The following is a 57,671-nucleotide window of genomic DNA, read 5'->3' on the forward strand; positions in this document are numbered from 1 at the left end:
ATTCAGCATGCAAAAGCAGCGGATGTTCCTATAGTGGTTGCCATCAACAAAATTGACAAAGAATCGGCTGATCCGGATCGGGTGACCAATGAATTGTCGCAACACGATGTCATCCCAGAGTCTTGGGGTGGCGATACCCAGTTTATACAAGTGTCCGCCCATACTGGTCAGGGCATTGAAGAGTTGCTGGAAGCTGTTTCTTTGCAGGCAGAACTGCTGGAACTAACTGCGCATCACTCGGGTCCGGGTAAGGGTGTGGTTATTGAGTCCAGTCTGGATAAAGGTCGTGGGGCTGTTGCTACCGTGCTGGTTCAATCCGGTATGTTGAAACGCGGCGATATCGTTCTGGCGGGTTCATTCTACGGTCGTGTCCGTGCGTTGCTGGATGAAGCAGGCAAACCGATTGAAGAGGCTGGTCCGTCTATTCCAGTTGAGATATTGGGTTTGAATGGAACGCCAGCGGCAGGGGACGAATTCGTCGTTGCAGAAAGCGAACGTGCAGCACGTGATGTTGCAGATCTTCGTTTCTCACGTAGTAAAGACGCCATTCAGGCACAGCAGCAGGCCGCCAAGTTGGATGCACTGTTCTCAAATATGGGCGATTCTGAGAAGAAGGTACTTAACGTCGTACTGAAAACTGACGTCCGCGGTTCTCTGGAAGCTATTACCGGTGCCTTGCTGAAACTGGGTAACGAGGAAGTGAAAGTTAACATCGTGACAGGCGGTGTGGGCGCAATCTCTGAGTCTGATGCAAACCTGGCGATTACCGCTGGCGCCGTTGTGTTCGGATTCAATGTCCGTGCAACGGGTCAAGCGCGCGAAACGATCGAACGAGGTGGTCTGGACCTGCGTTACTATAACGTCATTTATGATTTGATCGACGATGTGAAAGCCGCACTAAGTGGTATGTTGTCGCCTGATTTACGTGAAGAAATTGTCGGTCTGGCGGATGTCCGTGACGTCTTTAATTCACCTAAGTTTGGGCAGATTGCCGGTTGTATGGTGGTAGAAGGTACGGTTTATCGTAATAAGAAGATCCGCGTTCTGCGTGACTCGGTCGTTATTTACGAAGGTGAGCTGGAATCTTTGCGTCGTTTTAAAGATGACGTTCAGGAAGTTCGTCAAAATATGGAATGTGGTATTGGTGTGAAGAATTACACTGACGTTAAAGTCGGCGACAAGATCGAAGTCTTTGATGTAAAAGAAGTTGCCCGTACCATTGACGATTAATCGATAAGCATTTGAAAGCCGGCCATACTTTAGCGCGTGAGCGAGCTGAGGATAGCCGGTTTTTTTTTGTCTGAATGGCGGTGACAATTCAGCCCGCTATTTTTTCTCTTTTGGAGGCTATTATGGCCAGTAATTCAAGTCGGATTCGAAAAATTGGTGATCAGATACAACGCGATTTGTCGATGATAATCCAACAGGAAGTCAAAGACCCACGCGTCGGAATGGTGACTATAAACGATGTCAAAGTGTCTACAGACTTATCGTACGCTGATGTCTATTTTACCTGTATGGCCTTTGGACCGCAGGAAGCGGAACAGGAACAAAAAAAGATCCATCATGAACAGGAAGTTCTGCTTAACAAGGCCGCAGGGTTCATGCGCAGCCGTTTAGCCCAAGGACTGAATCTGAGAGTGATGCCGCTATTGCGTTTTCATTACGATGAGATTATTGAAACCGGATCCAAAGTATCAGCGCTGATTGAAAAGGCCGTTAACGAAGACGCTAAACGTTCTTCTGATGCGGATCTGGATAGCGACTGATGGCAAGACGACGCAAAGGTCGCGCCATAGATGGAGTTTTGCTTGTAGATAAACCGGCAGGGTACTCATCCAATGGGTTGTTGCAGAAAGTACGCTGGCTGTATCAGGCGCAAAAAGCCGGCCATACCGGGGCTTTAGATCCTGCTGCAACGGGATTGCTGCCTGTTTGCTTGGGTGAAGCGACTAAATTCACCCAGTTTCTGTTGGACGCTAACAAGCGTTACCTGACCACCGGGGTTTTAGGTATTGAGACGGATACGCTGGATGCCGAAGGGGTCGTCGTTTCGACTGCGACTGTTCCAGATATTCAATTCAGCGAAATTGATACCTTGGTGCAAGAGCGGTTTACCGGCGATATTGAGCAAGTTCCGCCAATGTATTCAGCCCTGAAGCGAGATGGTAAGAAGCTATATGAGCTTGCCCGGGAAGGAAAACATATTGAACTGGATTCTAGACCAGTCACCATTTTCCAGAATGTATTACAGTCATTTGAAACACCACAATTCACGTTGGATGTCTCCTGCTCTAAGGGAACCTATATTCGAACGCTGGTTGCCGATATAGGAACAGCCCTTGGATGTGGTGCGCACGTGCAATCGCTACGCCGAACAGAACATGGCAAATTTAACATTGCAGATGCCGTTACGTTAGACTTTCTGATAGCTGTGCAGGAATCGGGAGATCTGACACAGTTAGATGAGTTATTGATAAGCATTGACGAGTTGTTGTCAGAGTTGACACCGGTGTCTCTGAATGATCATCAAGCCCGCTTTTTCAGTCATGGCAATGACGTCGCCTTTGAAGGTGTACCTGGTAAGGCGCGAGTTTACGGTGGTCGTGGCGAATTTTTGGGTGTTGGGCGTCTCAACGCGCAAGGACGCTTATTCCCAGAGCGGTTGATATCCAGACAGGAGCCATAATTCGCTTGGTTCGATGATCTCCCTTGTGTATAATCCGCGCGATTCCAGCCTTGTCGGGCTGAAATCGGAATGCTGCTGTTAATGTGCACGGCAGGCACTCTACTTTGAATAGCACATTATTGGAGAAAGATACGATGGCATTAAGCGTCGAAAAGAAAGCGGAAATCATTAAAGAGTTCGGTCAGAGTGAAACAGATTCAGGTTCTCCTGAAGTACAAGTCGCTCTGCTGACTGCAAACATTGAAACGTTGCAGTCTCACTTTAAAGATCATGCGAAAGATCACCACTCTCGTCGTGGTTTGATTCGTATGGTTAACCAGCGTCGTAAGTTGCTGGATTACCTGAAGCGTAAAGATGTTGCTCGTTATGCAACATTGATTAAGCGACTCGGTCTACGTCGTTAAGATCACGGTTTCCCAAAAGGGCTCCCATGCACGGAGCCCTTTGTCATTTCTGACGGTAGATTCATTCTGCTGCTATGGTTCCAACTCCCGAACTTTTACATTAATCAGTCGGTTCGCAACGATAATTTCCCGCTTATGGTTGGGGCTTCTATTCATGAGCTTAATTTTTGAGTTCATGCATAGAAGCATCGTTGCTCCGCAAAAATGAGGAATATTGAGTGTTAGACTTAACTCCAAAAACGATCAGTTTTGAATTCGGTGGACAGACCGTTACTTTAGAAACGGGGCGTGTTGCTCGTCAGGCGACCGGGGCTGTTGTCTGTACGATGGGTGATATCGTCGTCTTAGCCACAGTCGTAGGTAAAGACAGTGTGTCACCAGGGCAGGACTTCTTCCCGTTGTCTGTACATTACCAAGAAAAGTTCTATGCCGTTGGTCGTATACCTGGCGGTTACTTAAAGCGTGAAGGCCGGCCTTCTGAGAAAGAAACACTGACGTCGCGATTGATTGACCGTCCAATTCGTCCATTGTTTCCGAAAGGTTTCATGAACGAAGTGCAGGTTGTAATTAACGTATTGTCTGCGAATAAAACAGATGATCCGGATATTTGCGCGATGTTGGCTACCTCGGCTGCCTTGGCCATTTCAGGCATCCCGTTTAATGGTCCAATCGGAGCGGCTCGCGTCGCCTACACCGATGCAGAAGGCTATCAGTTAAACCCAACCTATGAGCAGTTGAAAACGTCGCGTTTGAACATGGTGGTTGCCGGTACTGCAGATGCAGTCTTGATGGTTGAATCCGAAGCTCAAGAACTGACTGAAGATCAAATGCTGGGCGCTGTTTTGTTTGCTCACCAAGAGTTCCAGGTAGCGGTTGAAGCTATTAAAGCGTTCAGTGCAGAACATGGCAAACCCGCTTGGGATTGGACACCTGAAACAGTTAATGAAGAGCTGAAATCCGCCGTGAGTGGTAGTTTTGCCGCGAAGATTTCCGATGCCTATCAGGTTTCAGACAAGATGCAGCGCTATGCCGCGTTGAATGACCTGCGTGCTCAAGCCGTTGCTGAATTTACCAACGAAGAGACTGGAATTACTGCTGACGAAGTATCCGCTATGTTCGGAAAAATTGAGAAATCCACCGTACGTCAGCGGATTATCGATGGTCACCCACGCATTGACGGTCGTGATGGCAAAACTGTACGTCCGATCAAGGTTGAGATCGATGTTCTTCCAGGTGCACATGGTTCAGCTTTGTTTACCCGTGGTGAAACTCAAGCATTGGTCACCGCGACTTTGGGTACATTGCGTGATGGCAAGATGGAAGATATGTTGCAGGGGACTGAAACGGATAATTTCATGTTGCACTACAATTTCCCTCCGTTCAGTGTTGGTGAAGCTGGTCGAATGGGTGGTGTTGGTCGTCGCGAAATCGGTCATGGTCGTCTCGCGAAACGTGGTGTGTTGGCGATGATGCCAAACCAGGAAGAGTTCCCGTATACGGTTCGAGTAGTATCCGAAATTACCGAATCTAACGGCTCTTCTTCGATGGCCTCTGTATGTGGTGCCTCGCTGGCTATGATGGACGCCGGTGTGCCGGTTAAACATCCGGTTGCCGGTATCGCAATGGGTCTGGTTAAAGAAGGCGAAAAATTCGCGGTATTAACCGATATTCTGGGTGACGAAGATCATCTGGGTGACATGGACTTTAAAGTTGCCGGTACAGAGCAAGGCGTAACTGCATTACAGATGGACATCAAGATTGAAGGCATTACTGAAGAAATCATGGAAATTGCGCTTGAGCAAGCCATGGATGCGCGTCTGCATATTCTTCGTGAAATGGCGAAAGTGATCGGTTATGCCCGCCCAGAACTGCCAGACAATGCACCGACGATGGAAGTCATGAAGATCGATACCGACAAGATCCGTGACGTGATCGGTAAGGGCGGTGCAACCATTCGTGCCATTATTGAACAGACGGGCGCTGAGGTTGATATTTCTGATGATGGGTCAGTTCGTCTATACGCATCGACGAAAGAAGCCGCTAATGCTGCTAAAGATATGATTTTGGGTATTACGGCAGAACCTGAAATTGGTGCCGTTTACAAAGGCAAAGTAGCTCGATTGGCTGACTTCGGCGCGTTTGTAACGTTCTTGCCAGGTAAGGATGGCTTGGTTCATATTTCTCAGATTGCTGCTGAGCGAATTGAGAAGGTTGCTGACAAGATCAGTGAAGGTGACGAAGTTGTCGTGAAGGTACTCGACGTTGATAACCGCGGTCGTGTGAAATTGTCCATGAAAGAAGTAACGGATGAGGAAAAGGCGAACTTGACTGCCTGATACATTGAGTAGTATTGAAAGGCCGCATATCTATGCGGCCTTTTTTTTTTGTGAAAGGCAATCGTTAAAAACGCATCTCATAGGTGCGTTTTTACTGGCGTGTTACCGGGATTTATTGTCAGAACAATGATTCGACACTGGTTTCCGTTTCTCCTTCAGTATCTCCCGAGATGTCAGGCAGTACTATGGTTTCATCCGCACTGAAATCAATTGTTAATGTCGTGTCGCTGAACGTGGTCGGTACATTATTTTCTCTAAAAAATTCAAATCGAGCACCTTCTGTGCCGGGATTTGCTAACAAACCTGTCTTTGGGTCGATTCTGACCTGAACAATACCGACCGGTTGTGGCAGGCTGTTTAGAGGCTTGTTGTTTAAAGCTGTTTTCATGAACTCTACCCATGCTGGAAGTGCAGCCTTTCCACCGAATTCGCTAATACCTAGCGGACTGTTGGAATCATATCCAACCCAGGTGGAGGCAACCATGTCTCCGTTATAGCCGGTAAACCAGGCGTCGACGGCATCGTTTGTGGTTCCAGTCTTGCCAGCCAGATCTTCTCGAGGTAATGCGCGTCTAGCGGCTGTTGCCGTGCCTTTTTTCACAACGTCCTTCAGCATATTGTCGATTAGGAATGCTGTCTGTGGAGACAAAACCTGTGCTGCGTATGTCGTAGGTCTTGTTGATGAATTGGCATCGTCGCTGTTATTGCCTTCATCAATATTCAAAGCCAGCGGCTGGATATTGATCGCTGTCGTTTCCGCAGTTTGAACTGGCTTGAAAAGGCTGGGCGCCTCCGGACAACCTCTGCAGACAATAGCGGGATTTGCTTCAAAAAGAATATTGCCATCTATATCTTCAATTCGATTGATATAGAAAGGTTCGACCACGTAACCACCGTTGGCAAAAACGGCGTAACCCTTCGCAATCTCCATAGGCGACATAACCGAAGTGCCAAGGATTAACGTCATATCATTGGAAAGGCGGCTTGGGGCGAAACCAAAACGACTGGCATAGTCGCGAGCATATTTGACCCCAATGCTGTCCAGAACCCGAATGCTTGAAAGGTTACGCGATTGATAAAGTGCCTGCCGAAGGGGTATGGGTCCGAGATATCGGTCTCCGGAGTTTTTGGGTGCCCAAATGTCTTCCAGTGCGGAATCTGCTCGCACGATTGGCGCATCATTGACAATGGTTGCCGGTGTATAGCCTTTATCCAGAGCAGCAGTATAAATGAATGGTTTGAAGTTTGAACCTGGCTGTCGACTGGCTTGAACCACTCGATTGTATTTTGACAGCAGGTAATCAAACCCACCCACGAGTGCTTGAACGCTTCCATCTTGCGGTGATAAGGCAACAAGCGCGCCCTGTACCCTAGGAATCTGTGCAAGGGCCCAACCTTCTTCCGTTTGTTCAAGACGGACCACCTGTCCAGGGACCGCAACTTGATACGCATGTGTCAGCTTGGGTCCTAATTCATCAACCGTGATGCGTTTGCGAGCCCAGCTGAAGCCTTCGAGTGTCAGGTTAATTGGGTGCTGTTCGCCTTTGGGGATGACTTGCATTTTTTCTTGGTCGCCAGCAATCACCAGTGCTGGGGTTAAGCCTCCAAATGAAGGTGTTTTGTTCAGTTGCTGGAGTTGTGAGTTCAGCTGTGTGTGTGGGTCAAAACCTTCAGCTTTGAGGAAGGCTTCTGGTCCAATAAAGCCGTGTCGTCTCGAATAGTCGATGAGTGTTTTTCTGACGCCACGTTCTGCTGCTAGCTGCAGTTCACTGTTTACTGTCGTGTAGACCGTAAAGCCACGAGTGTAGGCCTCCTCGCCATACTGCTCATACATGTGCGCGCGTACCATCTCAGCAAGGTAAAAGGCTTCAAAATCGGGGTTTTTACCGTGATAGCTTGCGGTTATCGGTGCCGCGATGGCCTGCTGGTATTCAGTTTCGGTGATGTAATTATTCACGCGCATGGCCAGCAGTACGCCATTTCGTCGTCGCTTGGCTCTGGTTTTGTTCGCGATGGGGTTGGCGGCTGAAGGCGCCTGATGTAATCCTGCAATCATGGCTAGCTGGGGCAGCGTCAGATCGTTAATATCTCTACCGTAATAAACAGTGGCCGCTGCCTGGATGCCGTAAGAGCTGTAGCCGAGGAAATGCTTGTTTATATAGAGTTCGAATATCTCTTGTTTCGACAGTTCACTTTCCATTTTCAGTGCTAACAGAATTTCAGTGAACTTTCGGGTAAAGGTTTTTTGTTGAGACAAAAAATAATTTCGTGCGACCTGTTGCGTCAGAGTTGATCCACCGGCACCTTCTTTATCACCGGTAATTAACAAATCTAATACAACTCGGGTAAAACGGATCGGGTCCACACCTTGGTGAAATTCGAATCGTTTATCTTCAATGGCAATAAGAGCTTGAATAAAGTGTGTGGGAATTTGTTCATAATGCAATGGTGCTCTACGCTTCTCACCATACTCCCAGATGAGCTTGTTATCCGCGCTCATAACCCGCATAGGCGTTTGTAACTTGAAGTCCTTTAATGTCTGTACATCTGGCAGCGCAGGTGAAAGATAGAGGTACATGCTGGCAGAAATGAGAACCAAGCCACAAATCGCGGCAAAGGCGGACCAAAATAGGAAACGAATTGATTTAGCTACAAATTTCATGTTTTTCCAAGAAAATTAAGGAGTTACGTCACGTTTTCGACATTAAGTGCTGATTATAAGCTGAAATAGCTCTTTTTATACATTGCGGATTGGTCTATTGTATTATGTAATAGTTAATGTAAATACTAAAAAACGCACGTAAGTGCGTGTTGTTGAAGGGAAACATCGGTGGCCTCCTTATTCAAAAAGAAGCAAAAAAGGTTACTCGGCATTGATATCAGTTCCACTTCAGTGAAGCTGATGGAGCTGAGTCGTACTGGCGACGGTTATCGTGTTGAAGCCTATGCTGTTGAACCATTGCCGGACAATGCGGTGGTGGAAAAAAACATCAATGATGAAACCAGCGTTGGTGAAGCCATAGAAAAGCTGAAGTCCAAATCACGTACGAAGCTGACCGATGCGGCCGTAGCTGTGGCCGGGTCTTCCGTCATCACGAAAACCATTGAAATGAATGCGGGACTTACTGACGATCAGATGGAAACCGACATTCAGGTTCAGGCAGACCAATACATCCCTTACCCGCTTGATGAAGTGGCAATTGACTTTGAAGTAGTTGGTCCTTCTGCAAAAGGTGATAATCAGGTTGATGTTCTGTTGGCCGCTTGCCGGAAAGAAAATGTTGAGTATCGCGAAACTGCCTTGGGCATCGCAAGCTTAACGTGCAAAGCCGTAGACGTTGAAGCCTTTGCTCTTGAACGCGCCTATCGCCTCATTGCTGAACAGCTTGAACAGACAGAAGAAGGTATCACTGTCGCCATTGTTGATGTGGGCCATACCATGACAACCTTAAGTGTACTCAACGATGGTAAAACTATTTATACCCGTGAACAGTTATTTGGTGGAAAACAGCTTACCGAAGAAATTATGCGTCGCTATGGGATGACTCAAGCCGAAGCCGGCCTTGCTAAGAAACAGGGCGGATTGCCAGATGACTATCCTAGTGAGGTGTTAGAGCCCTTTAAAGAGGCAGTGGTTCAGCAGGTAAGCCGGTCTCTGCAGTTCTTCTTTGCCGCCTCTCAATACAATGACGTTGACTACATTGTATTGGCCGGAGGTACCGCATCTATCCCGGGTCTTGCACAGCGAGTGCAAGAGAAGATAGGAACCAATACTTTAATTGCCAACCCATTCGCCAACATGACTCTTTCGAACAAAGTTAACGCAGCGAATCTGACGAATGACGCGCCCGCCATGATGATCGCATGTGGCTTGGCCATGAGGAGCTTTGAAGATGGCAAATATTGATTTACGCCCCTGGCGAGAAGAGCGGCGCAAAGCACGGCAAAATCAATTTGTCACCATCTTAGCTATAGTTGCCGCATTGGCTGCGGGTGCGGGATGGGCTTGGAATCAATCTGTTCAAAATCAGATTAATTTCCAGAACGCCCGTAATACCTATCTTGAAGATAAAATCAAAGACTTGGATGTCAGAATCAAAGAAATTCAGACTCTACGACAGCAACGTGAAGAGTTAATAGATCGTATGAATGTGATTGCCAGCTTGCAAGGTGATCGGCCTATTATTGTTCACATATTTGAAGAGTTGGTGAATGCAACTCCCGAAGGCGTGTTTTTTAGTAGCCTGATTGTTAATGGAACCAGTATCCAAATATCTGCACAAGCAGACAAGGCACTGAGTGTTTCAGACTTTCTCCGAAATCTGGACAATTCTGTATGGTTCGATAATGCCTTTTTGGAAGTCATGGAATCAATTAAAGATGGGCAGGAAGTTGTAGGGCATAAGTTTAACTTGCGGGTGACGCGAGCAAATCCTCTCAAGAATGAGGAGGAAGACTCATGAATATGAAAGAATTTTTGGATGGCTTTAAACAAGAGAGTTTTGACTATCAAAACCCTGACTTCAACAATATGGGGTCTTGGCCTCTTGCGATAAAGCTATCAACATTGATCTTAATTTCAGCGCTGATTGTTTTTGGGTTTTATTGGTTCGCGGTTAAAGATTCCAAGCTCCGTTATCAAGGTGTCGTAGCGAAGGAACCTACACTTAAACAGCAATATCAGAGCAAATCGTTTCAAGCTGCAAATCTGGATGCCTTTAAAGAGCAGTTAGCGAAGATGGAAGAGGATTTTGGCGTTTTGCTGGATCAACTACCAGATGAAACAGAAATTCCAGGCTTGTTAGACGATATCAGCACAACAGGCTCACAAAGTGGTTTGGAGATTGACAAAATAACCCCTCAAGGTGATGTGGTTAAAGAGTTCTATATCGAAACGCCAATCACAATAGATGTGCGCGGTTCTTATCATGAAATGGGCAATTTTGTTAGCTCTATGGCAGCTATTTCTCGGATTGTTACATTGCATGACTTCTCTATGAAGGGGATTGGTTCTCGATCTGGAGCTAACGAGAGTGAAGCGCCGCTACAAATGACTATCCAGGCCAAGACTTATCGTTATAAGGGTGATGCGCAATGAAGTTGAGATACGTATTAGCTCTTGTATTTGCAGCGGTAAGTCTTCTAGGGTGTGTGCAACAAGATCCATTAACCGATTTGCGTGTTTTTGTTCAAGAACAGGACTCGCGACCTAAGGGAACCATTCCACCCCCTCCAGAATTTGTGGCACCTGACTTTGTGTCTTACACAGCCAGTGGACGTCGATCGCCGTTCGAGATTCCTCGCCCGGTAGAGTTAGTTCAGCAGGAAAAAGAGGCGCCTAAGAGTAACGTAAAACCAGATTTAACCAGAGTCAAAGAGTATCTTGAGTCTTTCCGAATCGAAAATATCGCCATGGTTGGAACATTAACGGGTTTGGAAGGAGATGGCATTCTCTGGGCTTTGATACGAGATGGTCAGGGAGAAGTACATCGGGTTAAAACTGGCAACTATTTAGGGCGTAATTTCGGCAAAATTGTTGAAATCAGCGAAACCCAAATAGATCTAATTGAAATTGTTCCGTCTGGTCAAGATAACTGGGTTGAACGTCCACGAATAATTATCCTAGATGGATTGGAGCAATAGACATGGGATATTGGATGAATAAAGTTAAGGTGCAATTCAACATGAAACGTGCAATCGCCTTGTTGTTCACTTTTCTTTCTGCAAATGTGACGTTTGCAGCAAGTTTGACTGATTTTGAAGTTCTATCACTGTCAGGCGACCGAACACAAATCGTTCTAACCTTTGATGGCGCTGTAACAGAGCCCGTTGGATACAGCATTGAAGATCCTGCTCGGATTTCTTTGGATTTTTCGGGTGTTACCAGTGTGTTGGATGAAAAATACATTCAAATAGGCAGTGGGAATACACGAAACGCCGCCATTTTAGACGCTGGTGATCGTACTCGAATTGTTTTCAGCTTGACTAAGTTGGTTTCTTATGTAACGGAAGTTCAGGGCAACGTTGTGTCCGTTTATATTGGCGACGGCGTAGAGACACTAGTTGGGTCGAATCGGAACTCCGGTGTTTCAACTCAAGTGCAAACACAAGCGTCAAACGCGGGCATTAAAACTAATAAGAATGAAGTTCAGAATGTAGATTTTCGTCGCACGGAAAGCGGAGCCGGGCAGGTGGTTGTTGAGTTTGCGAACTCCAGTGCAAACGCTTCTGTTTTTGAGGAAGGCGGCGATATTGTGATTAGGGTAGATGGATTTCAGGTGCCTGCAGAACTGCGGCGCCGATTGGATGTCGTTGATTTTGCGACTGCGGTTCATTTTATTAACGTATACAACGAAGATAAAAATGCATTGATTCGTCTTGAGGTTGACGGCGCTTACGATTATTTGGCTTATCAGGCAGATAATCGCATGACACTGGAAGTGAATACCCTGACCGAAGATGAGGCTGAGGCGCGTCTTAAAGAGAAATTCCCGTACACCGGGGAAAAATTATCATTGAACTTCCAAGATATTGAAGTCCGGGACGTGCTGCAGATTATTGCTAATTATATAGGCTTTAACTTGGTTGCTTCCGATTCTATTTCCGGAACCATAACGCTGCGGTTGAATAACGTGCCCTGGGATCAGGCGCTGGAATTGGTGCTGAAAACCAACGGACTTGATAAGCGTCAGTCCGGTAATGTATTGATGGTGGCTCCAGCAGCAGAGCTGGCTGAACAAGAGCGGTTGGAGCTGGAATCTCGCAAGCAGGCAGTGCAGCTAGCTCCGCTACGAACGGAATACGTTCAAATTAATTATGCACGAGCGTCGGACATCGCCGCGATCATAAGTTCTTCAAACGGTTCGACCACAGCCGCCGACGCAAGCTCAGAGGGCGGTGACTCATCCGCACAAGCAGCTCAAAGTGATGGTGGTTTCTTATCCAGTCGTGGCTCAGTATCTGTCGATGATCGAACTAATACCTTAATTATTACCGATACTTCGATCAATTTAGATGGAATCCGCCGTGCCATCACCTTTTTTGATATACCTGTCCAACAAGTATTGATCGAAGCGCGGATTGTCTCCGCACGTACATCCGTGGGTGATCAGTTGGGTGTACGTTGGGGTGGGTCTGTTTATGCAGGTGGTGGAACTCCATTCTTTAGTAGCGGGTCAATTGAGTCTAACACTGAGGTCCAAGCAGCTGGTAACGCCAGTCATACATATCCAGATGCATTAGTAGTGGATTTAGCCGCTCAGGGTAACGCAAGTTCCTTCGCATTCGGATTGGTTAATTCCGCGATTAATTTGGATCTCGAAATTTCGGCTTTGGAGAGCATAGGTCAAGCGGAGGTTGTTTCACAGCCAAAAATCGTCACCTCAGATGGACAAGCGGCAAGTATCTTCTCAGGTCAAAATGTTGCCTTCCCAGATGAAGGAGGTGGTACCCGGTTTGTTCAAGCTGGCTTGAACTTGAATGTGACTCCTCAGGTAACCCCTGATGATAAGGTGATTCTGACATTAACCGTTAACCAGGATTCATTGGCTGCCGGTGGTGGCGCAATCGATACCAACACCGTATCCACGCAGGTGTTAGTCGAGGACGGAGTAACGCTGGTCTTGGGTGGCGTATATCGAACAGAAAACACAAAATTGATTGAGAAAACGCCGATTCTGGGTGACTTGCCTGTCATCGGGAATCTGTTCAAACGAACAACCAATAGTGAAGAGAAATCTGAACTTTTAATCTTCATTACACCTAAGTTGATACAAGAAGGTCTCGTTTCGAACTGATGCCGTTGTTACAACATTTGATTTTAGTCGGGCCAATGGGCGCTGGAAAAAGCACCATTGGCCGTTTGCTGTCTGACCAATTGCAAATGGACTTTGTTGATTTAGACAAGGAAATTGAGCAACGTTCTGGCGCGACGATTCCGTGGATTTTTGATATCGAAGGTGAGACCGGTTTTCGAGAGCGTGAGTCGATAGCCTTGGAAGAGGTTTTGGCTGAACCGGCCAAAGTAGTCGCGACTGGTGGTGGTTGCGTGTTGAAATTAGATAACAGAACCAAACTAGAAGCAGGTGGCCTGGTTGTCTATTTGTCAACATCGGTTGAGCAACAGCTAATCCGGACGGCGAAGGACAAAAATCGGCCACTGCTGCAAACGGGCAACCCTGAGCAGATTCTCAATGACATGGCCAAGGTTCGAAACCCACTATATGCGTCTATCGCTGATTTGATTATTGATACCAATGCCAAATCTCCGAAACTGGTCGTCCAAGACATTATTCATTTCACACAGACAATTTAAATGAAAATTATCCCAGTAGAATTAGGTTCCCGCTCATACCCGATTTATATCGGGAACTGTTTGAACGATCGTTCTCTGTTCGACACTACCATCCAGAACAGAGAAGTAGTTATTGTTACCAACGAGACCATAGCACCGCTCTATTTGAGCAAGGTACAGGATCTACTGGCCAATGAGCGCCGTATTGTTCATTCCGTTGTATTACCTGATGGCGAATCGTTTAAAACGTTAGATACCGTTAATCGTATTTTTAGCTTTTTGCTGGAAAAGAACATCAGTAGGAAGGTTGGTCTGGTAGCCCTGGGCGGCGGAGTTATTGGTGATATGACTGGGTTTGCTGCGGCCAGTTATCAGCGCGGGGTCGATTTCTATCAGATTCCAACAACGCTGTTGTCACAGGTTGACTCATCTGTTGGCGGCAAAACAGGCGTTAATCATCCCCTCGGGAAAAACATGATCGGTGCCTTTAAGCAGCCTCTTGCTGTGTTTATCGATCCTTCAACCTTACGCACGCTTCCTGCCAGAGAATTTTCGGCTGGGTTTGCGGAGGTAATGAAGCATGGAATTATTCAAGACGCTGACTATTTTGAATTTCTGGAATCCAATCTTGAGCAGATTTTCAATTTGGACGACGAGATTTTGGTTTCCGTCATTGCCAGGTCCTGCGAAATCAAAGCCGATGTCGTTTCAAAAGATGAGACAGAACAAGGATTGCGAGCGACCTTGAATCTAGGGCATACCTTTGGGCACGCCATTGAGACGACGTTAGGTTACGGTGAGTGGCTGCATGGTGAAGCCGTCGGGGTTGGAATGGTCATGGCCGCGGATCTTTCCCATCGTCTGGGTTTAGTTGGCGAGAGCGATGTCGACCGGATAGGTGCACTGGTGAAAAAAGCAAAATTACCGGTCACAGTTCCTTCATCCATGACATCAGCCCAATTTATGACGGCTATGGCGCGGGACAAGAAGGTGGATGCAGGCACTTTGCGTCTCATTTTATTGCGCGGACTAGGGCAAGGATTCGTCACGGGAGATTTTGATCAGGCCAAACTGTCAGAAACGCTAGCTGCATTTTGTGCTCATTAAAATTCATTTTTAAGGTAAAACATTTTTTTAAAACTACCCTTTGTAAATACGGCGGCTCTTTTTCTGAAAACCTGTGTTACCAAGACTGCTTTTTAAAGTTTGCCTTATCTGACGAAATAGCAGATGAGGTAGCTAGGCATTAGCAGTTTTACTACGACGCAGTGATTTTTGGGAATTCTGCCACGTGCCTGTACTGATAATCAGTTGCCAGGCAATTCATAAGATCCTTTCAGTTTTGAAGTTCTTTTGTTTTTACAGCTCTGGACAGTTGTGCTAATAGTCGTTTAAATGGTGAAAACCGTTTGGCCGAGGCGTGATCGATGGATTTGTCAGAACAATCAGAACGCATGCAATCCTTCTATAATCTGAAACATGATCCATTTGGCTCTGTCGTGGATGCAATGGTATTCAGTGGCGCGGGTGGACGTTACGAAACCGCAGAAACCATTCGGCATTTGCTGAACTATTCTCATCAGGATAGTTTACTGGTAGGGCATTCCGGATCCGGTAAGCGCACGCTGGCATTGCAAGTCCTCAAACTGCTAGAAGATCAGTGGCGAGTGGCCTGGATTGACGGTTCTGAAAACCAATCCAGTACGGAATTAATTAAAGAGATCATTGGGCAGTTGGGTCTGGGTCTGAAAGTCAGTGAGAGCAATGAGTCTTTATTGTCACAGATTGCCGACGTGGTCAGCTCACGTTATCAAGATGAAGAATCATTTCTTATCGTCGTGCAGTTTGCTGATTTGCTACCTGTAGAGTCGCTGGAAACCTTGCAGCAAATCCGCGAATTGGCTGACCCCGTGGATTATCGAGTTCGTCAGCTCTGGTTGTCTGATCACTGGGCTCAATTAGGGCCACTTATAGATGAAAGTGATTGGTATGTTCATCCTTTGGAGCCGTTTTCGGACACCGATGCGGAACAATATTTGAAAGATCGGCTCGTCGCAGCAGGCAATGTTGGCGAGTCGCTGTTTGCCCAAAAAGATGTAGCCCGGCTCAACCAATTGTCCGACGGGAATCCCGCAAACCTGAATGAAGCGGCACGGGACTATCTGATCGGCTCGACGTTTAAAACGACAGAACGTAAGTTCTCATTCCCTTTGCCTCACGCCATTGCCGGTATAGCCGCATTGTCTCTGGTTGTTATCGCCATTTTGTATCAAACCAATGAAAATAAAACAGAATCAGTTCCGTTGTTGACCGAAAAACCGGTCCAGGATATGACTGAGGTTGAAAAAAAATTGGCGGAAGCGATTGCCAAGGTTGAAGCCAAGCAGACTGTTGAGATTGCTGACCCGTCGCCTGTCGAGGTCGCAACAATTGGCGAAACTGAAGGTCAAGCCTCGGTAAAGGTGCCGTCAAGTGAAGAGGTTGCAGATGAACCGACGACGGAGCAAGGCAATGAAGAGACTGTGCCCGAAGTTTCAGAAAGTGCACCTGATCCTGTCGCTACAGATATCCCAGCAGCGGGGTTGTTGGCAAAAGGAGCGGATACTGAGTTTACCATTCAGCTCATCGGCGTGCGTGAACGTGAAAAGCTTCAGCAATTGATACCTGCTTTTAGTGATTCCAAGATGGTTGATATCGTGCAAACCACCTATCAGGGCAAACCCTGGTTTGTGTTGATTTATGGTCAGTTTCCCGACAAAGCCAGCGCCCAGGCTTCGGTGCCTAACATTCCAGCGGAAGTCGGTGTAAAAGAGCCTTGGATTCGCTCATTTAAATCGCTAAGAGATTCCATTTAGGCCCTTACTGGTCGCTTTTTAAATATTTATCCTCATAATATACCGTTATTTGTTGTCTGGGCGCGGCTTAGGCATAGACTCATGCGCAGTTGAATCACATTGTCTGAGCCCTGCCCAGTATTAGTGCAGTCGCTCGACCATTAAATGTCGGTCGAATGAGAGAGAGTCGATATGAGTACCGGTTTATACAATCCCGCCGAATTTCGCGATAACTGTGGTTTTGGGTTAATCGCCCATATGGAAGGCGAAGCCAGTCATCATCTGCTGCAAACAGCCATAGAATCTTTGACCTGTATGACCCATCGCGGCGGTATTGCCGCAGACGGTAAGACGGGCGATGGCTGCGGTCTGTTATTGAAAATGCCGACATCCTTTTTCGCGACAGAAGTGAAAACCTTATTTAATATTGACCTTGGCGAACATTTCGCCGTTGGTATGGTGTTTCTGAACCCGGAGCAGTCCAAAAGTGAGTACGGCCGTCAAACGATGACGCAAGCCCTCGAAGCGGAAGGATTAAAGGTCGTGGGGTGGCGCGATGTCCCTGTCGACACACAATTCTGCGGCCCTATGGCGCTCGATTGCCTTCCAACTATCCAACAGGTCTTTGTGAAAGCCGAATCGGACGCGGAACTAGCGGTCAAGCTCTATACTGCCCGTCGTCGGACGGAACAAGCCATGAGTGAAGACAGTGAGTTTTACATCTGTTCGTTGTCTGACAAAGTCGTGTCTTATAAAGGCTTGGTGATGCCGGTTGACTTACCTAAGTTTTATCAGGATTTAGGCAATGAAGCTTTAGAAACGGCCATTTGCGTTTTTCATCAGCGTTTTTCAACCAATACCATGCCGAAGTGGCCACTGGCGCAACCCTTCCGTTTGTTGGCTCATAACGGTGAGATTAATACCATTGCCGGAAATCGCAACTGGGCTCGTGCGCGTGCCAGTAAATTTGCTAACGACAATATTCCGCATCTGGAAGACTTGCAGCCGGTCGTGAACACCACCGGTTCCGATTCCTCAAGCATGGACAACATGCTGGAACTCATGCTTTTAGGTGGTATGGATATGTTCCGTGCTTGCCGCACCATGATTCCGCCTGCTTGGCATAATGTCGAACACATGGATGCCGATTTGAAGGCTTTCTATGAGTTCAATTCGATGCATATGGAACCCTGGGATGGTCCGGCGGGTATCGTCTTGACCGATGGTCGCTATGCCGTCTGTATGCTCGACCGTAATGGTTTGCGTCCAGCGCGTTGGGTGATCACTAAAAACGGCTACATCACATTGGCGTCTGAAATCGGAACCTTTGCTTATGAACCGCAAGATGTTGTTGCGAAAGGTCGGGTCGGTCCGGGACGTATTGTGGCAATTGACACCGAAACCGGTGAGTTCCTTGAAACCGAAACTATCGACAATCGATTGAAAAAAGCCCATCCCTACAAAGACTGGCTCAAGCAGAATGCTGTGCGTTTACGCTCACGTTTGGAGTTGGCAGAAGAAGGTGATGGTGCCTCGCTTAATCCTGACCAGGTACAGGCTTACCAAAAACTGTTCCAAGTCAGCTTTGAAGAGCGTGATCAGGTTATTCGCCCGTTAGCTGAAACGGGTCAGGAAGCGGTTGGTTCTATGGGTGACGATACCCCGATGGCGGTGCTGTCGCACAAAATCCGACCTGTAACTGATTACTTCCGACAGCAATTTGCTCAGGTAACTAACCCGCCAATCGATCCGCTGCGTGAATCTATCGTCATGTCGCTGGAAACTTGTCTGGGACCAGAAGCTAACCTGTTTGAACCGAAGGCAAAAGACGCCACCCGCCTCATTCTGGCTTCTCCGGTTCTGTCGCCACTGAAGTTTCAAAGTATGCTGCATCAGGAAGCGCCGGAGTTTAAACACCGGATCCTGCATCTCGGCTATGACGAAAAGATCAGTCTGGAAGGCGCTATTCGCCAATTAACTGACAAGGCGGAACAGGCCAGCCGCGAAGGTATTAAAATTCTGGTGCTGTCAGATCGCAATTTGCAGCCAGGTCAACTTGTGATCCCGGCGGTGATGGCAACTGGCGCCGTGCATCATCGACTGGTCAATAACAGCTTGCGTTGCGATACCAATATCGTGCTTGATTCTGGCGCGATTCGTGATCCGCACCAGTTCGCGGTCGCCATCGGTTTTGGCGCTACGGCGGTTTATCCTTACGTGGTTTATGAGATCATTGATGACATGATTCGCACCGGTGAGCTGGTCGGCGACCATCATCTTCTGCATAAAAATTACCGCAAAGGTATCAACAAAGGTTTATTGAAGGTCATGTCCAAGATGGGCATTTCAACGATTGCCTCCTATCGTGGAGCACAACTGTTTGAAGCCGTCGGTTTGGCGGATGAAGTGGTTAGTCTGTGTTTTTCTGGTGTGACCAGTCGCATTCAGGGAGCGACCTTCCAGCATTTCCATGAGGAAATGATTGAGCTGGCTGCCAACGCGTGGAAACCACGTAAGAAGTTAGAGCAGGGCGGCAAGCTGAAATACGTTCATGGTGGGGAGTATCACGCCTATAACCCGGATGTGGTGAAAGCCATTCAGGATGCCGTGCAAAAAGGTGATCAGGCCAGTTACCGGGACTATGCCGCTTTGGTTAACGAGCGGACACCGGCGACAATCCGAGATCTGTTTCAGCTGACGAGTGATCGTAAGTCGATCCCCATTTCTGAAGTCGAACCCATCGAGGCCATTTTCCCTCGTTTTGATTCCGCCGCAATGTCATTGGGTGCTCTGTCACCCGAGGCTCACGAAGCGCTGGCTGTGGCTATGAATGAGTTGGGTGGTCGATCGAATTCCGGTGAAGGTGGTGAAGATCCGAAACGCCATGGCACCATTCGTCGCTCCAAAATTAAGCAGGTCGCTTCCGGTCGTTTCGGTGTGACGCCCGCTTACCTGATGAGCGCTGAAGTCATCCAGATTAAGGTTGCGCAGGGTGCGAAACCTGGCGAGGGTGGGCAGTTGCCCGGTGGTAAGGTTAACAAACTGATCGCTGAGTTACGATATTCCGTTCCCGGCGTCACGCTGATTTCACCACCACCGCATCACGACATCTATTCCATCGAAGATTTGGCGCAGCTGATTTTCGATTTGAAGGAGATTAACCCGACCGCGTTGATTTCAGTAAAACTGGTCTCAGAGCCTGGTGTTGGCACAATCGCCGCCGGGGTCGCCAAAGCGTATGCAGATCTGATTACCATATCTGGCTATGACGGCGGTACTGCGGCGAGCCCGCTAACGTCCATTAAACACGCTGGCTCACCTTGGGAGCTCGGGTTGGCCGAAGTGCAGCAAACACTGCGTGGCAACGACCTGCGCGATAAAGTTCGATTGCAAACCGACGGCGGTTTAAAGACCGGTCTGGATGTCGTTAAGGCCGCGATTTTAGGCGCGGAAAGTTTTGGATTCGGTACGGCGCCGATGGTCTCTTTGGGGTGTAAAATCCTGCGCATTTGCCACCTCAATAATTGTGCGACCGGTGTTGCGACACAGGATGAAACCCTGCGCGAACAGTATTTCCGTGGGACCGTTGAAATGGTGAAAAACTATTTCCGTTTTGTCGCCGAAGAAGTACGAGAATATCTGGCGCTGTTGGGTTATCGCTCTATTGAAGAAATTATCGGCAAAACCGAATTGTTCCGTGTTCGCACTGATCTGACAGGTCGTCGAGCGGCGTTGGATTTGACGCCTATTCTGTACAGTGAAGCCGTTCCGGCCGATAAGCCGCAAACTTGTCGGGTTGAACGCAACGAACCGTTTGACAAAGGGACCAAGCAAAAAGCTATTTTTTCGGCCGTGAAAGACGCGATTGAAAGTAAATCCGGTGGCGAGTTTGAATTTAGCATTGGTAACTGCGATCGATCCATTGGTGCCCTGCTGTCCGGCGCCATTGCCCAGAAGTATGGCAATACCGGTATGAGCGATATGCCGATCACCTTGAAATTGTCTGGTATTGCCGGTCAGTCATTCGGTGTCTGGAATGCCGGTGGTTTGAATATGATCTTGGACGGTGATGCGAACGACTACGTCGGCAAAGGCATGAGTGGCGGAAAAATTGTCATTCGACCTCCCAAAGGCAGTGCTTTTGAAACGCAGAAAACATCGATCATGGGTAACACCTGTTTGTACGGTGCTACAGGCGGACACATATACGCTGCCGGAGCCGCCGGTGAGCGATTTGCCGTCCGAAACTCCGGGGCCCACGCGGTCATTGAAGGGGCTGGTGATCACTGCTGCGAGTACATGACCGGAGGTTCCGTTGCCGTTTTGGGCAAGGTAGGCGGTAACTTTGGCGCGGGTATGACCGGTGGTTTTGCCTTTGTACTCGACCTGGAAAACAGCTTTGCCGATAAGTACAACCGAGAACTGGTCGATATTCACCGCATCAGTACCGAAGCGATGGAAGGGTATCGTGATCATCTGGCTCGCACGATAGACGCCTTTGTAAACGAAACGCACAGTGCCTGGGGTGCTGAGTTGCTTGATAACTTTGACGACTATGTTGGCAAGTTCTGGCTCGTAAAACCGAAGGCTGCGAGCTTGTCAGATTTACTGTCCAGCACTCGTGCCAGACCTGAATAATCGACGGAGATTCTTAAAATGACCCAACGTTTAAACAACGATTTTCAATTTTTGGATGTCGGCCGTCGCGAACCGGCAAAGAAAGATCTCAACGCCCGCAAAACGGAGTTCATCGAAATTTATGAACCCATGGGCCAGCGGCAGGCGGCAGAGCAGTCCCACCGCTGTCTGGAATGCGGAAATCCCTATTGTGAATGGAAATGTCCGGTTCATAACTACATTCCGAATTGGCTGAAACTGGTCAGTGAAGGCAATATTCTGGAAGCAGTGGAACTGAGTCATCAGACCAATACCCTGCCGGAAGTATGTGGTCGGGTTTGCCCGCAGGATCGTCTGTGCGAAGGTGCCTGTACGCTGAACGACGAGTTCGGTGCGGTCACCATTGGCAACACGGAAAAATACATCACTGATACCGCCTTTGCGATGGGCTGGAAACCGGACATGTCCAACGTCACTATGACCGACAAAAAGGTTGCTATTATCGGTGCAGGACCCGCGGGTCTTGGTGCCGCTGACGTGCTGATCCGTAATGGGGTGAAGCCGGTGGTGTTTGACCGATACCCAGAGATAGGTGGTCTTCTGACTTTCGGGATCCCGGAATTCAAACTGGAGAAGAAAATCATGAGTAAGCGCCGTGAGGTGTTTACCGAAATGGGGGTTGAGTTCCGCCTGAATACCGAGGTCGGCAAAGACATACAATTCCAGAGCATTCTGGATGAGTACGATGCGGTATTTTTGGGTATGGGTACCTACAAGTATATGAAAGGTGGTTTCCCTGGTGAAGACTTGCCCGGCGTTTACGATGCGCTCCCGTTTTTAATATCCAACGTCAATCATAATAACGGCTGGGAACAGGACGCATCTGAGTTCATCAGTTTACAGGGTAAAAAGGTGGTCGTTCTGGGTGGTGGTGATACGGCCATGGACTGTAACCGAACCTCGATCCGCCAGCAGGCTGCATCCGTGACCTGTGCCTATCGTCGAGATGAAGAAAACATGCCGGGCTCACGACGGGAAGTCGCCAACGCGAAAGAAGAGGGTGTGCATTTCCTGTTTAACCGACAACCGGTTGAAATTGTTGGTACCAACAAAGTTGAAGGCGTTAAGGTAGTGTCGACCCAGTTGGGTGAACCTGATGAAAACGGTCGTCGTCGCCCCCAGGTGATAGAAGGCAGTGAAGAAATCCTGCCCGCGGACGCTGTTTTGGTTGCTTTTGGCTTCCAACCCAGTCCAGCTCCTTGGTTTGAACAATACGGTATTCAATTGAACGACTGGCAGGGCGTCGTAGCTGAAGAAAACCAGCGCTACAAATTCCAGACCAGTAACGAAAAGGTCTTTGCTGGCGGAGACATGGTCCGCGGTTCCGATTTGGTGGTTACCGCCATTTATGAAGGGCGGCAAGCGGGTGAAGGTATTTTGGACTATTTGAACGTTTAACGGTCAATATACTTATTTGATAATTCCAGCCCGGCATTGCCGGGCTTTATTATTTTCGAAACTGTGTAGAAAGATCTTGAACGAATTCCGTCATTGCCTGTTGATGTTGCCGTGCAATATCTGCCGCTTGGGCACGGTGTTCATGCATCGGATTGGCAAATCGGAGGCGGCGGGCAATGCCCATCATAGCATTTTCTAGCCCCTCAGTCGTCGTATAGCTGACAAACCAATTGTGCGCGCGCATCCAAAACAGCGTTTTTTGTAATCGCTCAGGCATGGGCAGTTCATCGAACGCGTGCAGGGACTGATACGTATACTGAGCGAAATCAGCGAGCGGTAGTTGGTGAAAAACGGACCAGTGACTCGCCAGATGGTGATCGAGCAGCATGTCGATGACAACGGGCGTGGTTTTTCGGAAAATTGGCCGTAACTCAACCCGCAAGGGTTCGAGTATGGGCGTCGAATCGGTCAGTTTATCGATCTGCTGGTGGCGATCAAAATGCTCAATAAACACAGTTGATACTGGAATCTTGGGTTTTGGCGCAAAATCAGGCCATAAACTGCCCGCCATCGCCGATGGTGTTGGCTCAGAAAACAAGCAGTGCCCCAGAAAATTCATCAAATTGTCCCGTTCTGGTCAAGAAGATCGTCAGTACTGGAAACAGACAGTATAATGCCGGCCACGCAAATCATCAGAGGTAAGATTGTGACCGAATTAAAGAATGACCGATTTCTGAAAGCGTTGCTCAAGCAGCCTGTCGATCGTACACCCATTTGGATGATGCGTCAGGCCGGTCGTTATTTGCCAGAATATCGAGCAACGCGGGCTCAGGCTGGGGACTTTCTCAGCTTGTGTAAAAACGCCGACCTTGCCTGTGAAGTCACCATCCAGCCTCTGGATCGATATCCCCTGGACGCGGCCATTCTGTTTTCCGATATTTTAACCGTGCCCGATGCGATGGGTTTGGGTCTGTATTTTGAAGAAGGCGAAGGTCCGAAATTCAAGCAGACTATCCGTTCAGAAAAAGACCTTGATCTATTGTCGACCCCTAAAATGGAAGATGAATTGGGATACGTGATGAATGCCGTGAGGACCATTCGTCGCGAGCTGAATGGCCGCGTACCCTTGATCGGCTTTACTGGCAGCCCGTGGACCTTGGCCACTTACATGATCGAAGGTGGTAGCAGCAAAGAGTTTCGCCATGCCAAAGCCATGATTTACAACCAGCCGGACGTCATGCATGAATTGCTGAATCGGTTAGCGTTGGTGGTCACCGATTACCTGAACGCACAGATTGAAGCAGGCGCACAGGCGGTGCAGATTTTTGACTCCTGGGGAGGCGCACTAAGCCATGCGGCGTATCTGGAGTTTTCACTAAAATATATGCAGCAAATCATCGGCGGACTGAAGCGTGAGCATGATGGTCGTCAGGTACCGGTGATACTGTTCACGAAAGGCGGTGGTCAGTGGTTGGAGCCGATGGCTGAGTCTGGTGCAGATGCGTTGGGTCTGGATTGGACAACATCACTGACGGATGCACGCCGTCGTGTAGGCAACAAAGTCGCTTTGCAGGGTAATATGGACCCAAGTGTACTTTACGCCTCTCCTGACCGGATTCGTGATGAAGTTGAGCGTATTTTGAGTGAATATGGTCAGGGTACGGGTCATGTCTTCAATCTGGGACACGGGATTCATCAGTTTGTGGATCCGGCAAATGCGGGTGCGTTCGTCGAAGCAGTGGTTGAGTTGTCTCCTAAATATCATCGATAACACCACTCGGCGATGCAGTCGCACGTCCTAAGTCATTAAAAAAAACGGAGCCTCGGTTCCGTTTTTTTTTGGTTTGTATTGCTGATTGCTCGTACCCTGGCTAAGGCTTTGGTCTCAGCTGCAGCACATAAGCATCTTTTCCGGGTAGAAAAGGAGAGGGCGCGCCAATAACCCAGTCGTCATGTCCGGCCCGATAAAAAGGGGACAAAGGATGGCCGCTTTGTCCCGTGGCCATATGAAAATAGCCGGTCTCTTCCTGACCCGGAGCCACAGCCATGCGTTGAGACGCACCAAAGTCGGGGCTTTGTACTCTGGGCATGAAGGTATCTCCAGGCATGGCTGCGGGTTCCATGTCTAACAGGAAGGATAAAAAAGGCAGCGCTCGGCTTAGCGGGTGTTGGATATTGAGTTGATTGTGTCGCCCCCAGGTTTGTTGGCGTAAACCTTCGTTGTTTTCCTGGTATCGCGAATACACGGCTAAAGCCTGAGCGTGGAGGAACGCATCCCAGGAGTCATAAGGTTGGGGGATATGGCGGGGCGGCCGGTCGTTAATCAGTTGCCAAACTGCATATTCCACCTTGTTGTCCACGGTGCTCGGCCAGAAGTCGGTTACCTTGCTGTCCACGTATCGGAACAGATGCCCAACACTTTGATCAATGACCTGTTCGCGAAAGCGTTTGATCAATAAGTAAGCCACGGAATTTGCACTGGCGTGCCCTTGCCAGGACTGAACAGCCTCACTCAATGCTCTGACAGCCGGGTCATTGGCGCTCTCTTCCGCTTGCAATGTCGCCACCAAGAGTGCCTGCCAACGGGACAGGAATATGGCCTCGTCATCCAGATGAATCGCCAGGAAGTCTGCTTCCGTGAACGTATCTCGAGCGAATAGTCGGTTGCGGATTTGTTGTTGACGAGCGCCAAGTGCGCCCAGACCGTCACCCATCACTTTATAGGAGTCACCACTGACGACGCGGGCATTTGCCGTCCACAGACGGTTGTTCGCCGGATTTTCAATGCGAGGGTGAGCGTCAGGTGCCATATAACCTGTCCAGCCGTTATTGCCGGTTGACCAGTCAGCGGGTAACCGCTCTGCCAAGGAAGATGGGTAGCCAAATCGCTTTGGCAGCAGTCCCATGAGCGTCCAGCCAATGTTGCCGTCACGATCGCCAACGTTGAAGTTCTGCCCGGGAATCGCGGTGCGCGTTGCAATGTCCAGAGCCTGACTGACGTTTTCCGCTTGCTCCAGCTCGATCAAGTTGAGGTTGATGCCTCCAGGATCATGCGCGACCCAGCGTAATACCAGCGCATTGCCGTAATAATCTTCACCAATAACTGGTCCCCAGCGCGTGTTTTTGACTGTTGTCTGCTGCGAAGCCTGTCCTTTAACATTGATGACCTCAGTGTCCGGTGCAAAGGGCTGCCAGCCTTCCGGGGTTAAGTATTCCGTCGTCTCGGCATTAGTTTGTAACCGGATAATGTCGCTGAAATCGCCAAAAGCATTGGTGAAGCCCCAGGCGATGTTTTCGGTGGAACCGACAATCATCAGCGGTGTGCCGGGCAGCGTTGCCCCGGTGATGCGCCGATCGGATTCCGCTAATAGCCAGGAAGCCCGGAACCAGATATTCGGTACGTCTAGACCAAGGTGCATATCATCGGCCACCATTGCCGCGCCGTGACGGGTTAATGCGCCGCTGACGGACCAGTTATTTGAACCCGGCAAAGCTCTATCTGCGTAAGAGGTTAAGTTGGTGGCGACCTGGTGGTTTTGAAAATCCGACAGAGGGCGCTGTGGCAAAGGCGCGCGAAAGGTTGTGTCGCCTGCGTCGATGGTCGCATCCCATTCACCGCCCTTGGGTACCAGGTAGTTTACCCAATCGGCGGGTAAAAACTCGTAAAGAGCAGCCAATGAACGTTCGGTCTCGCCCCATTCATCTTGTAGATCCATGTACATGCTGTAGACCACCAACAGGGAGTCCTCTGCCCGCCAGGGTTCTGGGTCTGTATTAAGTACGTAATATTCGAACGGCTTATTGCGTAATTGGGCCAGTCCCGCGTTGACGCCCTGGCTATAGACCTCCAGCAACGTTTGCTGTTGAACATATAGGCGCGATTGAACTGCCACCGCCCGTTTGCGGAATTGGTGCACACGGATTCGTTTGTCGAATTCCACCGCGACCTCCCCAAATAACTCACTGAGTTCACCGGCGCTGTTGCGCCGCAATAAATCCATCTGGAAGAATCGTTCCTGGGCATGGACAAAGCCCAGGCTGTAGGCAATGTCTTCGCGGTTGGCGCCTTCGATAGTCACCAAACCCTGCGCATCGCGTCGTATGAACGTTGGTGCTGACACGGCCTGAGCGCTCACCGGACCTTCAAGTTGCGCCAGACTGCCAGTGAATACCCACCATAAAAAGGCCAGTCCAGCCATGGCCAGTATCACCAGTGATAACAGGGTGACCATCACGATTTTGAAGGGGCGGGGTATTCTCAACAGGTGGCTCCGGTTTGATAGCGGATCATTTGTCTTCAGTGTGGCACAAAGCCGTGTAATCTCTCAATCCATGCATTGTGTTCGGCAGCGTTAATTGCGACACTAACGAATCGGTAATTGATTGATTTATAACAGGTTCTCAGCATGACTGATCAACAGGAATACTCCGAAACGATCTCCCTCAGCAAGTTCACCGAGAAAGCCTACCTGGATTATTCCATGTACGTCATTCTTGACCGTGCCTTGCCTCATGTCGGCGATGGTCTGAAGCCCGTACAGCGGCGCATCATTTATGCGATGAGCGAGCTGGGGTTGCGCAATACGGCAAAGTTCAAGAAGTCAGCCCGTACGGTCGGTGATGTACTCGGTAAGTATCATCCGCATGGCGACAGCGCCTGTTATGAGGCCATGGTATTGATGGCTCAGCCGTTCTCCTATCGTTACCCGTTAGTAGACGGTCAGGGTAACTGGGGTTCGCCAGACGATCCGAAGTCCTTTGCGGCAATGCGATATACCGAGTCGCGTCTTCACAAGCACGCACAATTACTGTTGGAAGAATTGGGTCAGGGGACGGTTGATTGGGTCCCTAATTTCGACGGAACGATGGACGAACCTTCTGTGTTGCCCGCGCGTTTACCCCATGTGCTGTTGAATGGGACCACCGGTATTGCGGTGGGGATGGCAACAGACATTCCGCCCCATAACCTGCGAGAGCTGGCTGCAGCCTGTGTTCACCTTATTGATCAACCCGAAGCCAGTGTTAAAGAGCTCATGATGCATGTGCGCGGTCCGGATTTTCCTACCGGTGCTGAGCTGATCTCAACACGTGATGACATTCAGAAAATATATGAAAGCGGACGCGGTACATTGCGGTTGCGATCTAAATATATTCAGGAAGGTACCGATATCATCATCACTGAGTTGCCGCATCAGGTGTCGGGGTCGAAAATTTTGGAGCAGATTGCGGCGCAAATGCAGGCGAAAAAGTTGCCGATGGTCGCCGATCTGCGTGATGAATCTGACCACGAAAACCCAACACGATTGGTGATCGAGCCGCGCAGTAACCGGATCGATGTGGATGCCCTGATGAACCACCTGTTCGCCACAACGGATCTTGAAAAAACTGTTCGGGTAAACCTGAACATGATTGGTATTGACGGTCGGCCTCAAGTGAAAGCGCTGAACCGGATTCTCAGCGAGTGGTTGGAATTCCGCACTGAGACGGTTCGCCGTCGTTTGCAGTATCGGCTCGATAAAGTACTTGCCCGGTTGCATATTCTCGATGGTTTGTTGATTGCGTACCTGAATATTGATGAAGTGATTGAAATTATCCGCACCGAGGATAAACCCAAACAGGTAATGATGGAGCGCTTCGGACTCAGCGATATTCAGGCTGAGGCCATTCTTGAAATCAAGTTACGGCAATTGGCCAAACTTGAAGAAATCAAGATTCGAGGCGAGCAAGATGAGTTGTCTGCTGAGCGCGAGAAACTCGAAAAGATCCTTAGTTCCAAAGCCCGAATGCGGACGCTGGTGAAGAAAGAGATATTGGCGGATGCGGACACCTATGGTGACGACCGCCGTACTCAGTTAGTTGCCCGCAGTGAGGCCAGCGCCTTCAGTGAAACTGAAATTTTGCCTTCAGAAGCCGTCACCGTTGTGCTTTCAGAGCGAGGTTGGATCCGTTCCGGCAAAGGGCACGACCTTGAACCGGAGGGGTTGAGTTATAAATCCGGAGATAGCTTTGCTTTCGCTGTGCGTGGTAAGAGTAATCAAGCGACCGTACTCATTGACTCTACTGGTCGATCCTATTCTCTGACGACACATTTGTTGCCATCGGCCCGCGGTCAGGGCGAACCGATTACCACCAAGCTGAATCCGCAACCGGGTGCGGTCATGAAAGGTTTGTTGTTGGGTAATCCGGATTATCAGTATCTGCTTAGCTCAGATGCCGGCTATGGATTTATTGCCAAGCTGTCGGACATGGTCAGTAAGAATAAGGCCGGTAAAGCCTTATTGTCGTTGCCAAAAAACGCCGAAGTCATGGCGCCTCAGCCGGTGAAGCAACTGTCGACTGATTATCTGGCTTCAGTCACCAATGAAGGCCGCTTGTTGGTGTTCCCAGTTCGAGATTTACCAGAATTGGCCAAGGGTAAGGGCAATAAGATCATTAATATACCGTCTTCTCGTTCATCCGCGCGAGAGGAGTTAATGGCCGGCGCTGTTGTGTTGGGTGCCGCTGACACGTTGTTGGTTTTTGCCGGAAAACGGAAACTGAAATTAAAGGGTGCTGACTTAGAGCATTACCTTGGCGAGCGTGGTCGTCGGGGTAACAAATTACCGCGTGGCTTCCAGAACGTCACCGGGCTTGGCATTGAAGAGAGTTAAGTTACTTCCGAATAATTGCTTGGAACCGATAAGGGCAGAAATTTGCAGTTTCTGCCCCTTCTGTTGGGTCTTTCAATATAATGGCTGAGCATGTTTTTAGGTTCTGAATAGAGCTCACTATTTCTTTCAATACCCGATTCGCTCCGTATATGGACTAGTTAGGCCGCGGTGATTTGAATCAATCAGAGTTGCCTTCAGTTCTTTACCATCTGGATTGAGGCCATTTCCCGCCTTTTTTGTGTCTGTACAGATCCCGTCTAGACTGAACGTATCAGAATGGCAGGACAGGATGAATGACGGCAAGACGTGGGCTGTTTGTGTTGGTAGCGGTGTCCATTGCGATGGTGGTGTTTTCCGTGTCGGTAACCATCCGATTGCAACGGGTGGTCGCCATTACCAACGGTCTTATTGAGTCCTTTGATGCCCTCGACAGTTGGCAGGTCGCAACGCAGCAAACGCCGGTTGATCAGCAGGCCATTGTGCGTAATGCCAATATAATCGTGAACTCAATTCCTTCGGTTATCGGTGAAGCCAAACGCGATTCCGCCTCTTTTATTTATTTTCTGCGTCAGTATCAGGCCGACGAAACCGCACAGGCTAATGCCGCGGAGCTGAAAGACATGTTGGTTTGGGATCTGTTTGACTGTCATCGATTGCAAACACAATACACTCAGCTAGTGAGTCTCAGTCAGGTGGGGTTGTCGATTTTAATCCTCTGTATCGGCGTGTTGAGTTATTTTATGGGTCGGCGCGCTCAGGATTATCGCTTAGCCCCTTTTCCAGAAGCCAATCCAAACCCAGTATTTGGTCTGAATTATCGGGGGGACCTGATCTATACCAACGACGCCGTGCACAGGGCCGTCGCCGAGTACCTTGAACCCGGTGGCGAGCCCACTCAATTACTGCCGGAGGATTACGTAACACAATTGCAGGAATTAGTGAACCGTCACCAGTTGCACGAAGTCTGGGTGCACAACGTGCATGAGCATATTTTTCAACTGCAGCTTCAGTTGTTGCCCAAACATGATCGAATCCATATTTACGCTGAAGACATCACCGAACAGGAAGAAATTAGGGCTCGAAATGCATTCATTGCTTACCACGACCCGGTTTGTATGTTAGCGAATCGGCAGAAGCTGGAGCAGGTGATTGATCAGTCGGACGATCCAGCACAACCCTTGACGTTGGTGATGACCGTTGTTTCCGGTATGGCCGGTGTTCTGTCTACTCAGGGCTTGGCAGTCGCGGATCGGTTTGCGCGTGAGTTTTCCATCCGCTTGCGCAGTGCCTATGTTTCTGTGTTAACGGAACACGACAGAAAGCCACTGGTGTTTCGCTTTGATGCCAACCTGTTTGGCTGTTTGTATCAAGGGGAGCTTGCAACTGAGGTTCATCGCCGTTTGGAGAAAGCCTTGGAACAAACCGTATTGGCCCCCTTTAGTTTTGGCAAGCGCGATTATTATTTCCATATACAAAGTGGGGCCGCCTCTGCACCGGCCTCTGTGTCGGCTCGGCAGCTCATTCAACGGGTGAACCTAGCCTTGCATTCCATAAACGGGTGTGAAGCTGCATATCGGGTTTACGATCATCGGATTGAAGCCGATGTTCAGCAGCGGCAACGCATTGAGCAGTCCTTGCGGCGCGCCGTAGAGCTTGATGAACTGCAAATGCTGTATCAGCCTCAACAAGATTTACGGACCGGAAAGCTGGTAGGTTTTGAAGCGCTGATGCGCTGGCATCTGAAAGGCGAGGTCATTTCGCCTGCAGATTTTATCCCTATCGCGGAAAGAACAGGACTAATACACAGTATGGGCAATTGGGCGTTGCGGGATGTGTTTAAACAGGCCATTGATTGGGATGCCTTGCCCGCGGTCGACAATACGGTTATTGCGGTTAATGTCTCTGCATCGGAGTTTACCCGCCGCAATTTTATTGCGGATGTTAAGAGTGCGTTGAATGACTATCCGGTGAATCCACAAAAAATCCAGATTGAACTGACCGAAAGTCTGCTGATTGAAGATGAATCCGTTGCCATAGAACGCATGCATGAGTTGAAAGCGCTGGGTTTTTCATTGGCTATTGATGATTTTGGTACCGGCTATTCCTCATTCAGTTATCTTTCCCGCTTTCCCATCGACAAACTGAAAATCGATCGATCCTTCATCGTGAATTTAAAAAATGGCGCACGTGATCTCGCGGTAGTCGCTGCCATGGTTGATGTGGCCCACCAGTTAGACATTGAGGTGATTGCCGAAGGTGTTGAACAGGACAGCGAGCGACAGGCATTGATCTCCTTGGGCTGTGATCAGCTGCAAGGGTATTATTATGGCCGACCGATGAGTGCATCGCAGGCGACGATTTTTGCAACAGGGCAAACGGAGGCTCTATGAGTTTTGACAGTCAGATTTCAAATTTCTATGAAAAGTTGGTCGTTGATGAACTGGGTCATCGATCTGAGTTGGCGGATGTGGGTGACGATATGTTGATCGATATGGCCTGTGTGGCGTTAAATCAATTGCCTGCCCGATATTACCGCTATTCGGTGGATATGGCTTTTTACCTGCCTGCCTCGGAAATGCAGAAAATGGAAGACGATGTCACCAAGGCGGTAGAGTATGCCATTTCGTTTGTGCAAAGCCGCAGCAGTCGTAGCTGATGGGTTAAGTTGAGTGACCAGGCGCAGCCAGGGCTGCGCCGGAATAGTTTACTTTAAAATGTACTGACCATAACGAATGGCTTTCGCCAATTGCTTGGACGATTCTGCTGGTGTGTCCGGCGTTTTCGTCAGTTCTGCAATTTTTTCATAAAAGTATTGCTGTACTGTCCCCGTTGTTGCCATACCGTGAGCGATACTGGGTAACAGTGCACCGTTGTCATTTGCGTTTAAAAACTCAGACATTGAGTATTGTGCGCACAGATCGAAGGTTGCCATGGACATGTCCGTTCTCGCCGGAATAGAGCCTTTGTTCTGGTTAAACGCGCTCTGGAACGAATCACTCATAATATTACGGACAAGGGCTGTTTGCGCTTGAATTTCGCTGGCTTCAACATTACGTAAGTTGAAAATAGCAAAGCTGTCGATGTTGAATAGGAATTTATTGGCCGTGCCGGGAGCCGGAACACACATGAAATCTTTGTTCGGTTTTTTCTCGGCCTTGATAAATTCACCTTTGGCCCAGTCACCCATGAACTGAAACGCGGCTTTGCCTTCGATGACCTTGTTAGTGGCCTGATGCCATTCGGCGTCACTGTCGAATTTCATGAGTTTAACCAGTTTGTAATAACGCTCGAATACAGCGTCGGTTTCGGCGCTTTTAATGGCTGAAAACTCATGTTCGACAAAGGCTCTTTTATAGTAGTCTGCCCCGCCAACAGATAACGCAACCGCTTCGAACAGCGTGGCATGTTGCCAAGCTTGATCGCCTTGCGCGATGACCTGATAACCAGCATCCTGAATAACCTTGGCCGCCGCATCAAACTCATCCCAAGTTTTGGGCGCTTTGAGATTCAGCGCGTCCAACAAAGGTTTATTGATCCAGAGCCAGTTGGTTCGGTGTACATTGACCGGAACCGCGACATATTGATCGTTGTGTTTCATGACATCGGAGACCACCGATGGGAGCTTGTCGTCCCATTTATCGGCTTGTGCGATGTTGTTCAGATTCGCCAGAAAACCCAGTCTCGCCCAACGTTGAATATCGAGGCCTTTGATCTGTGCCGCGGCTGGTGGCAGCCCTTTGAGCACACGGGTTTGCAGTTCTGCCATGGCATTACCGCCACCGCCGCCTGCGATAACGAAGTCTTGCCACTGATGACCCTCATCCGCCATCTGCTTTTTAAGCACGTCTAATGCGGCAGCTTCACCGCCTGAGGTCCAGTAGTGCAGAACCTCTACATTACCGGCAAACGCAACCGGGGTGGCCAACAACATCAGTAGTAATTTGTTCACTAGTTTAGGCATTGAATCATCTCTCTTATTATTTTATTCGCCTAATCCTTCAGGAAAATCTGAAATCCCTCAGAATCGACTAAGCATACTTCAACCGTCTGTAACCTAATGTATCAAAGTGTGTTTAACTGCCACGCAAATATCCATTGGCGGTTAAAGTCCGGCTTCTTATGCGCCTTGGCTGCCCGTACATTAAGGGCTTGGGCAGTATCTGCTTTATATACAGCTCGGCATTTGTGAGTTGCCTGTTTCGAAATTTTGAAATACAACAGGCTTATGCTCGTTAATCCTAGACCCTAAAAGGGATACTTGTGAAATGGTGGGACTGTAAAAAAGCTAATCGGTGGAAGTTTAAACAAATAGGGTTCGTTTTCAGCGCGCTCGTTCGGGGTATATTGACTCAAAATTTGCCTGTGGATCGGCTGACATCGCCGCATTGCGTGTCTACAGCATTCTTGTGCGATGGTACACTGCACGCAATCGTTAATTACCAAGATAGATTCCATGACTGAAATTTTGAAAATTGCAACGCGCAAAAGCCCTTTAGCCCTATGGCAAGCCGAGTTCGTAAAAGCAGAGCTCGAATCCTTTCATCCTGGCTTGACCGTTGAGTTAGTGCCCATTAGCACACAGGGAGACAAAATCCTGGATGTGGCGTTGTCAAAGGTCGGTGGTAAGGGGTTGTTTGTCAAAGAGTTGGAAGTTGCCATGGCAGATGGGTTGGCGGATATCGCGGTTCATTCGATGAAAGATGTCCCTATGGACATGCCCCCTGGCTTTGAGTTGTCAGTCATTTGTGAACGCGAAAATCCCTTTGATGCATTCGTCAGCAATGAGTTTGAGCACATTGATCAGTTGCCCAAGGGGGCCATACTGGGTACTTCCAGTCTGCGGCGGCAGGCCCAGATTCTTGCCCGGCGCCCCGACATAAAGGTTGAATTCTTACGTGGCAATGTCGGCACGCGGTTGGGTAAGCTCGACTCTGGTCAATATCAGGCCATTATTCTCGCCAGCGCCGGTCTCATTCGATTGGAATTATCCGATCGGATCCGGCATTCACTTTCCGCGGAATGGTGTTTGCCGGCAGTAGGGCAGGGCGCAGTCGGGATCGAAACCCGTGCCGGTGATGCACATGTTCAGGCTCTTTTACAACCGTTACAGCACAATGACACTGCACTACGAGTCATGGCGGAGCGCGCCATGAACCGCGCACTCAATGGTGGCTGTCAGGTGCCCATCGCAGGGTATGCGACGCTCGACAATCAAGACCTCATGCTGGAAGGTCGGGTTGGTTCGGTCGATGGGCAAACCCTGCTGCGGGCCGCTGGGCAAGTTAGCTTGACTGGCGACTATGAGAATCAGGTCGGGCAAGTGGACGCACTGGGTAAATCCATTGCTGAGCAACTGCTTGCTCAAGGGGCCGGCACTCTGTTAGCGGCGCTGTAATGCTGAACATACTGGTTCCCAAAGCTAAAAACGAACAGGCTCGTTGGCTGTCTTTGGTAGACGCCAGCTGCGCGCAATTGTCTTTTGTAGACCCTTGGCAAATGACTGTCATGCCGGAAACACCAGAGCAAAAGTCAATCTGGCTGAATATTGATCAGTACAAAGGTGTTATCTCGGTTAGCCCCAGTGCTGCCCGAGTGCTCACTGATGCACTGGATCGCTATTGGCCCATGCCGCCTGTCGGTATACATTGGCTGTGTAATGGTCCCCGAACCGCGTCTGTTCTTGAGTCTGCTGGCTTGAAGGCCGGCTACCCGCAGAGTGGGTACACGGCTGAAGACGTTCTGCGTATGCCGGAAACGCAGGTTGCATTCGATGACAAATGGCTGATTGTGAAAGGTGAAGGTGGCCGTGTAACCTTGCGTGACACCCTAGCGGTAAGGGGAGCGCTGGCAACGGAAGTGGTGGTGTACCAGCGCGAAGTTGACCGGGCAGCCATAGCCCGGATGGTGCAGGCAGCCGAACATTGTGATGTTCTATGGTTAAGCTCGGAATTTCTGGGTGAGCAGCTCCTGACGGATCACGCTGAGTTCTGGCGGAGTTGGCCGGGCCAGATCTGGGTATCGTCTCCCCGTATGCAGCGATGGGCCTATGCACAGCGGCTAAACCGGATTTCGACGGCTCCTGGGGCTACGCCAGAAGCTTTGGCAACTATGATTAATCAAACCCGCACCTGATTCAGGTACGCAAATAGGTGAACTATGACCGAACACGATAAGGAAGAATCGACGTTGGTATCGACAGACGAAAACTCGTCCACGGCGCAGGCCGCAGTTGAGGATTCTGACGCTAATGAAGTGTCGGCGACGGAGCATTCAGAGACGGCTGCGGTACCGGATGAGCCTGCCAGAAAGCGCTTGATCAGCCGACTGCCGGTGATTCTCCTGCTTCTCACGCTGACTATCGCTAGCCTACTTGGAGGCGCGGGCTGGTGGTTCTGGACGGGCTATCAACGTGATTTCATGGCATTGCAACAGCAGCAGCAAACGCTTTTGGAAGAACTGCAGGCCAGTCAACGAAAAATGGCTGGATTTGAGCAAATGAATGAGCAAACCAATGCGGCCTGGCAAGCCGGGGTTAAATCATTGGAGTCTATGGTCATTGAGTCGGCGCAGCGCATGAATCGCCAGGCGAACCGTACCAATGATCGATGGCCCCTGGAAGAAGCACTCACACTGACCCGCTTGGCTCAACAGCGTCTGCAGTTGGATGCCAGCGCGCAAGTCGCCATCGGTCTGTTGAAATCGGCCGATACGATTTTCTCGGGGATGGATCAGGCCGCCGTGCTTCCGCTCAGACGTCAATTGGCCCAAGATATACTGTCGCTGCAAAACACCGGCGCTGCCGATATTAACGGCCATTATTTTGCCTTAGATGCGGTGGCAAATCAGGTCCGAAAACTTTCTTGGCTACCAAAACCTGTCACCCAAAGCCCAATACCGGACGAAGCGGACCCCATAACCGGTTTTTGGCATGGGTTGAAGCAGATCGTTGTGGTGTCCCGTTTGGACGTCCCGAAGCAACCAGTGCCATTACAGTCCGATTTTGAACGTTGGCGTCAGCATACTCTGCTGTTGTTAGAGCAGTCTCAGCTGGCGTTGCTGGCTCGCAATCAACAGCTTTATGACGCGGCAATTGAACAATCCTTAGAGCAACTGCAGTTTATGCAGAATCAACTCAAGTTAGCAACGCTTATGACCAGTGTGGCGGAGCTGCAGGGCGCGACATTGAACCCTCAGTGGCCTGACATTGGTAAAAGCGTCGACATCATCGAGCAATATCTTGCGGAACAGCAAACCACCGCCGAAGCGGAGGGTGCCCAATGACCCGACTAATTTTCTGGCTGATCGGCGCGGTTGTTGTTCTGTTACTGGGCGGTGTTTTCGCTCTGATGATGACCAAAGACCCCGGCGTGATGATGCTTACTTACAATGGATGGATGGTTGAAACCACGTTCTGGACCGGGATTGGCTTCATCGTGTCGACGGTCTTGGTTATTTTGGTTTGCGTTGCATTGTTCCGAAAATTCGCGCCAACACGAATCTGGTCAAACTACCGTAATCGTCGTGATCAAAAGGTGGCAAAAAAAGAAACCGCCATCGCCATTCACAGCTGGCTGAAGGGTTCGGACGACCGAACATTGCAGGCGATTGACCGTATTGTAGCCGCTGGCGGTTCAGGTCGGTTGCCGGCGGCTGTCTCATTGGCCGTCGGGATGCATCATGGCGATTGGTTGGAGCGCTACGCGAAGTTCATTGAACAGGATCCGGAACTCAAGTTATTTGCCGACGCACTGCAGGCTGAGCGGTTGTGGCAGTTGACTAAATATGATGACTTCATTGACCTGATGCGCAGTCGGTTCGACCTGCGGCAGGTGGCTTGGTTGCGTGACCGGTTTTGGCAAGCAATGCTACTGGAGAAAAAATCCGCAGAGTTGGTCACTATAGTTAATGAAGCCGCCAATATTCAGCCAGAATATCGACAAAACTGGTTGCTGAAAGCCGCTGTCGCTGCCTTGGCAGAAATGCAAGGTGACGTTGACGCTGGCAATGTGATTTTCAAGTCTCTCTCAAAGCATCAGCGTAACCTGCCAGACATTGTTCAGGCTGAAGTGCGTTACCGGGTGTCAATCGGAGAGCATGAGCAGGCCTTTAAACGGCTGAAATTCTTGCTCAGCCATGACGCTAATGTGGAACGCTGCGCTTCCTTGCTGGATATCAAAATAGACAATTTACAGAAAATTAATTTCATCGAATCCGTCGAGCCGTTGAATCCGGGTCCGGAATATTGTCGTACGGCAGGTGTCATTAATCTCAGGCAACAGCTCTGGGGCAATGCTCAAAGTTGGCTGGAGCAGGGCTGGAAACAGGGTGATTCACTTAGCGGTTTTTACCTGGCAGAACTGTTTGAGCAGCGCAATATGATGGATCAGGCGACCCGACTGTATCGTGAACTTGCGAATCGTTCGATGGCAAAAATATAAGGTAGAAAAATGGCTGAAAAATTAACGGTGTCGAAGCATGACGACCGACTCACAGGTTACCGCGAACTACTACCGCAATTGCAAGGTTTGACGGCAGGAGAGTCAAACCAAGTCGCTAACCTAGCGAATGTCGCGGCTGCTTTGCGGCAGACCTTTGGCTTTTTTTGGGTGGGTTTCTATCTGGTTGAAGGCAACGAATTGATACTCGGACCCTTTCAGGGTGATATTGCCTGTACCCGAATACAGAAGGGCAAAGGCGTATGCGGCACCGCGTGGGCAGAATCCCGCACTCAATTGGTGGCCGATGTGGATGCCTTTCCTGGACACATCGCCTGCAGCAGCGCATCCCGATCTGAAATTGTGGTTCCGATTCTGAAAAATAGGGTCGTTGTGGCGGTTCTGGATATCGACAGCGATCGGCTTGATGATTTTTCTGAGGACGATGTGGAAGGTGTCGAAGCAATCTGTCAGTGGCTGGGAAGCTCAATTTTTTAACGGCATCGAAACCATAATGTTATCTGCTGATAATTTTTTTGTAACATGGATGTTACAATACTGGCCAATCGATTCTCACTTTCATAACCGCCTGTCTTCTTTGTTCCCAGCCCATATTCCCGCCGCAAGCCAACTTGGTGTTTGTTTCGATTTTTCGTGCCGCTGTTGAATTTCTTTGATCCGTGTCTAAAAAGTGCGGCTTGTTATACTTTGTTACGTTACGTTGCGCTTAGAGACGTTACTAAGTCTGGTCTTGGGTCTACAGTGAAGTGGTCTAAATCGACACGCTTAATTTATCCAAGGCATTCACAGTGATGACTTTGGTAGTGAAGCGGGTCAAAACTTAGCAATCCAGAAATACAGGTTCGACCTGTTTACAAAAACAAAAAAGAAGGAAGCAAAGATGTTTAAAAAGACACTGCTTGCAATTGCCCTGGGTGGCACGATCGCAGCGACTGCACAAGCTGGCGAAGTTGAAGTTCTGCACTGGTGGACTTCAGGCGGAGAGGCGAAGTCCATCGCAGTCTTGAAAGAAATGGTTAATGACGCTGGTCATAGCTGGAAAGATTTCGCGGTAGCCGGTGGCGGTGGTGAAAACGCCTATACTGTTCTGCGTTCACGCGCGGTTTCCGGAAACGCTCCCGCTTCTGCACAGATTAAAGGCCTTGAAATTCAGGAATGGGGTGATCTCGGCTTCTTGGCTGACTTAACGCCTGTCGCGTCATCGAATAACTGGGACGGTATTTTACCTGCAGTTGTTTCAGATGTGATGAAACATGACGGCAAGTATGTTGCAGCACCGGTAAACGTACACCGCGTTAACTGGATGTGGGCAAATAAAAAGGTACTTGATGACAATGGCATCAAGCCGCCGAAGAACATGAAAGAGTTGTGGGCTGCGTCTGAGAAGCTGAAAGCGAAGGGGATTACACCAATCGCACACGGTGGACAGCCATGGCAAGATGCAACTACTTTCGAAAGCATCGTATTGTCTGTCGGTGGTGCTGACTTCTTCAATGATGTATTCGTTGAGCATGATCAGAAAGCACTGGAAAGCAAAACGATGAAAGAATCGTTTGACGAGTTCAAAAAAGTCAAATCTTACATCGATAAGGGCGCTCCTGGTCGTGACTGGAACGTTGCTACCAGTATGGTCATTAAAGGTGAAGCAGCCTTCCAGTTCATGGGTGACTGGGCAAAAGGTGAGTTCTCTGCAGCCGGTAAGAAGCCTGGAACTGACTACTACTGCTTGGCCTTCCCAGGAACAGATGGCACGTTCACGTTTAACATTGACTCTTTAGCAATGTTCGAACAGCGTAACGATGACAACAAAGCAGCTCAGATGAAAATGGCTGAATTGATTCTGTCTCCTAAATTCCAGGACGTGTTCAACATGAACAAGGGTTCTATCCCAGTTCGTCTTGACCAAGACATGAGCGGCTTCGACAGCTGTGCTCAAGCGTCAATGGAAACCTTTAAGGCTACTTCTGCCGCAGGCAAGGGCTTAGTACCTTCAATGGCACACGGTATGTCTACAACATCTGCTATTCAAGGTGCAATCTACGACGTAGCGACTGAATTCTTCAACTCTGACATGAGTTCTGATGAAGCCGTCATGAAGCTATCTCGTGCGGTACGCGCTGCGCAATAAGCTGCAACAGCTAAGCGTATAACGTCTGTTATACGCTTTATGCAGGGGCGATTTCCTCGCCCCTTTCCCAGAACTTGTCAGGTAACCCCTGAGCGAATGTTTACGCAATTTTGCCAAACATAATGGGTAACGTCTGTTTATCGCAAAAGCAGTACTACAATGAAAGAGGTCCAACTGATGACAACGCATAACGCGCAGGCTTCAGTCCTTAACGAAAACAAACTAGACGGTAATCGCATGTCGACATCAAAACGATCCAAAGGGATAGACTACTGGCTGCCAAAGCTCGTACTGTCACCCACCGTTGCCATAACCATTGTGTTTATCTATGGCTTTATTCTCTGGACAACAATTTTGTCCTTCACTAAGTCCCGAATTCTGCCGCAGTATGAATTCGTTGGTTTTGAACAGTACGTTAAATTATTCCTGAATGACCGCTGGATGGGGGCATTAGCGAACCTGGCCATCTTCGGTATTCTGTTTATCGGTATCTGTATGGTGGTCGGTCTGGTCTTCGCGATTCTGCTCGATCAGAACATCCGTGCCGAAGGTGCATTACGCACCATTTACCTGTACCCGATGGCGCTGTCATTCATTGTGACCGGTACCGTGTGGAAATGGATCATGAACCCAACGGTGGGTATTGAGAAATTCATGCACGATATTGGCTTTTCGGGGTTTTCCTTCGATTGGATTGTCGATCCAGATATGGCTATTTACACCGTAGTTATTGCGGGTATCTGGCAATCATCCGGTTTCGTGATGGCGATTTTCCTGGCCGGCTTACGTGGTATCGATACATCAATTATTAAGGCTGCTCAACTCGATGGTGCCAGCTTATTCGCGGTGTATACCCGTGTGATCATTCCGTCCATGCGGCCGGTGTTTTTCTCAGCCTTTATCATGTTGGCTCACATCGCGATTAAGAGTTTTGACTTGATCATGGCACTGACCGGTGGCGGTCCCGGTAACGCGACCGATGTGCCAGCTATCTTCATGTACCAGTTTTCGTTTACCCGTGGCCAGTTGGGCATCGGGGCATCATCGGCGGTAATTATGCTGATGGGCGTTACCGCTATCCTCATTCCATACCTGTATTCCGAGTTACGAGGTGAAAAACAATGAGCCAGACTAAAGTAAATGACGCTCGTTATAAGGCAATTACAGGCCGAGCTATCTTGTACGCTGTGTTGGTCATTGTGGCACTGTACTACTTGGCTCCCCTGTTTCTGATGATCGTCACCTCGTTCCGTTCGATGGAAGAGATTCGTGTTGGTCAATTGATTGAATGGCCGAAAACGTTCACCTTTGACGCTTGGGCCGCCGCTTGGAATCAAGTTCAGATCGGTGCCCGTGAAGACCTTGGTCTGAAGCCGTACTTTATGAATTCTATCCGCATGGTCATACCATCAGTATTGTTGTCGACTGCTTTTGGTGCCCTGAATGGTTATGTCTTGAGCTTTTGGAAGTTCCGCGGAAGTGAATTATTCTTTGCGTTCTTGCTCGCAGGCTGCTTTTTGCCTTTCCAGGCTATCTTGCTGCCACACTCCATTGTGCTGGGCAAAATGGGTATCAGCGGCTCAACGCTGGGGTTGGTCTTTACCCACGTTGTTTACGGGGTTGCGTTTACAACGCTATTCTTCCGAAACTACTACGTGAACCTACCCGGTGAATTGATCAAAGCAGCCAAGCTGGATGGCGCAGGTTTCTGGATGATTTTCTACCGCATCATTCTGCCGCTATCCACACCGATTCTTGTGGTATCTATCATCTGGCAGTTTACTCAAATCTGGAACGACTTTCTGTTTGGTGTGGTGTTCTCAGATCCAAATTCACAGCCGGTCACCGTAGGCTTGAACAATATGGTGAACTCAACAACAGGCGAAAAACGCTACAACGTAGACATGGCTGGCGCCATCATTGCCGCGCTTCCCACCGTTCTTGTGTACGTCGTCGCTGGTAAATATTTTGTTCGCGGCCTAACCGCCGGTTCAGTGAAAGGTTAATAGGAGTTAGATCTATGTCGGGTTTATCAATTCAAAACGTTAAAAAAAGCTTTGGCCAGACACACATTTTAAAAGGCATTGACCTGGAAATCCCTGATGGTGAATTTGTTATCCTGGTGGGACCTTCCGGCTGCGGTAAGTCAACCTTACTCAACTGTATTGCCGGCCTTGAGGAAGTGACTGAAGGTCGCATTCTGATGGGTGACATTGATATGACGTATGCGGCACCCAAAGATCGCGATATTGCCATGGTGTTTCAGAGCTATGCATTGTATCCAAACATGAATGTTCGGAAGAACATCGCCTTTGGCCTTGAAATCCGCAAAATGCCGAAGCAGGAAATCGAAGAAATTGTCGATCGCGTCGCTAAATTGTTGCAGATTGAAAACCTGCTGGACCGTAAGCCATCTCAGTTATCCGGTGGTCAGCGTCAGCGTGTGGCGATGGGGCGTTCGCTCGCCCGACAGCCTTCCGTGTTTCTGTTCGACGAACCGTTGTCGAACCTAGATGCTAAACTGCGTGTCGAGATGCGTACTGAAATTAAGAAGCTGCACCAACGCTTGGGCACCACGATTGTTTATGTGACACACGACCAGATTGAAGCCATGACGTTGGCAGACCGAATCGCCATCATGCGCGGCGGTGAAGTGCAACAGTTCGGGACGCCACAGGAAGTTTATGATGAGCCTGCCAATATTTTTGTTGCCGGTTTCATGGGCTCGCCTTCCATGAATTTCCTGCGTGTTGAAGTAGGTGGCGCAGACGGTCAATACCATGTCTTGGTCGCATCAGAAGGACATACTTACAAACTGCCTTCGCCGCCGACCCAGGCCGATTTATCCGCGTATGTGGGTAAGCAGGTCATTCTGGGGATTCGTCCAGAGCAATTGACTCATGTAATGCCACACCTTGAGAGCGGTCCGTTTGTCACCAAGGTCGCTGTTAAGGTTGAAGTTACCGAGCCAACAGGCGCAGATACTTTGGTGTTGACACGCATTAATGATGAAGAGTGCGAGTGTCGTGTACATCCCGCGGAAGCAGGCAAGCCCGGCGAAATGATGGATATCTTGTTTAACATGGAAAAAGCCGTTTTCTTCGATTCAGAGACGGAAGCACGCATTTAAGAAGTTGTACCCATTGTCGGGTTTGGTGCTTCTTAGCTGAATCTGACAGTGGTTGTAAGTGGAGAGTGCTGGTAGCCCAGTTTCTGGGAGTTGTCACCGGCGAAGCGTGAGCTGACCAGGTGCCTGTTTTCACTCGTAACAGGCTTTTCATACGCGGCATTTGCCGCGTTTTTTTTGTATTTCTCGGTTTTTCCGCATTCTTAGCTACAGGGCTGGCTGCTGACCCGTTCTGCTTCGTCTTTCCGATCAAATGCTGCAATTTTTACCAAACTGGCTAAACTGAACCTACGTTCTGTTGATTCTTGCCATTGATGTCTCAACCTTTTGATTCTAAAACAAATTTCAGTACCAGCTTATGTTGGGATGAGTTGTGTGATATTGCCGACATGATGCTTCGCACTGAGCTTGACCAATGGCGCGCCTCGCATAATCTGACGGGAATCGACATTGAGTTATTTAATTATGTGCGTGCTGTGCTGGAATCGGTTGTGTCTGTCGGGGATAACACCGGTGCGAGGCATTCTATTCGTTTCAATGAAGCCGACACAGCGCAATATGTGGTGACCCTCTATGGGTCTGTCGCCGATTCTGTGTGTCAAACTTTCGCCAATGGGCTGTTACCGAAACTCCGTCAATTGCAGTCTATACATGCACGCCTGCTTGGCGCGCAGGCATTTGTTCAATCCCCCGTGATTATGTGGCAAGCTGCTGAACTGGAGGGGCGCTGGGTGCTGACGCAGGCCAATGCAGCACTGGCAGAATTTACCGGTGAGCCGAAAGAAAGCTTTATTGGGAAAGATGCCGCAAAATTGGTGATCGATTTTGTTCATCCGGACGATCTGGCCAAGCTGATGAATGCTTACGATTTCACGCGCACCACCGCGCGGCAAATGACCTTGCAATATCGATTACGCAATGCCATTGGCGACTACGTGACGGTCACAGAACATGTTGAATACGCGCTGTCGAGCGAAATTAAGCAAAGCTTGTCTGTGGTGTGGCATCGCCAGCTGGACCAAATGGACAGCCAACTGCAGTATAAGATATTTCGAGATATAGAGAACGTCAGCAAGGATATTTCGCTGGAATCTGGCCGAACCTTCATTCGGCGGTTTTGCCAGCAACTGGCGACGATTGAAAACTTTGAGGCCGTCACGCTACTGACAAACACTCAGAGTACGTGGTGGGAGAGTTGGTTCGTGACCCGAGGTAGCCAGCAAACAGCGAATTTTCACGTAAACCTGCCCGATGCTATTACTTTATCGCAAGCCTGCTGGAATCGTGTCGACGCCGTGTCTACAGATTCTGAATTGCACGATTTGTTGTTTGGCTGCAGCGCTTATCAGTCGGTTATTCCTCTTTATTTTGAAGGTGAGTCTGTGACCGCAGCCCTTGCTTTGGGTAGCCAGGTCCCGCTGCGCAATATTGAAGCGATCGGTCAGTTGGTACGCATCTTTGGTGTTCGGATTGTTCGCGAAATAAAGCAGTTGCAGATTGCGGATGCGCAACGAGAGCAGAATGAGTTGCTGGTCAGACAGAAACAGCAACTAACGAACATGGTTACGCTGCTAGGACAGCTAGATGCCGCCGGTGATGAACATGAGTTCCTCCAGACCATGGAAACGCATTTTCGCGCTGCATTTGATCTGAAATGTGTTGATTGGGTCTTTTGGGAATCCGGTGAATGGCTGTATATAAATAAGTTGCCTTCCCTGGGGCATCTTCCTTGGTATACCAACGCATTGCCTGTGGTGAAGAGCTATTGGCTACGGTTTCTTGAAAACTGTCGGCGGACAGGGGAACTTACCCTCTACCGGGGTCGTCAACGAGTGTTTTGGCCTTTGGGACCCTCAGAGGCGGGGTATTTGATAGTTGCATTAACATTCCATTCCAATATGCCGGATGCGGAGTTAATGCAGTTCACTCAAAACGCATTAGCACTGGCCAAACAAGGGTTGGTGCAGCGCGAAAACTTGCGTTACCAGGCAACGCGAGATTCCTTAACGGATCTGGGCAATCGGGTGCAGCTGCATGCCTGGATGAAAGCTCAGTTGCCCGCACAACAGCACGCAAGTCTTATTTTATTTGACCTGAATCGTTTCAAAGAAATTAACGACAGTTTCGGGCATCAGTTCGGGGATAAATTATTACGTGAAATCGGTCCGCGTATTTCGCAAAGCTTGAACAATAAAAAACACTACCTGTCGCGTTTGGGTGGCGATGAGTTCGCTGTGTTTTTTCCAGATACCGATACTACTGAGGCCTTGAGTCTGGCAAATGAACTGCATGCTGCATTGGCAGAAAGTTATTTAATTGAAGGTTTGCGTTTTCAGGTCGAAGCGAGTGTCGGTGTGGCCCATTTCCCGGATCATGGACAGGACGGTCATGAACTTTTGCGTTGCGCCGATGTTGCCATGTACCAAGCCAAAAGCAGTAACCGTTCGGTTGTCGAGTTTAACACCGAGCTCGACGATACCACGCCGTTGCGCATCGCGGTTTTGTCGGAATTGGACACTGCATTGGCGGAAGGTCAATTATGGGTCGCGTACCAGCCGTTAATGTCGACCGCCACCGGACAAACTGGCGGATTTGAGGCCCTGATCCGCTGGACGCACCCCACTTTCGGACCGTTATCTCCAGCTGACTTTATTCCGATAGCCGAGATGGGTGAGGGCATTCGGAAAATAACCGACTTTGTCCTGCATCAAACCTTAACCTACTTACAAACCTGGCGTCAGCTGCTGCCGGACCTGCACGTGGCGGTAAACATTTCGCCCAGAGTGCTGTTGAACCATCAATTTCCTATCCATATCGGTGAGATGCTTGCAGAGTACAATTTGCCCGGTGAATCTATCATTATGGAGTTGACGGAATCCACGCTATTGGTAGACCCGATTCGAGCAGTGGAAATCATCAACCTGCTCGGTGATATGGGCGTTAAAGTGGAAATCGATGATTTCGGCACCGGTTACTCATCGTTGTCGTATCTGAAGAGCTTGCCGATCACTGCACTCAAAATAGATCGCTCTTTCGTCACCGATATTCTGCAGGACAGCCAAAACGAAGTGATTGTGCAATCCACCGTACAGATGGCGCACAGTCTTGGTCTGTTAACCGTGGCAGAGGGTGTGGAAGATGAGGCTACGTTGCTGAAAATGATGCGACTGGGATGTGACATGATACAAGGGTACTATTATGCCAAACCCCTGCATGGGCGAGATGTCGCTGACTGGTTAAAACGTAATATGTGACGGCAACCTGGAAGAGAGCCGAATGAATCAACAACAACTGCACAAAGAGCTTTCCGAATTACTCGACCGTGTTCACGAAGATCCGCAAAGCGCGCAAATGGTCGCGGAAAAAGCGATTCTGTGGGCTGGCCGCAATGGTTGGCTCAATATTCTTGCGATGGCGAATCTGGTGGCGGGTTGGGCAAACCTGAACCAACATTTGCACGATACCGCCGTTGAACATTTTCAACGGGCCAATACGCTATTTAAAGATGTGGCTGAACCCGAGATGGTGGCTCAGGGCTACCATGGTTTGGGTAGTGTTTATCTTAAGATCGGCGAATATTCGCAGGCGATTGAGCATTTGCGTAAAGCGATTTCCTGGCTGAACCGGCTGGAAGATGAACAGGTGCTGGCAATGACCGTTCGGTTACGGCTGGCGCGCGCGTTGATGAACATCGGTTATTGGTCCGATGCGGAGCAGGAGTTGTTAAGCACGGGTTTGAACGCCGAAATGGATGATGTTGAGTTGGCCGAATATCAGTTGCTGGTATTGCGCTTGGCGTTTTACCGAGGCGATCAACGCAGCATCAAAGAGCAGATACAGCTGTGTCGTGAAATTGTGTTGGGGCTTGACCTAAAATCCGCCATTTTGGCACTGAATTATTACTCTTCACGCTATGTCGCCAAATTTGAAAAACTCAAAGTTGGCGAAGCAGAGCTTCAGCAGTTGTGGTTGAGTACCGACAAATCTGATGTCAACGTGTTCTATTTAGCTTACGAAGCAGCGCTAGACCTGTTGCACTCAGATTATCCGCAGCGCGGCATTCACTGGTTGTCGCTGTTGCTGGACGAAGACAATATCCCTTTGTCGTTGCAACAGCAGATTCATTTCTCCTTGGCGCATTTCTTTGTTGCTCATCTCAGTCACGAACTGGCGACAGAACATTATCAAGCGGCTGAACAGATCGCCTCGGCTATCCGTGAAAGTGAAGTAAACCAGCAGTGGGCTCGGTATCGTGCTGACGAGGCGCACCAAACGTTGCGTAAACAAATCGATCAGCACAAAAAGAATAATCAGATACTGGCGGAGAGTAATGCGCTGTTGCAGGCCGTGAATCGTATCGCGATGACGGTAAATTCTGCGTTGGATTTAGACAGCTTACTGCGGCGTCTGCGAGATCAGCTGGCCGGTTGGATCGACTGTGAAGTCATTGCTATAGCGTCCTTGCGGGATGAGGCATTGTATTTTAATTGCATTTTCGAAGGTGAACGCCGGATATCTGGCGATGTGATTCCTTTGTCGGAGACGCGTGCCTGGTCTGTGCGGGCGGTCAACGAAGGTCGGATTCTTTACGACAATGACTTCGTACGCAAAGACGAATTGTTGATGGCGGACTCGCCTAATATGGTGCGTTCGGTCTCTTTTACGCCACTGAAATGTGAAAACCGTGTCATCGGTATTCTGTCGTTGCAGTCGCGTCGGGCAAATGTATTTGACTTGCGCGCCATCAGCTTGCTGGAGTACATCGCACCTGTGGTCGGTATTGCCTTTGCCAATCTGCTAAATCTGCAACGAACCCGTGAACTCAGTGGAGAGTTGAACAAACAAACGCAAGAGTTGAATGATGTCCGCCAGCTAATGGCACATATGTCCGATCACGATGAGCAAACCGGATTGCCGAACCGCAGCAGTTTGCCATTGCATTTTGAGCAATGGCGTAGGAACGGTGGCTTTTCTTGTTTAGTGTTGCGAGTCACTAACCTTGATGAAGTTAATAACCAGGTCGGGTTCGGTTCCGATGAAGAAATTATTAAAGTGATCGGTCAGCGACTGCGCAACCGGGTGCGGCCGGACGACTTGCTGGTGCGGTTGGGCAGTGACCAGTTCATGCTCTTTGTTGAACAAATGGCCTCAAAAGACATGGTGATTGAGTTTGCTAACCAACTGCTGCAATTGGCCGAACAGCCATTGCGCGCTAAAGATCATACTGTTGGCGCTAATGTTGCCATTGGTATCGTCAAATTTCCGGACCACGGTGAAACACTTGAAGAGATTATGTCTATGGTGTCCATCGCTCTTAGTCATGCCGCCAGTGATGAGTCGTCGATTTTTTGTGTTGAGTAAAGACCTGGATGTTTGCACACCCATATAGTGTCCTGAATCAGAAGTTCGCTTGATTGTCGCGCCCGAAGGGAGCTAATGGAAAACACTATTACGGCGTTGCTCTTCTTGAGAAGATCTCGATATTCTCAAGAAGAGCGCCTTGTACTAGCGCTTCTCATTAGCTTTGAAACTATACGAACTTCAGACTCAGAACTCAAAGAACAAAGCTCGCGTGAAATCTGCGTTGCCCTGGCGACCTCGGGGCGGTACCTTATTCGTTTATGAAGAGGCAGAGTTACCCTGAAGATCTGTAATGCCAGTGATCACGCCAACACCGAGTAGCGTCTCCAACGAGGGTTGCAGGTATGCGTTATCCGGTTGCAGGTAATAAATAGGATGCACATAACCGGCAGACACGCCTCGTCGTTGATAATAAGCACGGTCGGTCTGCCGTTCACGTTCTATGATCCATTCGTTTCGGTAGCCATTGTCGTAGTCAAGTGAGCGATGGAACTGTAGAACGGAATGGTGATCTGCAATTCGCTGCTTGCCAGCAACCAGGACCAACATGCAACTGGCAGAACAGCGGCCGGTAACCTGTGTGTTCAAATGATTTCGGATAATAAGTCGAGCTAAAGAGCGGGCTTCGTGTAAATGGCCACCATCGAGATTTAAATCAATATACTTAACCTGTGGATGCTCCCGTAACCAATGGGCGACCTGCTTGGTTGCGCCATATTCAAGTTGCCCGTCCAGATACAGTACGGATGAGTCGTTGTTCTCGCGCAGGGTGAGGGTCATGTCATCTTGGGTTAGCGCGATCTGGGCCATGGTCTTTAACAGAGGCAGGTTTTGGTACAGGCTCATTGATGTCCAATACACCAACCCCAGAGTCGCCACAAACAGCAATATGCTCTGATAGCCCCCTTTGAATTTTTTCTGGGCGATAAAAATGGCACGAAAACAGCCAAAAAACAGAACCGGTACGAACAGTAAAAGCGTGATAACGAGTATTGGCAACCAGAGTCTGGTGGATATCACCGGGTTCTCTATTGCATTGCTCAGCGCCAACAAAGCCGCCGTCGTTTTTATCAGTAATAATGCCGGGACGAGGATCGCCCAGAATGCCTGCCCTTGACTGAAATCACCCGCAATGAGGCGTCTATAGTAGCGAATAGCGAGGTTCATTGAATTGCCTTGGTCCTTGTTCCCTGATTCAGCGGCGTGCAAATTACCGTGAAAACGGGTTGGCGTCAAAAAGAACAGTCAGTGTTAAGTTGGTTTGAACTGAGAGCGGCTTTGGCGAGAAATGCCAAATGTCGCTAGAGCTAGTGTCCTGAGTCAGGAGTTCGTATCGCTTCAGAGCTCATGGGAAGCGCTAGTACAAGGCGCTCTTTGTAGAGAATATCGAGATCTTTTCAAGAAGAGCAACGCCGTAATAGTGTTTTCCATGAGCTCCCTTCGGGCGCGTCATTCAAGCTCTCTAGCGTTGTTCTGTCTCTTGCCAATGGAATAACCATTGACTGCGAGACACGCCTAGCTAAAGGCCGTGAATGGCACGCTGAATTCATGCGAACTTCTGACTCAGGACACCAGAATGAGCAGTAGCATTATTTACGGTACTGCTCGTACACTCGTGGTGATCAGCCTATTTGCGTGTCGCCACTCTTTCGCGGGCGCTGATGCAGGCAGATTTCACTTGATTGGGCGCGGTGCCACCTAGGTGGTCTCTTGCAGCAACAGAGCCTTCGAGAGTGAGCACTTCAAACACATCCGCGGTGATCAGTTCAGAAAAACTCTGCAGTTGCTCAAGACTGAGTTCCGATAAATCTTTTCCGGTCTTAATGCCGAACGCAACCGATTCACCGACAACTTCATGCGCGTCGCGGAACGGCAAACCTTTTTTCACCAGGTAATCGGCCAGATCGGTCGCGGTCGAAAAACCTTTCGCGGCTGCGCTGCGCATGTTGTCTTTCTTGGCGTTCAGGTGCGGCACCATGTCGGCAAAGGCGCGCAGACTTCCGGCCAAAGTATCGATGGTGTCAAACAAGGGCTCTTTGTCTTCTTGGTTGTCTTTATTGTATGCCAGAGGCTGGGATTTCATCAGAGTCAGCAGGCTCATTAGATGCCCATAGACCCGTCCGGTTTTGCCACGAACCAACTCCGGAACATCGGGGTTTTTCTTTTGCGGCATGATGGAGGAACCGGTACAGAAACGATCCGGCAAATCGATAAAATCGAACTGAGCAGATGCCCACAGGACCAGTTCCTCAGACATGCGTGACAAGTGCATCATGATCAGCGCACCCGCGTGGGTAAACTCAATCGCAAAATCGCGGTCAGATACCGAGTCCAATGAATTACGAGTGGGTTGATCGAACCCGAGCAACTCAGCGGTGCGGGCTCGGTTGATGGGGTAGGTTGTGCCCGCCAGCGCCGCTGCGCCTAAGGGGAGAATGTTAACGCGCTTACGGCAGTCCACAAGACGTTCATAGTCGCGCTGCAACATTTCGTTCCAGGCCAGCAAGTGATGACCAAAGGTAACCGGCTGCGCCGTCTGCAAGTGAGTGAAACCCGGCATGATGGTGCTTGCTTCCTGTTCAGCCAGATCAATCAGGGAATTTTGTAAGCGGGTGATTTCGCTGTTCAGGTGATCAATGGCTTCGCGCAGGTACAGGCGGATGTCGGTGGCGATCTGGTCGTTGCGCGAACGGCCCGTGTGCAGCTTCTTACCGACGTAGCCGATTTTGGCCGTCAGCGCGGATTCGACATTCATGTGCACGTCTTCCAGTGCCACAGACCACTGAATTTGGCCCGATTCTATGTCTGCCTGCACTTCCCGCAGGCCTTTGATAATGGCTTCTTGTTCATCCTGAGTCAGAACGCCGCACTCCGCCAGCATGGTGGCGTGTGCAATAGAACCCTCGATATCGTGGCGGTATAGGCGCTGATCAAAACCGATCGACGCAGTAAATTCGGCTACAAAGGCGTCTGTTGCTTCGGCAAAGCGTCCGCCCCAAGAGGAGTTTGTCTGGCTCATAGTGATTCCATTGAAAAAATATCGAGCGGATCATTATAGAGAAAAGCGCTGAAACATCACCCTTGAAAGCAGCAACAGTGTGTTTGTTTTCCGACAGCGAACGGCGGCAAGCGGGAAAGGCTAAAACAGGACGTCGTCGTCACCCGCTGACAGGGATGAATTCGCTTGTGAGGCTTTCAGGGTGTGAGCAACATCATTGAGCGCAATAAGGGTCGATTCAATTTGCTTGGAACACTTTTCGGTCAGTTCAAGGTGCTTAACGGCATGTCCTTTCCTGCCAGCCACGATTTCAGCCAGCGCATCCGCTGCATGGCTGTGCATTTCCTGCAGCAGGTCACCGAGACGGGGCCAGTTTCGGTCTGTGCGAAGTGGGTCCAGCACCGGATTGTTGAAATACCATTTACCGAGCCGCGAACCGCTGTAGTCGCGGATTTTCTCGACCAGCGACGCGTCATCCAGGCCTTCGTAAACCATGGTGCGTATTTTACTGATAAACACGCTGAGTCCGAGCAGAGCTGATTGAATAAACGTTTGTGTGGTGCTGCGCAGAATCAGCTCACTCATGTTGTTGGACAAATCGGTTATCAGGGCAATGGTCTGAGTGACGTTATCTGTTGTGCTGGCCAATTCGACCGTTTCATCTGCAATCGAATGAATACCCTTCTGCACCAGTGACGAATGGTTGGTAATTTCGCCAATGACCACCGCTATTTGTTTACTGGCTTCGGCGGATTTTGTGGCCAGACTGCGAACTTCGTCGGCAACGACTGCGAAACCTCGGCCCTGTTCACCGGCACGAGCGGCTTCAATGGAGGCGTTTAAAGCCAATAGGTTCGTTTGATCGGCTATTTTCTGAATAATGGTCACGAAGTCCGCGATACGTTTACTGGCGTCGCCCAGCTTCTCCATTGACCGAGCGGTGGTTCGTCCCTCATTGTCGATGGAATTCAGACGTTGGCTGATGGTACTCAAAATGGTGCCGATCTGATCGAAGGTCATTTTGTTTTCGGAAATGTTTGCCTGTTCTTTTCCCAGGAATTCAGCGTTCAGGACCACCAGGTCGTGTATCGTGTTTTGGCTTTCTATACCCGCGTTCAGGCCACGGTATCGGCCCTTATCCAAATTATGCTGCGTCTGTTCCGCTTGAAACTTAAGGTCACCAACCAGCTTGACCTTGGCCAGCAGTTCATTTTCGGCTTTTAGCCGGGCGTTATCTGCCTCGACCGCAGCCAACTTCTGTTCCATTTCTGTTAATGCTTTGTTGTTGAACCGGAACTTCATGATTTAACCTTTTACATTTGAGCTGGGTAGCGTCTGTCAGTCGACCTTCAATGGCGTAACTTGAGTAAGTGGCTCCGCTTCATAAATGCTCGTCATACATTCGTGCACAGTTCAAAGGACTTTTTAGAGACACTCTATATATACTACTCTAGTCAATTTTAACGGCGCGTTAGAGGAAACCTTGAAAAATAATTCTCAGCAGACGGATGCTTTTTTTATTCCCAACCTGTGTCAAACCTCGTCGTTGCTGCTGTTGATCCTGATTTCAGAGTTGTGTGTGCTGGCTTGGTCATTGGCCGATCAGTCGTTTTCCTGGAGTCAATTTGGGTTACGCAGCATATCCATACAATGGATTATGTTGTTAAGCGCAGCCGCGCTGTGTCAGTTGCGACGTTGGTTGCCAAATTGGAGTGTTCGGCAAGGATGGATCGTCTGTTTCGTCACCATCGAATTGATTGGCATCAGTGTGGTTGTGGTGGGCGGTCTGGTGTTGCAACCGGATCGCCTGGCTCCCTGGCCATTGCTGCAGGCCGGTTTGGCGATTGCCATCGTGGCGGGCATGGTATTGCGCTACTTTCAACTCCTGCAGCTGGTTATCGATCAGAATCAGGCTGAAATCAGCTCACGTATGAACGCCCTGCAGGCTCGGATTAAGCCCCATTTTTTATTCAATAGTCTAAATACCATCGCGGAACTCATCGTGACCCGGCCGGATGCCGCGGAAAAATCGGTCGAAAGCCTGTCGTCCTTGTTTCGGGCCAATTTAAAAGAAACATCGAGCTTTTGCCCGTTAAAGCAGGAAATTGAGTTGGTTAAAGGTTATCTGGAGTTAGAGCAATGGCGCTTAGGGGACCGTTTGCGTATCGAGTGGCGGGAATCCATTCACGATGAGCAATGGCCGGTGCCCATACTCTGTTTACAACCGTTGGTCGAAAACGCAGTCGTGCATGGGGTGGCTTCAAAGACCGATGGTGGCCGAGTGGTCATTTCGGCGCTGCAGACCCCGCGTATTACCACCCTGACGGTCGAAAATGATATTGGACCTGAGCTGGGCGCACATCGTGGGCACGGCGTTGGGTTGGACAACGTACAACGGCGTTTGCGGGTACTTTATGGTGAGGAGGCCCGTTGCAGAGTCGAGAAAACGGATGAACATTTTAAAGTGATTGTCACCTTGCCAAAAACACCTCTGGAGACGACAGCATGAAAGTTTTGGTTGTGGACGATGAACCATTGGCCCGGGATCGGCTTATTCGATTTCTACAGGATATCGATACCGTAGATGGTATTCAGGCGGCATCTAATGGTGAAGAAGCATTGACCAAACTGACTACCTTCCCCGCTGACGTGGTGCTGTTGGATATCCGGATGCCGGGTAAAAGCGGACTGGAGGTCGCGGTGAAAATCAAAGACCGCCCTGAACCGCCCGCCATTGTCTTTTGCACGGCCTACGAGGATTACGCCCTGGACGCGTTTAAGGTAAAAGCTCAATCTTATTTGTTGAAACCAGTGCAGCGTCAGGCGTTGGTTGAGGCCCTGGACGATTGCAGTCAACTCACCAAGGCACAGATTCAGGGCTTGGCAAATCACAGTTCTGTCGAAACGATCAGCGTACACAACGGGCGAGAGAAAGAGCTCATGCCGCTTTCCGATATTTATTTTTTCAAAGCTGAGCAGAAATATGTCTCGTTATTCAGTGTGAAGGGTGAGCGCGTTGTCGATGAGAGCCTGAAAGTGCTGGAAGATCGCTATGAAGACTGTTTTATCCGGGTTCATCGTAATACCCTTGTTTATAAACCTCGTATCGAAAAGCTTAACCGGGATGCCGAAGGCGGTTTCTGGTTGACGATCAAGGGGGTTGATGAACCTATTGCTGTCAGTCGGCGGCACGCCAAAGGGCTTAAGCTGCTATTCGAATCCTAGGGCAACTCTGATTAATTCGAATCACCTCAGTCCTATCAGATCGAAGGATGAGCGAGGCGTGTGTTGCAGGGAATGGCGAGTCCTTTTCAAAACACACAACAAAGCTCAGTCATCGATCTGAAGGACCCGGAGGGCGGGGCTGAAATGGCAAATTTCGTTGTTAAGTCCTTTGCCAAGATAATGAATATTGCCTGCAGACCTTGCCTCGAATTTTGCGCATTTCTTCACCCGCTGAGGTAGAGAGCAATTATTCAGAGGTGCCCTAGGGCCTATTACGTTAAGGAATGTTGTTATCGGGTAAGTTTGTGTTAAATAAATACCGGAAAAAACTGGCGAACTGATCAATATGGTCTATAACTCACTGGTCGAATTTAATTTGTGTCAAAACTGAAGCTTCAATAAAGCGCTAAGGAGTTAAAAAGATGACAGCACAAAAGAAACCAGAAGGGCCGGTAACGACCGAAGAGTTGGCCCGAACCCCGCAATGTAATGAAAATGTCCGTCAGCAGATGGCCAGCGAAGTCGAGGCGTTTTTAGCCAATGGTGGGTCGGTTACAGAAGTGGATCGGGGTGTGCGTGTTGATTTGCCGAAGAAGCCTGAAAATAAATACGGTTCGCGCCCCATATGAGTGACCCGTTGTCTAAAATAGACGAAAAACGGAACCTGATGGTTCCGTTTTTCGTTTCTGTGTTCGGCTCGCAAGTCCGGGCAGCGGCACTATACTGATGAAATGAGGTTCGTTCGCTGTCATTCCGTTAGGTAAAAAAGTCTTGAAAAAATCATTCTATGTTCCTATTAATCAGTTACAGGTCGGACTCTTTGTCGATCTGGAGTTGAGTTGGACCGAACATCCTTTTTTATTCAGTAAATTCAAGATCAAACAACAGGACGAGATTGCCCAGATCCGCAAATTGGGCTTGCAGAAAATTCTGGTCATCATCAAAAAGTCGGCCCCTGAGGCCCTACGTCAGATAACCGACCAACCCGCTGAACTGGATGAGTTTGCCATCGAGCCCGATCCTACAGGAGACGGCACTCAAAACAATTCTGACCTGGATACGTTATGGACCCAGAAGAAGCAGAGCATAGACAAGGCTGAGGAATATCGGAAAGAACGACGGAAAACCGCCCAACGGTACCGAGAAACCCAGAAGCGGGTCAGTAACCTAGTGCGCAATCTCCGGTTGGCACCGGCCAACGCCATACGGGATGCCGATGAAGTGATCGGCGATATTAGCAGTCTTCTGGCAAGTCAAACGAATATTGTGGTTAGTATGGTCAGTTTGGAGGCGGGTGAGTTTAATCTTCAAAATCATGCGTTGAATGTCACGGTACTGGCGATGATGTTGGCGAAAAGCTTGGACGTGGCTGCAGACGACATGCATAACCTTGGCGTTGCCTGCATTCTGCATGACATTGGCAAGATCGTGTTGCCACAGGGGATTGTGCATAAGGTTGGGTCGCTCAACGCGGTTGAGCAAGACGTCATGAAAACGCACGTGAATAAAGGTCTGGCATTGCTGTCCCGCGTCAAAAACATTGAGCCCGTGGCGTTGGAGATGATCGCGGATCATCATGTCTACCTTGATGGTAGTGGCTATCCCGCGGCTCCTCGCCATGGTGAACTTTCTGTACTGAGTCGAATCTTGCAGGTGGCCAATCATTACGACTCTATGTGTAACCCCAATGACCCTGCGTTAGCGGTTAGCCCAAAAATTGCAATGGCGAAACTGTTTTCCAATTACGAAGGGAAGCTGGATTCCTACTATATACACCAGTTCGTGCGCAATTTTGGAGTGTATCCACCGGGTTGTGTGGTGAAGCTCAGTGATGATTCTATTGCATTGGTTAGCTCGGTCGACAGCGATAACCTGCTCGCGCCAACCGTGATTGTTTACAACCCGGATATACCCGCAAATCAGGCGTTGATGCTCAATTTAGTTGATCATGAAGAACTATCTATTGTTCAGGCGCTCAAACCCGGAGAGTACTCTCCCGAGTTGAATGCCTATCTGGGTCTGGAAGACCGACTCGGGTTTTTCTTTGGCTCACCTAAGAACTGAGATTATCTTCGCTGATAACTCATTAATGTGCTTTTCTGATTTCACCATTCAATTACACGATAGTGACTATTGTTAAAAAAAATGCGTATGTAAGAAAGTTACTGAATGTCCTCTATTTCGTCGTTTTGTTCGTAATATCACCACAATGATATCTCTGAATGTGTTGGGATAAATTGACAAATTGGCCTGTTTTTTGATTTTCCAGAGCTTTGTAATCAAAGTGAATATACCCATTTGGAGATAGACGTAATTGGAATGAACAGCGATTTAGTTTTTGATCCTCGTCAAATACAGCGCCCGTATGGCGCGGATTTTCGCAGTATACTAAGACTACTGTCAGGAAAAGATCGGTGATTCGTTGAGACGGTAACCTGTAACAAACTTGTTGTTTTGTTTCAGGTAAATCCAGGGGAATGTGGTTTGTCAGTAAAATATTGACGATTGGGTGTTTTGTGGATGGTCAAAGACTGATTAGACTGCAGGTCAGAGGCAAATGAATCTTAATCGCATTCAACTGCTGTGACTTTAAATCGAATAATAAAAAAATAATCAACGGACAATCGCAATCGGAACGCCAAAACAGCCTGGCTTAAAATTTCCAGTCCAATCAAGGAGAATATCCATGAACGCCACCACACAATTTGTTCACGTTGACATCCCGACTGCCAAGTTACTTGAACTGGCGGTCCGGCGAGAGGAAGGTGAGTTTGCCGCTAACGGAGCTTTTCTGGCTACCACCGGAACCCGCACCGGACGCTCACCGAAAGATCGTTTTATTGTAGATGAACCATCAATGTCCCATCTGGTTGATTGGGGCAATATCAACCAGCCTTTCCCGGAAGACAAGTTCAATGCCCTATGGGATCGGGTCAGTAAATACGTTGCTGAAAAAGAAAGATTTGTCGGCCACCTTGAAGTAGGTGCGGCTGAAGAACACTGCTTGCCATTGCGGGTCACCACCGAACTTGCATGGCATCAGGTGTTTGCGCGCAATTTGTTCATCGTTCCAGAACAGTGGAATGAGCAGGGTA

42 protein-coding genes (2 of these 42 cut by a window edge) are annotated in these 57,671 nt (G+C 49.2%); 35 read left to right on the top strand and 7 right to left on the bottom strand.

All coding sequences use genetic code 11. The features are described 5' to 3' along the window. The 5 genes from infB to pnp all read left to right on the top strand — a co-directional run. Positions 1-1,230, top strand: partial view of a translation initiation factor IF-2 gene (gene infB / locus IYN85_RS00265; protein WP_196156862.1) — the 3' portion only. The gene continues 1,359 nt to the left of window position 1, outside the view; 1,230 of the gene's 2,589 nt are visible here — the last part of the coding sequence; its start codon lies beyond the left edge, outside the window; the stop codon is at positions 1,228-1,230. A gap of 122 nt (positions 1,231-1,352) precedes the next feature. Beyond that, complete coding sequence (gene rbfA, locus IYN85_RS00270; RefSeq protein ID WP_196156863.1) at positions 1,353-1,769, top strand: 30S ribosome-binding factor RbfA; 417 nt, start codon at positions 1,353-1,355, stop codon at positions 1,767-1,769. Then, positions 1,769-2,689, top strand: coding sequence for a tRNA pseudouridine(55) synthase TruB (gene truB, locus IYN85_RS00275; protein WP_196156864.1), 921 nt, complete (start codon positions 1,769-1,771; stop codon positions 2,687-2,689). The genes rbfA and truB overlap by 1 nt, the downstream gene beginning before the upstream one ends. A gap of 134 nt (positions 2,690-2,823) precedes the next feature. After that, entirely contained in the window at positions 2,824-3,093 is a 270-nt protein-coding gene (gene rpsO, locus IYN85_RS00280) for a 30S ribosomal protein S15 (RefSeq protein WP_196158432.1), read from the top strand. A 218-nt stretch (positions 3,094-3,311) separates the two neighbouring features. Next, positions 3,312-5,429, top strand: coding sequence for a polyribonucleotide nucleotidyltransferase (pnp, locus tag IYN85_RS00285; RefSeq protein ID WP_196156865.1), 2,118 nt, complete (start codon positions 3,312-3,314; stop codon positions 5,427-5,429). 118 nt (positions 5,430-5,547) lie between these two features. Here the strand turns inward: pnp and IYN85_RS00290 are convergent, their stop codons facing one another. Further along, on the bottom strand, positions 5,548-8,091 hold the full coding sequence (locus IYN85_RS00290) for a penicillin-binding protein 1A (protein WP_196156866.1): 2,544 nt from the start codon (positions 8,089-8,091) through the stop codon (positions 5,548-5,550). Between the two features lie 168 nt (positions 8,092-8,259). Here IYN85_RS00290 and IYN85_RS00295 point away from each other — a divergent pair, with 168 nt between their 5' ends. The 10 genes from IYN85_RS00295 to IYN85_RS00340 all read left to right on the top strand — a co-directional run bounded on the left by IYN85_RS00295 (position 8,260) and on the right by IYN85_RS00340 (position 22,631). Then, positions 8,260-9,336, top strand: a complete 1,077-nt coding sequence (locus tag IYN85_RS00295; RefSeq protein WP_196156867.1) for a pilus assembly protein PilM — start codon at positions 8,260-8,262, stop codon at positions 9,334-9,336. Beyond that, a complete protein-coding gene (locus tag IYN85_RS00300) occupies positions 9,323-9,892 on the top strand; it encodes a PilN domain-containing protein (protein ID WP_196156868.1) in 570 nt (189 codons plus the stop codon). The genes IYN85_RS00295 and IYN85_RS00300 overlap by 14 nt, the downstream gene beginning before the upstream one ends. Further along, positions 9,889-10,527 carry a type 4a pilus biogenesis protein PilO gene (locus IYN85_RS00305; RefSeq protein WP_196156869.1) on the top strand — a complete coding sequence of 213 codons (639 nt, stop codon included), beginning with the start codon at positions 9,889-9,891 and terminating at the stop codon, positions 10,525-10,527. Before IYN85_RS00300 ends, IYN85_RS00305 begins: the two co-directional genes overlap by 4 nt. Continuing rightward, complete coding sequence (locus tag IYN85_RS00310; protein WP_196156870.1) at positions 10,524-11,072, top strand: pilus assembly protein PilP; 549 nt, start codon at positions 10,524-10,526, stop codon at positions 11,070-11,072. The genes IYN85_RS00305 and IYN85_RS00310 overlap by 4 nt, the downstream gene beginning before the upstream one ends. 41 nt (positions 11,073-11,113) lie before the next feature. Continuing rightward, positions 11,114-13,225 carry a type IV pilus secretin PilQ gene (pilQ, locus tag IYN85_RS00315; RefSeq protein ID WP_196156871.1) on the top strand — a complete coding sequence of 704 codons (2,112 nt, stop codon included), beginning with the start codon at positions 11,114-11,116 and terminating at the stop codon, positions 13,223-13,225. After that, positions 13,225-13,743, top strand: coding sequence for a shikimate kinase AroK (aroK, locus tag IYN85_RS00320; RefSeq protein WP_196156872.1), 519 nt, complete (start codon positions 13,225-13,227; stop codon positions 13,741-13,743). Before pilQ ends, aroK begins: the two co-directional genes overlap by 1 nt. Then, positions 13,744-14,829 (top strand): 3-dehydroquinate synthase, encoded by a 1,086-nt coding sequence (gene aroB, locus IYN85_RS00325; RefSeq protein WP_196156873.1) that lies wholly within the window; start codon positions 13,744-13,746, stop codon positions 14,827-14,829. A gap of 320 nt (positions 14,830-15,149) precedes the next feature. Next, a complete protein-coding gene (locus IYN85_RS00330; protein WP_196156874.1) occupies positions 15,150-16,577 on the top strand; it encodes an SPOR domain-containing protein in 1,428 nt (475 codons plus the stop codon). Between the two features lie 171 nt (positions 16,578-16,748). Then, positions 16,749-21,194 carry a glutamate synthase large subunit gene (gene gltB / locus IYN85_RS00335; RefSeq protein ID WP_196156875.1) on the top strand — a complete coding sequence of 1,482 codons (4,446 nt, stop codon included), beginning with the start codon at positions 16,749-16,751 and terminating at the stop codon, positions 21,192-21,194. A gap of 18 nt (positions 21,195-21,212) precedes the next feature. Then, positions 21,213-22,631 (top strand): FAD-dependent oxidoreductase, encoded by a 1,419-nt coding sequence (locus tag IYN85_RS00340; RefSeq protein WP_196156876.1) that lies wholly within the window; start codon positions 21,213-21,215, stop codon positions 22,629-22,631. Positions 22,632-22,680: 49 nt separating this feature from the next. Here the strand turns inward: IYN85_RS00340 and IYN85_RS00345 are convergent, their stop codons facing one another. Beyond that, positions 22,681-23,250: an ACP phosphodiesterase gene (locus IYN85_RS00345; protein ID WP_196156877.1), complete on the bottom strand. Its 570-nt coding sequence runs from the start codon at positions 23,248-23,250 to the stop codon at positions 22,681-22,683. Between the two features lie 87 nt (positions 23,251-23,337). On the opposite strand from IYN85_RS00345, the gene hemE reads away from it, so the two are divergent. Beyond that, a complete protein-coding gene (gene hemE / locus IYN85_RS00350) occupies positions 23,338-24,402 on the top strand; it encodes a uroporphyrinogen decarboxylase (protein ID WP_196156878.1) in 1,065 nt (354 codons plus the stop codon). Between the two features lie 100 nt (positions 24,403-24,502). Here hemE and IYN85_RS00355 read toward each other — a convergent pair whose 3' ends face one another. Next, entirely contained in the window at positions 24,503-26,893 is a 2,391-nt protein-coding gene (locus IYN85_RS00355; RefSeq protein WP_230390390.1) for a penicillin acylase family protein, read from the bottom strand. A 144-nt stretch (positions 26,894-27,037) separates the two neighbouring features. Between IYN85_RS00355 and parC the strand changes: the two genes are divergently transcribed. The 3 genes from parC (at position 27,038) to IYN85_RS00370 (ending at position 31,937) form a co-directional block, all read left to right on the top strand. Continuing rightward, complete coding sequence (gene parC, locus IYN85_RS00360; protein ID WP_196156879.1) at positions 27,038-29,281, top strand: DNA topoisomerase IV subunit A; 2,244 nt, start codon at positions 27,038-27,040, stop codon at positions 29,279-29,281. A 293-nt stretch (positions 29,282-29,574) separates the two neighbouring features. Continuing rightward, the gene (locus IYN85_RS00365; RefSeq protein WP_196156880.1) at positions 29,575-31,671 is read left to right on the top strand and encodes a bifunctional diguanylate cyclase/phosphodiesterase; all 2,097 of its coding nucleotides are present in this window, start codon (positions 29,575-29,577) and stop codon (positions 31,669-31,671) included. After that, a complete protein-coding gene (locus IYN85_RS00370) occupies positions 31,668-31,937 on the top strand; it encodes a late competence development ComFB family protein (protein ID WP_196156881.1) in 270 nt (89 codons plus the stop codon). Before IYN85_RS00365 ends, IYN85_RS00370 begins: the two co-directional genes overlap by 4 nt. 48 nt (positions 31,938-31,985) lie before the next feature. On the opposite strand, the gene IYN85_RS00375 is transcribed toward IYN85_RS00370, so the two are convergent. After that, a complete protein-coding gene (locus IYN85_RS00375) occupies positions 31,986-33,242 on the bottom strand; it encodes an ABC transporter substrate-binding protein (RefSeq protein ID WP_196156882.1) in 1,257 nt (418 codons plus the stop codon). Between the two features lie 492 nt (positions 33,243-33,734). Between IYN85_RS00375 and hemC the strand changes: the two genes are divergently transcribed. The 11 genes from hemC (at position 33,735) to IYN85_RS00430 (ending at position 48,353) form a co-directional block, all read left to right on the top strand. Beyond that, complete coding sequence (hemC, locus tag IYN85_RS00380) at positions 33,735-34,676, top strand: hydroxymethylbilane synthase (protein WP_196156883.1); 942 nt, start codon at positions 33,735-33,737, stop codon at positions 34,674-34,676. Further along, positions 34,676-35,413: a uroporphyrinogen-III synthase gene (locus tag IYN85_RS00385; RefSeq protein WP_196156884.1), complete on the top strand. Its 738-nt coding sequence runs from the start codon at positions 34,676-34,678 to the stop codon at positions 35,411-35,413. The genes hemC and IYN85_RS00385 overlap by 1 nt, the downstream gene beginning before the upstream one ends. 24 nt (positions 35,414-35,437) lie before the next feature. Beyond that, positions 35,438-36,562, top strand: a complete 1,125-nt coding sequence (locus IYN85_RS00390; RefSeq protein WP_196156885.1) for a uroporphyrinogen-III C-methyltransferase — start codon at positions 35,438-35,440, stop codon at positions 36,560-36,562. Then, positions 36,559-37,719: a hypothetical protein gene (locus IYN85_RS00395; RefSeq protein WP_196156886.1), complete on the top strand. Its 1,161-nt coding sequence runs from the start codon at positions 36,559-36,561 to the stop codon at positions 37,717-37,719. Before IYN85_RS00390 ends, IYN85_RS00395 begins: the two co-directional genes overlap by 4 nt. Positions 37,720-37,728: 9 nt before the next feature. Further along, positions 37,729-38,214, top strand: coding sequence for a GAF domain-containing protein (locus IYN85_RS00400; protein ID WP_196156887.1), 486 nt, complete (start codon positions 37,729-37,731; stop codon positions 38,212-38,214). A 403-nt stretch (positions 38,215-38,617) separates the two neighbouring features. Next, positions 38,618-39,865: an ABC transporter substrate-binding protein gene (locus IYN85_RS00405; protein WP_196156888.1), complete on the top strand. Its 1,248-nt coding sequence runs from the start codon at positions 38,618-38,620 to the stop codon at positions 39,863-39,865. A 237-nt stretch (positions 39,866-40,102) separates the two neighbouring features. Next, positions 40,103-40,990 (top strand): carbohydrate ABC transporter permease, encoded by an 888-nt coding sequence (locus IYN85_RS00410; RefSeq protein ID WP_196158434.1) that lies wholly within the window; start codon positions 40,103-40,105, stop codon positions 40,988-40,990. Next, a complete protein-coding gene (locus IYN85_RS00415) occupies positions 40,987-41,871 on the top strand; it encodes a carbohydrate ABC transporter permease (RefSeq protein WP_196156889.1) in 885 nt (294 codons plus the stop codon). Before IYN85_RS00410 ends, IYN85_RS00415 begins: the two co-directional genes overlap by 4 nt. Before the next feature lie 14 nt (positions 41,872-41,885). Then, on the top strand, positions 41,886-42,995 hold the full coding sequence (locus tag IYN85_RS00420) for an ABC transporter ATP-binding protein (RefSeq protein ID WP_196156890.1): 1,110 nt from the start codon (positions 41,886-41,888) through the stop codon (positions 42,993-42,995). Positions 42,996-43,381: 386 nt separating this feature from the next. Next, positions 43,382-46,246 (top strand): GGDEF and EAL domain-containing protein, encoded by a 2,865-nt coding sequence (locus IYN85_RS00425; RefSeq protein ID WP_196156891.1) that lies wholly within the window; start codon positions 43,382-43,384, stop codon positions 46,244-46,246. Positions 46,247-46,268: 22 nt separating this feature from the next. Beyond that, positions 46,269-48,353: a diguanylate cyclase domain-containing protein gene (locus tag IYN85_RS00430; RefSeq protein ID WP_196156892.1), complete on the top strand. Its 2,085-nt coding sequence runs from the start codon at positions 46,269-46,271 to the stop codon at positions 48,351-48,353. A 258-nt stretch (positions 48,354-48,611) separates the two neighbouring features. On the opposite strand, the gene IYN85_RS00435 is transcribed toward IYN85_RS00430, so the two are convergent. The 3 genes from IYN85_RS00435 to IYN85_RS00445 form a co-directional block, all read right to left on the bottom strand. Continuing rightward, on the bottom strand, positions 48,612-49,520 hold the full coding sequence (locus IYN85_RS00435; RefSeq protein WP_196156893.1) for a hypothetical protein: 909 nt from the start codon (positions 49,518-49,520) through the stop codon (positions 48,612-48,614). A gap of 460 nt (positions 49,521-49,980) precedes the next feature. Further along, the gene (gene argH / locus IYN85_RS00440) at positions 49,981-51,372 is read right to left on the bottom strand and encodes an argininosuccinate lyase (RefSeq protein ID WP_196156894.1); all 1,392 of its coding nucleotides are present in this window, start codon (positions 51,370-51,372) and stop codon (positions 49,981-49,983) included. Positions 51,373-51,492: 120 nt separating this feature from the next. Then, entirely contained in the window at positions 51,493-52,653 is a 1,161-nt protein-coding gene (locus IYN85_RS00445; RefSeq protein ID WP_196156895.1) for a methyl-accepting chemotaxis protein, read from the bottom strand. A gap of 181 nt (positions 52,654-52,834) precedes the next feature. Between IYN85_RS00445 and IYN85_RS00450 the strand changes: the two genes are divergently transcribed. The 5 genes from IYN85_RS00450 to IYN85_RS00470 all read left to right on the top strand — a co-directional run. After that, positions 52,835-53,860: a sensor histidine kinase gene (locus IYN85_RS00450; protein WP_196156896.1), complete on the top strand. Its 1,026-nt coding sequence runs from the start codon at positions 52,835-52,837 to the stop codon at positions 53,858-53,860. Next, positions 53,857-54,576, top strand: a complete 720-nt coding sequence (locus IYN85_RS00455; RefSeq protein ID WP_196156897.1) for a LytTR family DNA-binding domain-containing protein — start codon at positions 53,857-53,859, stop codon at positions 54,574-54,576. Before IYN85_RS00450 ends, IYN85_RS00455 begins: the two co-directional genes overlap by 4 nt. A gap of 422 nt (positions 54,577-54,998) precedes the next feature. After that, on the top strand, positions 54,999-55,205 hold the full coding sequence (locus IYN85_RS00460) for a hypothetical protein (protein ID WP_196156898.1): 207 nt from the start codon (positions 54,999-55,001) through the stop codon (positions 55,203-55,205). 142 nt (positions 55,206-55,347) lie between these two features. Then, the gene (locus tag IYN85_RS00465) at positions 55,348-56,640 is read left to right on the top strand and encodes a DUF3391 domain-containing protein (protein ID WP_196156899.1); all 1,293 of its coding nucleotides are present in this window, start codon (positions 55,348-55,350) and stop codon (positions 56,638-56,640) included. 622 nt (positions 56,641-57,262) lie between these two features. Further along, positions 57,263-57,671, top strand: the 5' portion of a protein-coding gene (locus IYN85_RS00470; protein WP_196156900.1) for a phosphoenolpyruvate carboxykinase. 1,136 nt of this gene lie beyond the right edge of the window; the window shows 409 of its 1,545 coding nt (coding positions 1-409); its start codon is at positions 57,263-57,265; its stop codon lies off the right edge, out of view.

Origin of the sequence: Reinekea sp. G2M2-21 (assembly GCF_015687175.1) — a bacterium.
GTDB lineage: Bacteria > Pseudomonadota > Gammaproteobacteria > Pseudomonadales > Natronospirillaceae > Reinekea.

Coding starts and splice junctions, on each gene's coding strand:
- rbfA (WP_196156863.1), top strand. CDS start 1,353: ATGGCCAGTAATTCAAGTCGGATTCGAAAAATTGGTGATCAGATACAA.
- truB (WP_196156864.1), top strand. CDS start 1,769: ATGGCAAGACGACGCAAAGGTCGCGCCATAGATGGAGTTTTGCTTGTA.
- rpsO (WP_196158432.1), top strand. CDS start 2,824: ATGGCATTAAGCGTCGAAAAGAAAGCGGAAATCATTAAAGAGTTCGGT.
- IYN85_RS00290 (WP_196156866.1), bottom strand. CDS start 8,091: ATGAAATTTGTAGCTAAATCAATTCGTTTCCTATTTTGGTCCGCCTTT.
- IYN85_RS00300 (WP_196156868.1), top strand. CDS start 9,323: ATGGCAAATATTGATTTACGCCCCTGGCGAGAAGAGCGGCGCAAAGCA.
- IYN85_RS00305 (WP_196156869.1), top strand. CDS start 9,889: ATGAATATGAAAGAATTTTTGGATGGCTTTAAACAAGAGAGTTTTGAC.
- IYN85_RS00310 (WP_196156870.1), top strand. CDS start 10,524: ATGAAGTTGAGATACGTATTAGCTCTTGTATTTGCAGCGGTAAGTCTT.
- pilQ (WP_196156871.1), top strand. CDS start 11,114: ATGAAACGTGCAATCGCCTTGTTGTTCACTTTTCTTTCTGCAAATGTG.
- aroK (WP_196156872.1), top strand. CDS start 13,225: ATGCCGTTGTTACAACATTTGATTTTAGTCGGGCCAATGGGCGCTGGA.
- aroB (WP_196156873.1), top strand. CDS start 13,744: ATGAAAATTATCCCAGTAGAATTAGGTTCCCGCTCATACCCGATTTAT.
- IYN85_RS00330 (WP_196156874.1), top strand. CDS start 15,150: ATGGATTTGTCAGAACAATCAGAACGCATGCAATCCTTCTATAATCTG.
- gltB (WP_196156875.1), top strand. CDS start 16,749: ATGAGTACCGGTTTATACAATCCCGCCGAATTTCGCGATAACTGTGGT.
- IYN85_RS00340 (WP_196156876.1), top strand. CDS start 21,213: ATGACCCAACGTTTAAACAACGATTTTCAATTTTTGGATGTCGGCCGT.
- IYN85_RS00345 (WP_196156877.1), bottom strand. CDS start 23,250: ATGAATTTTCTGGGGCACTGCTTGTTTTCTGAGCCAACACCATCGGCG.
- parC (WP_196156879.1), top strand. CDS start 27,038: ATGACTGATCAACAGGAATACTCCGAAACGATCTCCCTCAGCAAGTTC.
- IYN85_RS00365 (WP_196156880.1), top strand. CDS start 29,575: ATGACGGCAAGACGTGGGCTGTTTGTGTTGGTAGCGGTGTCCATTGCG.
- IYN85_RS00370 (WP_196156881.1), top strand. CDS start 31,668: ATGAGTTTTGACAGTCAGATTTCAAATTTCTATGAAAAGTTGGTCGTT.
- IYN85_RS00375 (WP_196156882.1), bottom strand. CDS start 33,242: ATGCCTAAACTAGTGAACAAATTACTACTGATGTTGTTGGCCACCCCG.
- hemC (WP_196156883.1), top strand. CDS start 33,735: ATGACTGAAATTTTGAAAATTGCAACGCGCAAAAGCCCTTTAGCCCTA.
- IYN85_RS00385 (WP_196156884.1), top strand. CDS start 34,676: ATGCTGAACATACTGGTTCCCAAAGCTAAAAACGAACAGGCTCGTTGG.
- IYN85_RS00390 (WP_196156885.1), top strand. CDS start 35,438: ATGACCGAACACGATAAGGAAGAATCGACGTTGGTATCGACAGACGAA.
- IYN85_RS00395 (WP_196156886.1), top strand. CDS start 36,559: ATGACCCGACTAATTTTCTGGCTGATCGGCGCGGTTGTTGTTCTGTTA.
- IYN85_RS00400 (WP_196156887.1), top strand. CDS start 37,729: ATGGCTGAAAAATTAACGGTGTCGAAGCATGACGACCGACTCACAGGT.
- IYN85_RS00405 (WP_196156888.1), top strand. CDS start 38,618: ATGTTTAAAAAGACACTGCTTGCAATTGCCCTGGGTGGCACGATCGCA.
- IYN85_RS00410 (WP_196158434.1), top strand. CDS start 40,103: ATGTCGACATCAAAACGATCCAAAGGGATAGACTACTGGCTGCCAAAG.
- IYN85_RS00415 (WP_196156889.1), top strand. CDS start 40,987: ATGAGCCAGACTAAAGTAAATGACGCTCGTTATAAGGCAATTACAGGC.
- IYN85_RS00420 (WP_196156890.1), top strand. CDS start 41,886: ATGTCGGGTTTATCAATTCAAAACGTTAAAAAAAGCTTTGGCCAGACA.
- IYN85_RS00425 (WP_196156891.1), top strand. CDS start 43,382: ATGATGCTTCGCACTGAGCTTGACCAATGGCGCGCCTCGCATAATCTG.
- IYN85_RS00430 (WP_196156892.1), top strand. CDS start 46,269: ATGAATCAACAACAACTGCACAAAGAGCTTTCCGAATTACTCGACCGT.
- IYN85_RS00435 (WP_196156893.1), bottom strand. CDS start 49,520: ATGAACCTCGCTATTCGCTACTATAGACGCCTCATTGCGGGTGATTTC.
- argH (WP_196156894.1), bottom strand. CDS start 51,372: ATGAGCCAGACAAACTCCTCTTGGGGCGGACGCTTTGCCGAAGCAACA.
- IYN85_RS00445 (WP_196156895.1), bottom strand. CDS start 52,653: ATGAAGTTCCGGTTCAACAACAAAGCATTAACAGAAATGGAACAGAAG.
- IYN85_RS00455 (WP_196156897.1), top strand. CDS start 53,857: ATGAAAGTTTTGGTTGTGGACGATGAACCATTGGCCCGGGATCGGCTT.
- IYN85_RS00460 (WP_196156898.1), top strand. CDS start 54,999: ATGACAGCACAAAAGAAACCAGAAGGGCCGGTAACGACCGAAGAGTTG.